The 56516-nt window shown below is 68.1% G+C and carries 45 protein-coding genes and 1 pseudogene; 25 read left to right on the top strand and 21 right to left on the bottom strand.

All coding sequences use genetic code 11. The annotated features are described in order from the left end of the window. Positions 1–65: 65 nt before the first annotated feature. The 8 genes and pseudogenes from SYV04_RS43230 to SYV04_RS43195 all read left to right on the top strand — a co-directional run. Positions 66–524: a hypothetical protein gene (locus tag SYV04_RS43230; protein WP_321551989.1), complete on the top strand. Its 459-nt coding sequence runs from the start codon at positions 66–68 to the stop codon at positions 522–524. Between the two features lie 318 nt (positions 525–842). After that, a complete protein-coding gene (gene selA, locus SYV04_RS43225) occupies positions 843–2243 on the top strand; it encodes an L-seryl-tRNA(Sec) selenium transferase (protein WP_321551988.1) in 1401 nt (466 codons plus the stop codon). Next, the gene (locus SYV04_RS43220) at positions 2240–2836 is read left to right on the top strand and encodes an HNH endonuclease (protein WP_321551987.1); all 597 of its coding nucleotides are present in this window, start codon (positions 2240–2242) and stop codon (positions 2834–2836) included. The genes selA and SYV04_RS43220 overlap by 4 nt, the downstream gene beginning before the upstream one ends. Positions 2837–2938: 102 nt before the next feature. Beyond that, a complete protein-coding gene (locus SYV04_RS43215; RefSeq protein ID WP_321551986.1) occupies positions 2939–4603 on the top strand; it encodes a hypothetical protein in 1665 nt (554 codons plus the stop codon). A gap of 51 nt (positions 4604–4654) precedes the next feature. Next, a complete protein-coding gene (locus SYV04_RS43210; RefSeq protein WP_321551985.1) occupies positions 4655–5662 on the top strand; it encodes a MinD/ParA family ATP-binding protein in 1008 nt (335 codons plus the stop codon). Next, positions 5659–7197 carry a helix-turn-helix domain-containing protein gene (locus tag SYV04_RS43205; protein WP_321551984.1) on the top strand — a complete coding sequence of 513 codons (1539 nt, stop codon included), beginning with the start codon at positions 5659–5661 and terminating at the stop codon, positions 7195–7197. The genes SYV04_RS43210 and SYV04_RS43205 overlap by 4 nt, the downstream gene beginning before the upstream one ends. 57 nt (positions 7198–7254) lie before the next feature. Beyond that, on the top strand, positions 7255–7518 hold the full coding sequence (locus SYV04_RS43200) for a hypothetical protein (RefSeq protein ID WP_044184276.1): 264 nt from the start codon (positions 7255–7257) through the stop codon (positions 7516–7518). Further along, a pseudogene (locus SYV04_RS43195) lies at positions 7512–8456 on the top strand (RluA family pseudouridine synthase); the annotation flags it as partial. The gene SYV04_RS43200 and the pseudogene SYV04_RS43195, both read left to right, overlap by 7 nt. Positions 8457–8461: 5 nt before the next feature. Here the strand turns inward: SYV04_RS43195 and SYV04_RS43190 are convergent. Further along, positions 8462–8968, bottom strand: coding sequence for a gamma-glutamylcyclotransferase (locus SYV04_RS43190; protein WP_321551982.1), 507 nt, complete (start codon positions 8966–8968; stop codon positions 8462–8464). Positions 8969–9167: 199 nt separating this feature from the next. Between SYV04_RS43190 and SYV04_RS43185 the strand changes: the two genes are divergently transcribed. Next, positions 9168–12359: a sensor histidine kinase gene (locus SYV04_RS43185; RefSeq protein WP_321551981.1), complete on the top strand. Its 3192-nt coding sequence runs from the start codon at positions 9168–9170 to the stop codon at positions 12357–12359. 35 nt (positions 12360–12394) lie between these two features. Then, the gene (locus SYV04_RS43180; RefSeq protein ID WP_321551980.1) at positions 12395–13348 is read left to right on the top strand and encodes an alpha/beta fold hydrolase; all 954 of its coding nucleotides are present in this window, start codon (positions 12395–12397) and stop codon (positions 13346–13348) included. 4 nt (positions 13349–13352) lie between these two features. On the opposite strand, the gene SYV04_RS43175 is transcribed toward SYV04_RS43180, so the two are convergent. Continuing rightward, a complete protein-coding gene (locus tag SYV04_RS43175) occupies positions 13353–14441 on the bottom strand; it encodes a hypothetical protein (protein ID WP_321551979.1) in 1089 nt (362 codons plus the stop codon). Between the two features lie 560 nt (positions 14442–15001). Between SYV04_RS43175 and SYV04_RS43170 the strand changes: the two genes are divergently transcribed. The 3 genes from SYV04_RS43170 to SYV04_RS43160 are packed head-to-tail and all read left to right on the top strand — an operon-like array spanning position 15002 to position 20166. Further along, the gene (locus SYV04_RS43170) at positions 15002–17308 is read left to right on the top strand and encodes a family 2 encapsulin nanocompartment cargo protein terpene cyclase (protein ID WP_321551978.1); all 2307 of its coding nucleotides are present in this window, start codon (positions 15002–15004) and stop codon (positions 17306–17308) included. A gap of 3 nt (positions 17309–17311) precedes the next feature. Further along, a complete protein-coding gene (locus tag SYV04_RS43165; protein ID WP_321551977.1) occupies positions 17312–18712 on the top strand; it encodes a family 2B encapsulin nanocompartment shell protein in 1401 nt (466 codons plus the stop codon). A 44-nt stretch (positions 18713–18756) separates the two neighbouring features. Continuing rightward, positions 18757–20166 carry a family 2B encapsulin nanocompartment shell protein gene (locus SYV04_RS43160; RefSeq protein WP_321551976.1) on the top strand — a complete coding sequence of 470 codons (1410 nt, stop codon included), beginning with the start codon at positions 18757–18759 and terminating at the stop codon, positions 20164–20166. 21 nt (positions 20167–20187) lie between these two features. Here the strand turns inward: SYV04_RS43160 and SYV04_RS43155 are convergent, their stop codons facing one another. From SYV04_RS43155 to SYV04_RS43145, 3 genes are all read right to left on the bottom strand, one after another. After that, a complete protein-coding gene (locus tag SYV04_RS43155) occupies positions 20188–21474 on the bottom strand; it encodes a hypothetical protein (protein ID WP_321551975.1) in 1287 nt (428 codons plus the stop codon). Next, complete coding sequence (locus SYV04_RS43150) at positions 21459–22745, bottom strand: hypothetical protein (protein ID WP_321551974.1); 1287 nt, start codon at positions 22743–22745, stop codon at positions 21459–21461. The genes SYV04_RS43155 and SYV04_RS43150 overlap by 16 nt, the downstream gene beginning before the upstream one ends. A 114-nt stretch (positions 22746–22859) precedes the next feature. Next, complete coding sequence (locus tag SYV04_RS43145; protein WP_321551973.1) at positions 22860–23282, bottom strand: GFA family protein; 423 nt, start codon at positions 23280–23282, stop codon at positions 22860–22862. Positions 23283–23460: 178 nt separating this feature from the next. Between SYV04_RS43145 and SYV04_RS43865 the strand changes: the two genes are divergently transcribed. Together SYV04_RS43865 and SYV04_RS43140 are read left to right on the top strand one after the other, a co-directional pair. Then, positions 23461–23679: an HNH endonuclease gene (locus SYV04_RS43865; protein WP_422724032.1), complete on the top strand. Its 219-nt coding sequence runs from the start codon at positions 23461–23463 to the stop codon at positions 23677–23679. Between the two features lie 13 nt (positions 23680–23692). Further along, positions 23693–24148, top strand: coding sequence for a DUF4265 domain-containing protein (locus SYV04_RS43140; RefSeq protein WP_321551972.1), 456 nt, complete (start codon positions 23693–23695; stop codon positions 24146–24148). A gap of 223 nt (positions 24149–24371) precedes the next feature. Here SYV04_RS43140 and SYV04_RS43135 read toward each other — a convergent pair whose 3' ends face one another. Both SYV04_RS43135 and SYV04_RS43130 read right to left on the bottom strand, forming a co-directional pair. Beyond that, complete coding sequence (locus tag SYV04_RS43135) at positions 24372–25163, bottom strand: hypothetical protein (RefSeq protein WP_321551971.1); 792 nt, start codon at positions 25161–25163, stop codon at positions 24372–24374. An 89-nt stretch (positions 25164–25252) separates the two neighbouring features. After that, entirely contained in the window at positions 25253–25462 is a 210-nt protein-coding gene (locus tag SYV04_RS43130) for a hypothetical protein (RefSeq protein WP_321551970.1), read from the bottom strand. 262 nt (positions 25463–25724) lie between these two features. Between SYV04_RS43130 and SYV04_RS43125 the strand changes: the two genes are divergently transcribed. Beyond that, positions 25725–27080, top strand: a complete 1356-nt coding sequence (locus tag SYV04_RS43125) for an AHH domain-containing protein (RefSeq protein WP_321551969.1) — start codon at positions 25725–25727, stop codon at positions 27078–27080. A gap of 18 nt (positions 27081–27098) precedes the next feature. Then, complete coding sequence (locus SYV04_RS43120; RefSeq protein ID WP_321551968.1) at positions 27099–27662, top strand: imm11 family protein; 564 nt, start codon at positions 27099–27101, stop codon at positions 27660–27662. A 118-nt stretch (positions 27663–27780) separates the two neighbouring features. Here SYV04_RS43120 and SYV04_RS43115 read toward each other — a convergent pair whose 3' ends face one another. Together SYV04_RS43115 and SYV04_RS43110 are read right to left on the bottom strand one after the other, a co-directional pair. Next, complete coding sequence (locus tag SYV04_RS43115; RefSeq protein ID WP_321551967.1) at positions 27781–28707, bottom strand: hypothetical protein; 927 nt, start codon at positions 28705–28707, stop codon at positions 27781–27783. Between the two features lie 33 nt (positions 28708–28740). After that, complete coding sequence (locus SYV04_RS43110) at positions 28741–29637, bottom strand: bile acid:sodium symporter family protein (protein ID WP_321551966.1); 897 nt, start codon at positions 29635–29637, stop codon at positions 28741–28743. A gap of 286 nt (positions 29638–29923) precedes the next feature. Between SYV04_RS43110 and SYV04_RS43105 the strand changes: the two genes are divergently transcribed. After that, positions 29924–36238, top strand: a complete 6315-nt coding sequence (locus tag SYV04_RS43105) for a myxosortase-dependent M36 family metallopeptidase (RefSeq protein WP_479691460.1) — start codon at positions 29924–29926, stop codon at positions 36236–36238. A gap of 107 nt (positions 36239–36345) precedes the next feature. Then, entirely contained in the window at positions 36346–37008 is a 663-nt protein-coding gene (locus SYV04_RS43100; RefSeq protein WP_321551964.1) for an SDR family NAD(P)-dependent oxidoreductase, read from the top strand. Between the two features lie 8 nt (positions 37009–37016). Here the strand turns inward: SYV04_RS43100 and SYV04_RS43095 are convergent, their stop codons facing one another. From SYV04_RS43095 to SYV04_RS43050, 10 genes are all read right to left on the bottom strand, one after another. Continuing rightward, positions 37017–37805, bottom strand: a complete 789-nt coding sequence (locus SYV04_RS43095) for an amino acid ABC transporter ATP-binding protein (protein ID WP_321551963.1) — start codon at positions 37803–37805, stop codon at positions 37017–37019. Beyond that, complete coding sequence (locus tag SYV04_RS43090) at positions 37802–39262, bottom strand: ABC transporter substrate-binding protein/permease (RefSeq protein WP_321551962.1); 1461 nt, start codon at positions 39260–39262, stop codon at positions 37802–37804. Before SYV04_RS43090 ends, SYV04_RS43095 begins: the two co-directional genes overlap by 4 nt. 47 nt (positions 39263–39309) lie before the next feature. Continuing rightward, entirely contained in the window at positions 39310–40629 is a 1320-nt protein-coding gene (locus SYV04_RS43085) for an HD-GYP domain-containing protein (protein ID WP_321551961.1), read from the bottom strand. 4 nt (positions 40630–40633) lie between these two features. Further along, positions 40634–42403 (bottom strand): HEAT repeat domain-containing protein, encoded by a 1770-nt coding sequence (locus tag SYV04_RS43080; RefSeq protein ID WP_321551960.1) that lies wholly within the window; start codon positions 42401–42403, stop codon positions 40634–40636. Between the two features lie 187 nt (positions 42404–42590). Further along, on the bottom strand, positions 42591–43481 hold the full coding sequence (locus SYV04_RS43075) for an RNA polymerase factor sigma-32 (RefSeq protein ID WP_321551959.1): 891 nt from the start codon (positions 43479–43481) through the stop codon (positions 42591–42593). Positions 43482–43843: 362 nt separating this feature from the next. Continuing rightward, a complete protein-coding gene (locus SYV04_RS43070) occupies positions 43844–45838 on the bottom strand; it encodes a transglutaminase TgpA family protein (RefSeq protein ID WP_321551958.1) in 1995 nt (664 codons plus the stop codon). Further along, positions 45835–46812 carry a DUF58 domain-containing protein gene (locus SYV04_RS43065; RefSeq protein ID WP_321551957.1) on the bottom strand — a complete coding sequence of 326 codons (978 nt, stop codon included), beginning with the start codon at positions 46810–46812 and terminating at the stop codon, positions 45835–45837. The genes SYV04_RS43070 and SYV04_RS43065 overlap by 4 nt, the downstream gene beginning before the upstream one ends. Further along, complete coding sequence (locus SYV04_RS43060) at positions 46809–47789, bottom strand: AAA family ATPase (protein ID WP_321551956.1); 981 nt, start codon at positions 47787–47789, stop codon at positions 46809–46811. The genes SYV04_RS43065 and SYV04_RS43060 overlap by 4 nt, the downstream gene beginning before the upstream one ends. 102 nt (positions 47790–47891) lie before the next feature. Continuing rightward, positions 47892–48209, bottom strand: coding sequence for an STAS domain-containing protein (locus SYV04_RS43055; protein WP_321551955.1), 318 nt, complete (start codon positions 48207–48209; stop codon positions 47892–47894). Positions 48210–48439: 230 nt separating this feature from the next. Next, complete coding sequence (locus SYV04_RS43050; RefSeq protein ID WP_321551954.1) at positions 48440–49177, bottom strand: lytic transglycosylase domain-containing protein; 738 nt, start codon at positions 49175–49177, stop codon at positions 48440–48442. A gap of 301 nt (positions 49178–49478) precedes the next feature. Between SYV04_RS43050 and SYV04_RS43045 the strand changes: the two genes are divergently transcribed. From SYV04_RS43045 to rplC, 6 genes are all read left to right on the top strand, one after another. Beyond that, on the top strand, positions 49479–49634 hold the full coding sequence (locus tag SYV04_RS43045; protein ID WP_321551953.1) for a lmo0937 family membrane protein: 156 nt from the start codon (positions 49479–49481) through the stop codon (positions 49632–49634). Beyond that, positions 49631–50182: a hypothetical protein gene (locus SYV04_RS43040; protein WP_321551952.1), complete on the top strand. Its 552-nt coding sequence runs from the start codon at positions 49631–49633 to the stop codon at positions 50180–50182. The genes SYV04_RS43045 and SYV04_RS43040 overlap by 4 nt, the downstream gene beginning before the upstream one ends. Positions 50183–50218: 36 nt before the next feature. Continuing rightward, the gene (locus SYV04_RS43035) at positions 50219–51286 is read left to right on the top strand and encodes a HupE/UreJ family protein (RefSeq protein ID WP_321551951.1); all 1068 of its coding nucleotides are present in this window, start codon (positions 50219–50221) and stop codon (positions 51284–51286) included. 130 nt (positions 51287–51416) lie between these two features. Next, entirely contained in the window at positions 51417–51812 is a 396-nt protein-coding gene (locus SYV04_RS43030; protein WP_321551950.1) for a hypothetical protein, read from the top strand. 41 nt (positions 51813–51853) lie between these two features. Further along, on the top strand, positions 51854–52627 hold the full coding sequence (locus SYV04_RS43025) for a hypothetical protein (RefSeq protein ID WP_321551949.1): 774 nt from the start codon (positions 51854–51856) through the stop codon (positions 52625–52627). Positions 52628–52772: 145 nt separating this feature from the next. Beyond that, positions 52773–53447 carry a 50S ribosomal protein L3 gene (gene rplC, locus SYV04_RS43020; RefSeq protein WP_321551948.1) on the top strand — a complete coding sequence of 225 codons (675 nt, stop codon included), beginning with the start codon at positions 52773–52775 and terminating at the stop codon, positions 53445–53447. 71 nt (positions 53448–53518) lie between these two features. Here rplC and SYV04_RS43015 read toward each other — a convergent pair whose 3' ends face one another. Next, the gene (locus tag SYV04_RS43015; protein WP_321551947.1) at positions 53519–55390 is read right to left on the bottom strand and encodes a protein kinase domain-containing protein; all 1872 of its coding nucleotides are present in this window, start codon (positions 55388–55390) and stop codon (positions 53519–53521) included. A 1-nt stretch (position 55391) separates the two neighbouring features. Further along, the coding region (locus SYV04_RS43010; RefSeq protein ID WP_321551946.1) for a globin family protein at positions 55392–56516 on the bottom strand (1125 nt) is incomplete at its 5' end.

Here is a 56516-nt window from a genome sequence, read left to right as displayed (position 1 = left end):
CTTGCAGCAGTCGTCGAGGCTGAGCTCGACGCCATCTGCCGGGACGACTCCTTCCTGCGCCGCCTGTGGCAGAGTTCGGAGCTTCCGATCCCGCCAGCCCTGACATTACTTTCCTGAGAGCCTATAAGAACCTGCTCGACGCGCCCAACGGCGTTTCCGCGAAGGTCCGGGAAGCGGTTTCGGAGAAGCGGCGAGCCCGCGCGAACCGGGCGATCAAGCGCGCCCGGCTGGCCGGGTGTGAGCCCACGATCGAACAGACGATCTGGCGGGCGGCGACGTACACAGCAGAAGACCTCGACGCCGTGACGGCGAATCTTCCTCAGTGTCTGCGCGTCCCGCTAAGCAAGCTTCTTCAGCGCAACCCCTCCGAGCGTTACCAGACGGCCGGGGAGCTGGAGGCGGACCTGCGTCGGTGGCTCGGGGATAGCTTCCGCAGGGGGGCCGCCGCGACCGAGCTGAACGAGCTGAAGAAGGCGGCGGGCAAAGCGATGGTCGACGTGGAGCCCGACGCCATGACTTCCTGAGCGCCGCAAGAAGGTCTTCAACGCGGCATTTTTCTGCCGATTTAGCGCATGCCTCTTTCTCCAGTGCGCATTGAGTTCCCCACAGCCTGTGGGGAAGCCACACGGTTCCTGGGGCCTTGGCCCGGCCGTACAGCTGGCTGCCAACGCGCCCACCATCAGCAAGACTCCCCAGGGCATTCTCATGGCTGCAGACTAGGAGGCAGCCCCGAAGCGCGAGGAGGACCTGCGGCGTCGTTCCCCTGGGGGCTATCTCCCTCAGCGGGGTTAGCTCAGCCCGGTCGCTAGCTCCCGCGCTCCGGGTCTCCTAGACTCGGAGCCATGGACGCATCGCCTCATAGTAAAGACGGCGGAAAGAACGCGCTCCTGCGCGCGCTGCCGTCCATCGAGCAGCTCCTGCGCCGGCCCTCGCTGGCGCCTCGACTCGAGGCCTTGCCACGCGCTCGGGCCGTAGCGGCGCTGCGCCTGGCCGTGGACCGCGTACGCATCCGCCTGCTCGGCGGAGAGCCCCGGCCCTTCGAGGACGCCGACGTGGACGCCGCCCTGCGCACCCTGTCCACGCCGAACCTGCGCCCGGTGCTCAACGCCACCGGCGTGGTGCTGCACACCAACCTCGGCCGCGCGCCCCTGGCCCCCGAGGCCGTGGAGCGGGTGGCGGCCGTGGCCCGGGGCTACTCCAACCTCGAGTACGATCTGGACGAGGGCGAGCGCGGCAGTCGCTACGCCCCGCTCATCGGCCTGCTCACCGAGCTCACCGGAGCCGAGGACGCCCTGGTCGTCAACAACTGCGCGGGCGCGGCGCTGCTCGTCCTCGCGGCGCTGGCCTCCGGCAAGGAGTGCGTCGTCTCCCGCGGCGAGCTGGTGGAGATCGGCGGCGGCTTCCGCGTCCCAGATGTGATGCGCCAGTCCGGCGCGAAGCTGGTGGAGGTGGGCACCACCAACCGCACGCGCCGCGCCGACTACGAGGCCGCGCTCACCCCGGACACGGGCCTGCTGGTGAAGGTCCACCGCTCCAACTTCGCGCTGGTGGGCTTCACCGAAGAGGTGGGCGTGGCGGAGCTCTCCTCGCTCGGCCGGGGGCGCGGGGTGCCCGTGTTCCAGGACCTGGGCTCGGGCGCGCTGGTGCCGCTGGGCGGCGAGGGACTGACCACCGAGCCCACCGTTCGCATGTCCGTGGAGGCCGGCGCGGACGTGGTGGCCTTCTCCGGAGACAAGCTGCTCGGAGGCCCTCAAGCCGGCATCGTTGTAGGGCGCAAGCCGCTGCTGGCCCGCATCAAGGCGCACCCGCTCACCCGCGCCCTGAGAGTGGACAAGATGACGGTCGCCGCCCTGGAGGCCACCCTGGAGCTGTACCGGGACGGCCGCCCGGAGGCCGTGCCGACCTGGCGCCTGCTTGCCCAGCCGCCCGAGGTGCTGCGTACACGCGCCGAGCGACTCCAGGAGTTGCTCGGCGCACAGGGTGTACAGGTTCGCGTGGTCGCGGTGTCGGGACAGGTAGGCGGAGGCGCCATGCCCCTGGCCCAATTGCCTTCCTTCGCGTGCGTCCTCAAAGTTGGGAAGCCGGAACTATTCCTGGAGCGCCTGCGCGGCGCGGAAACGCCGGTTATTGGAAGGATCGCGGACGGAGAAGTGCTCCTCGATGTCCGCTGTCTCGCGGAGGAGGAACTCAGGCTGGTGACCGAGGCCGTGGCTGGCACCACCCAGCAGGAAAGACGCCCATGATCGAAAGCGCTGTCCTGGTCCTCAATAGGAACTACCAACCGGTCCACGTCACCTCGGTGAAGCGTGCCTTCTCGCTGCTCTACCAGGGAGTGGCCAAGGCGATCGACGAGCAGTACAAGCTCTACGAGTTCGCGGACTGGGCGGCCCTGAGCGCCGCGCACCATGACTGCATCACCACGGTGAACCGCTCCATCCGCATCCCCCGGGTGCTGGTGCTCTCCGCCTACGAGTACCTGCCCAAGGGGCGGGTGCGCTTCTCCCGCCTCAACATCTACGCGCGCGATCAGGACACCTGCCAGTACTGCGCGCGCACGCTGCCGCGCTCCGAGCTGAACCTGGACCACGTCAACCCCCGCTCCCAGGGAGGCAAGACGACCTGGGAGAACGTCGTCTGCTCGTGCGTGCCCTGCAACCTGAAGAAGGGCGGGCGCACCCCGGAGCAGGCGGGGATGAAGCTCTCGCGCAGGCCCTTTCGTCCGAAGTGGACGCCGCTGTTCCGCGGTGCCATCCGGCGCGTCACCTACCGCGAGTGGCTTCCGTTCCTACGGGTCGAGGACGCCTCGTACTGGAACGTGGAACTGTTGGACGAGTAGTGCCCCCGGTCCCGGAGCCCTTCCTGGGGCTCCGGTGTGGCCGATTCCTGACTGAACGGGTCCCCCAGGCGCACGCAGAGTGCCCATGCGGAGGGGAACGACGTGAGACAGGAAAACCGTTGGCTGGTGCTGAGCGCGCTCGCGCTGGCTTTCACCATCGTGGGCTGTGACTGTGGCGGGGACGACCCTCCCGTGGATCCTCCGGATTCGGGAGTCCCTGACGCGGGGCCGGTGGTCGAAGTCCCCGACGCGGGCCCAGGCTCGGAGTGCCTCGCCCAGGCCACCGCGTGCAGCCGCACCGAGGGCCTCCAGTGCTGTACGGGCGTGTGCGGCGAGGACGGGCGCTGTCCGGAGCCCAATATGCTGTGCCGCAGCGCCAACGAGGCCTGCCAGGTGGGCGGCGACTGCTGCACCAACGTCTGTGAGAACGGCCGGTGCAGCGACAACCTGTGCCGCGACGTGGGCCAGACGTGTACGAGCGCGGAGCAGTGCTGCACCAAGACGTGTACCAACGGAACGTGCGCGGAGATCCCCGGCTCCAGCTCGGAGTGCAAGGTGCTGGGCCAGGCGTGCGGCGCGGACACCGACTGCTGCTCCACCAACTGCCAGGCCGGTGTCTGCTCCCGCGCCTACACCTGCAAGGGCTACGGGGACGTGTGCCAGTCGAACGCCGAGTGCTGTGGCAACTCGTGCTCCTCGACGGACGGAGGCGCGGGCCGCTGCCAGTTCATCACCGGCGGTGGCGGCGGCGGGTGCCGGCAGGATGGAAACCCGTGCTCGGATGGCTCCACGTGCTGCTCGCGTACCTGCGTGGACCTGGGTTACGGCGCCACGGTGTGCCAGCCCGTGGGCGGCTGCAAGCTCACCGGTAACTTCTGCACGGACAACGACGAGTGCTGCGGCGGTGGGGTGAACCCCAACGGCTCGGTGCAGTGCAGCGGCGGCCGGTGTGACAACGGCCAGAGCTGCAATGGCGTGGGCAACATCTGCGGCGCGGGCAAGCTGCCCGACGGAGGTGTCACCGACATCAACGCCTCGCAGAACTGCTGCAACGGGCGCAAGGACGTGTGCAAGGTGGACTCGTCCGGCGTGCCGCGCTGCTTCGGCGGCGGCAGCCAGCAGTGCCCCACGGGTTACACCGGTACCGAGCCGTGCTGCATCAATGATGGGGCCACGTGCCAGTTCTCGGATCAGTGCTGCGGCGGCGCGCTGTGCCTGCCCACGGGCAACGGCACGTTGTCGTGCCAGCGGCCGGTGTGCGCACCGCTGGGCTCCTCCTGCACGCCGGGCTCCAGCGGGGCCACCGCGTGCTGCGCCGGCACCGAGTGCCTGAGCCAGGGCGAGCTGGGCTACGCGTGCCAGCAGCGCACCAACATCCCGCCGGGTGGCGGCACGGATGGCGGCACGGACGGTGGCACGGGCACGCCGGATGCGGGCCCCACCTGCAAGCCGAACGAGACGGGGTGCGGCTCGCCCTCCGAGTGCTGCTCGGGCATCTGCACCAGCGGGGTGTGCAAGCCGCCCTCGCTGTGCCAGCCGCAGAACGGGGCGTGTACCTCGGGCGCCGATTGCTGCATCGGCCTGCGCTGCGAGGTGCCCAACGGGGCCACCACGGGCACCTGCCAGGCGGGCGCTACCTGCTCGTCCAGCGGGCAGGCGTGCTCGACGGGCACCGCGTGCTGCCTGGGCCTTCGCTGCGAGGGCGCGGCCAGCAACACGGCATGTAATGACACCGAGCCCTGTATCTGCACGGTCGTCATCAACTAAGGCAGGTCGGGGAGTCGACGCGGCGCGCAGGACGGGTTTTGATACGGGTGCTTGAAGCCCGTTCCTGCCTCCACCGTGTCGGTGCCCCTCATCCACTCCTCTGCGAGCGCCGGTCCCCCCGGCCTCGCCAAGCGCGTCCGGCCGCGGCGCGTCATCGCCGTGGGAGGAGGAAAGGGCGGCATCGGCAAGACGCTCGTCTCGGCCAACCTCGGCATCGCCCTGGCCCAGGCAGGCATGCGCGTGCTGCTGGTGGACACCGACCTGGGAGGTGCCAACCTCCACACCACCCTGGGGGTGGGCCAGCCCACCGCGACGCTGTCGGACTTCGTCCGCAACACCAAGACGAACCTCGAGGACATCATCATCCCCACGGGGGTGCCCCAGCTGTCGCTGATCGCGGGCGCGCAGGACGTACTGGACGCGGCCAACATCAAGTACGCCCAGAAACAGAAGCTGCTGCGCTCGCTGATGACCCAGCAGGTGGACTACCTGCTGCTGGACCTGGGGGCGGGCACCAGCTTCAACACCCTGGACTTCTTCCTGGTGGCCGACCACGGGGTGTTGGTGGTGCTGCCCGAGCCCACCGCCGTGGAGAACGCCTACCGCTTCGTCAAGGCGGCCTTCTTCCGCAAGATGCAGCAGGTGGAGGCGCAGTACGGCATCGAAGAGCTCGTCGAGAGCGCCCTCACCACGCGTGAGGGAGCGCTGCGCACGCCCATGGACTTCATCGCCCAGGTGCGCAAGGACGACCCTTCGGCGGGGGCGCGGCTGGAGCGCGAGCTGCAGTCGTTCCGCATCCGCTTGGTGGTGAACCAGGCCCGCACGGACGCGGACATGAACGTGGGCAACGCGGTGGTGTCCGCGTGGAAGAAGTTCTTCGGCCTGGACATGGATGACCTGGGAGCCATCCGTTACGACGATGAGGCGTGGCGCGCGGTGCGCAAGCGCCGGCCGATCCTCCTCGAGCGACCCGACTCTCCGGCCTCCCAGTGTCTCCAGAAGATCGCCGGACGCATCCTGACCCTCGACGCCGCCCCTGGTGGCTCCTCCACACCATGAAGCCCTTCGAGCAGCAGACCTACTACGAGCTCCTCGAGATCCCCGTCACCGCGCCGGACGCGGAGATCATCGCTGCCTACGAGCGCGCGCTGGAGACGTACTCGCCCGACTCCGTGGCGGTGTACGCGCTGGTGGATCCGGCACAGATCGACGCGCTGCGCGCCCGGCTCACCGAGGCGATGGAGATCCTCACCGAGCCGGATCTGCGCGCCGAGTACGATCGGATGATCGGCGTGAACCGCGCCGAGCCCAACACGGTGGTGTCGCCGGCTCCCTCGCTGGTGGAACGCGCCCCGGCCGTGGAGCCCGCCGCGCCCGCCGTGGCGGTAACCCCCGCGCCTCCGCCGTCCGCACCCGAGGCCCCGGAGTCCGTCGTGCTGACGCTCCCCACGGCGCAGACGCTCGTCGAGGCGCCGGCCCCCGTCGAGGCGGCCCCGGCGCCGGCTCCTGCCGTGGAGAAGGTCGAGCCTCCGAGCCCACCTCCCGCGGCACCTGCTCCCACGGCGGCGTCCGCCGAGGCGGTGGCAGCCCCCAGTACACCCAGTGTGCCCACGCCGGCCGCGACTGAGCCGACGGCACCCGCTCCGGTTGCTCCAGTGGGGCCGGCCGTGGTGTCGCCGACCCAGGTCCACGCCGCGTTCCGCAGCTACGCCCTCTCGTACGTGCCGGTGCTGATACCGGGCACCTCGCAGACGGGCTCCGCATTCCTTTCCCCCTTCAACGCGGAGGCGGTCCCACCCCCGCCGGCGGCCGCCCCGACTCCCGAAGCTGTCGCCGTTCAGGCGCCCGCGCCGGCCGCCGAACCCGCGCCGGCGCCCGTGGTAGCGGAGGCCCCGCGCGACACGACCCCCAGCGCCCCCGCGCCGGCCCCGGTCGAGCCCGCTGCCGCGCCTCCGGCCCCCGTGCCCGCGCCGGCGGTCGCTGCCTCCAAGCCGGCCCATGAGGACGATGAGGAGCTGTCCGGAGCCCGCGCGCCACTGCCCGCCCAGGCGGCGCCCCGTCCCACCCCTCGCGCGGAGCGGCCGCTGCGGCCCACGCCCACGCCTCCGCCGCTTCCTCCTGGAGGACGGCGCCTCCACCGCCCGGCGCCCACCCCTCCACCGGTGGGAGCCACAGCCGAGGCGAGCAAGGGCAACACACGCGCGGCCCACGCCACCGGCCTGAACCTCGAGGAGGCCCAGCAGATCGCCCAGGAGTCAGCGATCGCGACGGCGGAGTCGGCGATGGCGGTGGTAGCGGCCAAGGCGCGCGAGCCCAAGCCCAAGCCCATCGAGCTGCCGCCCAACACCGAGTTCAATGGAGAGCTGCTGCGCCGGGTGCGCGAGAGCCGCAACCTCACGCTCCAGCAGCTCGCCGAGCGCACGCGCATCTCCTCCAAGCACATCGAGAACGTGGAGGCGGACCGCTACGCCGCGCTTCCGGCGACGGTGTACCTGCGCGGCATGTTGATGAACGTGGCGCGCGAGCTGGGGCTGGATCCGCTCCGAGTGTCCAAGAGCTATCTGGCCCTGGCCACGGCGCCCCAGAAGAAGTGAGACCCCGAGTCCGGGAAAGTTGACTCCCCGCAGTGCCGTGAATATGAAAGACGCGCAATGACGGAAGAAGAAAAGGTCAAGGCGATGCGGCTCGCCCGGGCGATTGCCTCGGATATCTCGCTCTACAACGAGCAGAAGATCATCAAGGGCATCGAGCAGGACAACCTGTTCGAGGTGCTCAAGGACGAGCTGGACGAGGGTCGCGAGCTCTACAAGAGCCGCGTGAGCGCCGAGATCTTCACGAAGACGAACTTCTTCGAGCGGGCCATCAACGACATCGTCCTGCGCTCGAAGGCGCACGTGAAGTCGAAGATTTGGTAGCCGCCGAGGCGCGCGAGCACCGAGTCCCGCCCGAGGCCCGGGGCGAGCGGCTGGATCAGCACCTCGCGCGCACCTTCACCGAACTCACCCGTTCCCGGATTCAGGGGCTGATCGAAGCTGGCCACGTGCTGGCCGACGGTCGGCCCGCGAAGGCCTCCGCGCGCCTGCGCGGGGGAGAGCTGCTCTCGTTGCGGGTTCCGCCTCCCGTGGCGGCCGTCCCGCTGGCCGAGGAGCTGCCGCTGGAGGTGCTGCACGAGGACAAGGACCTCGTGGTGGTGAACAAGGCGGCGGGGATGGTGGTGCATCCGGGCGCGGGGCACGCGTCGGGCACGCTGGTGAACGCGCTGCTGCACCGCGTGAAGGATCTCGCGGGAGTGGGCGGAGAGCTGCGGCCGGGCATCGTCCACCGGCTGGACAAGGACACCACGGGCTGCCTGGTCGTCGCGAAGAACGAGCAGACGCTGGTGGCGCTGCAGAAGGCCTTCAAGACGCGAGCGGTGGAGAAGACGTACCTGGCGCTGGTGCATGGTCAGCCGAGGGCAGAGGGCCGCATCGAGACGCTGTACGGGCGGCACCCGATCCACCGGCAGAAGTTCACGGGGAAGGTGAAGGAGGGCAAGCCGGCGATCACGGTGTACCGGACGCGGGAGCTCTTCGAGGGCGCGGCGCTGGTGGAGGTGGACCTGCTCACGGGTCGGACACACCAGATCCGGGTACACCTGGCGGAGAGTGGCCACCCGTTGCTGTGTGACGCATTGTACGGCGCGGGGCGCAAGGCGAAGGGCTCGGTGGCCGAGGCGCAGGAGGCGCTGGGGCGCCAGGCCCTGCACGCCTGGCGGCTCGCGTTCACGCACCCGCGGACGGGCAAGGCGCTGAAGCTGGAGGCCCCGCTGCCGGAGGACTTCCAGGCAGCCGTGGGCCGCCTGCGTGGCGCGAGCAAGCGCTAGAGCAGCCGCGCCAGCTCCGCCACGTGCGCGTCGTGCTCGCCTGCCTGGGCGAGCGCCTCGGCCAGCAGCCGCACGTAGTCGCGATTCGGGCCGCTGGGGCCGTGAGCCGAGCGCACCACGGCCGCGATCTCCTCCAGGGCGGAGGGCCCCAGATAGAGGGGGTTGGTCGGGCCAGCCACGTACATGAGCGCCTCGGACGGAGGCGGGGACTCACGCGTCTCCAGCCGCACCCAGTGCCGCTCGTAGCCTCCCTGCTCACGGTAATCGAGGTGGGCCAGCACCTCCTCCACGCGCTCGGAGGCGATCCGGTACGCCACGCCCCAGCAGCGCGCGCCGGGCTCCGGCACCAGCGTCACCACCCGCCCGGGCGCCTCGGGGGTTCCCCGGTGGTCCGTCGAGCCTTGCCAGAAGCGCCGCGCCCAGTCCCTCAGCCACGCCTCGCGGCGCTCTTCGAAGGGGAAGGAGGGACGGAAGATGAGTGAGCCGTATCCGAAGATCCACATGAGGTGTTCGCAGCCTGCAGGCTCTCCAAGCTTCCTTTGGGTGTCAAAGGGCAGGGAGCGCGCTGAGGCGATGGGGACCCACTATTCCAGGGTCCGGGGCGCCGCTACGCTAACGTCCCGCCTCCCTCTCATGCATTCTCCTCGAAGCCGCTCTCGCGCGCTGGCCATACGGCTGCCCTCCACCCATCGCGGCGCACGTGTGCTCACGGTCCTGGCGCTGCTGGGGCTGTTCGGGTGGGGGAGGAGCGCGGCGGCCCTGGCCCCCGACAAGTCGCTGCGGCAGTTGCCGCTGCAGACCTGGCGCACGATGGACGGGTTGCCGGAGAACCCCTTCATGTCGCTCGCGCAGACCCCGGATGGCTACCTCTGGGGGAGCACGTGGGAGGAACTCGTCCGCTTCGATGGGGTGCGCTTCACCACCTTTGATCGCAACAACACACCCGAGTTCGGGGCGCGCTCCATCCCCGCCCTCACCACGAGTTCGGATGGGACGCTGTGGATCGGCACGGAGACGGGGCTGAGCGGACTGCGCAAGGGCCACTTCTTCTCCGTCCCACTGCCCGAGGGGCTCAACCTGCGCCACGTCCGCGTCCTGTGCGCCACGCGTGACGGTGCCCTGTGGCTGGGTACCTCCCAGAAGGGGCTGGTGCGCTTCGCCGATGGGCGCTTCCAGGTGTGGAACACGGACAATGGGCTGGCCAGCAACCGGGTCTACGCGCTCGCCGAGGACAAGGCGGGCACCTTGTGGGTGGCGACCAACGGCGGTCTGCAGCGTTGGGATGGCTCGGCGCTGCGCGAGGGCCCGCCGTTCGAGGGCAGCGGCAAGCCGGTGCATGCGCTCGCGCTGGGGCTGGACGGGACACTCTGGGTGGGCACCGGGGAGGGGAGCGTGTACCACCTTCAGGAGGGGAGATCGCGGCCCGTGCCGGAGGCGAGCCTTCCGGGTGCGGCCATCTCGACCCTGCTGGTGGACCGGGCAGGCTCCCTCTGGGTTGGCAGCGCGAGCAAGGGACTGCTGCGGCTGGCCAACGGTCAGCGCTCCACGCTGGATGCCTCGCAGGGGCTGCTGAACGACGCGGTCATCACCCTCTTGGAGGACGCGGAGGGCAACATCTGGATCAGCGTGGACGGCGGCATGCACCGCCTCAAGGAGGCGCCCTTCACGCCCTACGGCAGGCCCGAGGGTGTGCCGCATGACATCGCGTCCGCCCTCTACGAGGCGCGTGACGGCAGCCTCTGGTTCGCCAGCCGGGGAGGGGGCGTCACGCGCTGGCAAGAGGGGCGGAGCAGCACCTGGACGGAGCGCGAGGGGCTGCTCGACCCCAACGTCTACGCGATCGCCGAGGGGCCGGATGGCAGCCTCTGGTTCGGCTCACAGAAGGGCCTGAGCCGTTGGCAGTCCGGGGCGATCACCCTCACGCTCGGCGCCGCCCAGGGGCTTCCCGCGGGCGCGGTGCGCACGGTGTACGTGGATGACGCGGGCGCGGTCTGGCTCGGCACCCAGGCAGGGCTCGCCCGGTGGGACGGCGAGCGCGTGGAGCGCTTCGGCCAACGCGAGGGGCTGCCCGGCGACAGCATCACCCTGGTGCTGCCGCGCCGCGAGGGAGGACTCTGGGTGACCACTGCGGACGGTGGCCTGGCCTCGATCGTCCAGGGCCGCATCGTCATCCTGGGCGCGGAGGGGTCGCCCATGTACGACGACCCCAACGCGATCCTCGAGGAGTCCGACGGCACGCTGTGGATCGCCACCGACGAGGGGCTCTACCGCTGGAAGGCGGGGCGCTTCACCCGTCTGTCCCACGCGGAGGGACTGTTCAACGATCGCATCTTCCACATCCTCTCGGACGGGCGCGGCAACCTGTGGATGAGCTGTAACAAGGGCGTCTTCCGCGTCGCCCAGGCGGAGCTGGAGGCCGTGGCCGACGGCCGGCTCGCACGGGTGCGCTCCCACGTCTACGGGGTGGAGGACGGCATGCGCTCGGCCGAGTGCAACGGCATCGGCGTGCCGGGAGGGGTACGCGACCGAGAAGGGCGGCTGTGGTTTCCCACCACGCAGGGCGTCGTCGCCTACTCGCCGGGCCAGGAGAATCAGACCCAGCCGCAGGCGCCACCGCCAGTGCTCATCGAGGGGCTGCGCGTGAACAGGCAGCCGGTGCCCATCCAGGCAAACGGCCGCGTCACCGTGAGCAAGGGTGACGTGGAGATCCACTACACCTCTCCGAGCCTCAGCGCGCCCCATCAGCTTCGCTTCCGCTACCGGCTCGAGAACTTCGACCGGGGTTGGGTCGAGGCGGGCTCTCGGCGCGTGGCCTATTACACGCAGCTGCCGCCGGGGAACTACCGGTTCCGGGTGCGAGCGGAGTCCCGGGAGGGCGGCCCGGTCTCCCCCGATACGACGCTGAAGGTCTACCTGCCGCCTCGCCTGCACCAGACGCTGGCCTTCCGGGTGGCGTGCGTGCTGGCCGTGGGGCTGTTGGTGTTGGGGGCGGTGTGGCTGCGGCTGCGCCAGATGCGGGCGCGGGAGCGCGAGCTGAAGTCCCATGTCGCGGACCGCACCCGCGAGCTGGCCACCGTCAACGCCTCCTTGGAGGTGCGGCTCCAGGAACTGCAGGACACGCGCGAGCGGCTCGTCCAGGCGGAGAAGCTGGCGGCCGTGGGCACGCTGGCCGCGGGCGTGGGGCACGAGATCAACAACCCCCTGGCCTACATCATCTCGAACCTCCACTACATCGCGGAGGAGCTGCGAGGCGCTCGGCCCGAAGGCGATCCCGAGCGCTGGGGGGAGATGGAGCAGGCGCTCAGCGAGGCGTTGCAGGGCGCGGACCGGGTGCGCCGCATTGTCCAGGAGCTCAAGACGTTCTCGCGCGCCCATCCCCAGGAGCAGCGACGGGTGGAACTGGGCGCCGTGCTGGAGGCGGCGCTGGCGATGGCGGAGGTGGAGACGCGCCTGCGGGCCCGGGTGGTGAAGGACTACGGCACGCTGCCACCGGTGCAGGGAGACGCGTCGCGGCTGGAGCAGGTGGTCCTCAACCTGCTGATCAACGCCACCCAGGCCATCCCCGAGGGGCATGTGGACCAGAACGAGATCCGGGTCAGCGCGCGCCTGGACGAGCAGGGCCGCGTGGTGGTGGCGGTGAGCGACACGGGGGCGGGAATCCCCGCGGACGTGCTGCCGCGCATCTTCGAGCCCTTCTTCACCACCCGGTCCGTGGGAATGGGCACGGGCCTGGGGCTGTCCATCTGCCACTCCTACGTGCAGGCCATGGGCGGAGAGATCCGCGTGCGCAGTGAGCTGGGGCAGGGCACCACGGTCGAGGTGGTGCTGGTGCCGGCCCAGGAGGCCGTGCCCGAGGCGCGGGTCGAGAGCGTCCGAGGCAAGGCCAGCGGCTGAGCAACTTCCGTCTCTCTCTTCACGAGAATGTGGGCATGAGCCTGATCCAGCGTGGCCTGAACCTCGTCAACCACGTCCAGAACACCGTCCAGAACACCGTGGACAAGGCGCAGAACACCGTGAGCAACGTGGGTAACACGGTGCGTCAAGGCGTCGAGCAGGGCGGGCGGAAGCTGGGCCAGTTCGTGGATGGGTTCGAGGACCAGGTCGCGCAGAAGGCCGGGTTCGTGGGAGACCTGCTTGGCGGGAACAAGGCGGACCTCGTCCATGACGGCAAGCTGGTGGGGGCGGGGGGGCAGACGTTCGCTCCGGGCACGCCGCTGAGCCAGATCCCGGGCGTGACGCCGAAGGACAACCCGAACCCGTCCGAGACGATCCTCTACGTCAACGGCATCGGCGACACGAAGGACAAGCAGTTCGGCAGCCTGCAGCAGATCGCGGACACCACGGGCGCGAAGATCATCGGTGTCCACAACGCCACCGAGGGCATGGTCGCGGACGTGGCCCAGTGCGTGAAGGACAAGCTGGACAAGGGCACCAACCCCGCCGTGGACACGATGGCGGACACCATCTACGCCGAGCTGAAGGCGGGGCGCTCGGTCCACGTGATGGGGCACAGCCAGGGCGGCCTCATCCTCAGCCGCGCGCTGGGAGACGTGGCGAACCGGCTGCGCATCGAGGACGGGCTGTCCCAGGCGGACGCCGAGAAGCTGCTGGGCAAGGTGAACGTGGAGACGTTCGGCGCGGCCGCCGGCAAGTATCCGGATGGCCCCAACTACGTCCACTACGTGAATGACAAGGATCTCGTCCCCACGATGTTCGGCCTGGGGGATGGCGACAGCCCGCTGGACTTCACGCGCGACGCGGGCCGTGGGGCGGTGGTTCACCACTACGAGTACGGCGACGGCATGAGCGGCACGCACCGGCTGGACCAGGCGTACCTGCCGTTCCGCGTCCCGTTCGACGAGGCGCGCGCGGGCCAGTTCTAGCGCCTCAGGTGTTCGCGTTCATCGTCGAGACGAGCCGCTGATCCAGGGTCGAGGGGTTCTCCGGAGAACCCACGGCGTTGAGGACGGCCTGGCCGCGCTGGTCGATGAGCCGGGTGAAGATCTGCTGGGCGTAGCCGAAGATCGCCGCCCAGGCGACGATCTGGGCCGAGGAGTCGAGGTTCGACAGGCCCGGGACGAACTCCCCGCGCATGAGCAGCAGGCCGAGCACCGCGGTCAGGGCGCCGGTGGGCAGCTTGAGGAAGGCGAGCGCGAGGGGGACGCTGTACGGCACGGAGGTGCCTCCCATCTGCCGCAGGGTAAAGGCCGCCGCGACCGCCGCGGCGATGAGCCCCACCGCCTCCAAGAGGAGGTAATCCCCTCGGTGAGCTCCGACCAGGTACGCCGCGTTGAGCTCCTTGGAGGTCGGCTCCAGGGTGGTGATGACGATGAAGTCCTCCGGGCGCGCCGCCTGCGCGAACGTGATACCGAGCTCTTCGGCGGTCAGCCGCTTGGAGAGACTGGCAGGCACTGGGGCAAGCAGCTTGAGGCTCACGCTCTGCGTGGGGCAGACGATCAGCGCGTCTTCAGGGTTGAAGCACATGGGGAGCATCGTCGGGATTCGGTACGTGGTGATCCCGATACCGGTGACGATCAGCGCGAGCAGCACGGTGAGCAGGTAGACGATGTTGCGGAAGCTGCGGACGCGCAGGTACTCGCGCTCCTGGGCCCACAGCGCGGAGCGGACCGCGCTGACGATGACCGCTCGCTCGCTCGCGTCCAGGGTGTGGGTTGCCTGCTTGTTTCGGACGAGCTTGTCGACCGCGAGCCTGTGTTGATCCTGAGAGGGGAGATGCTCCTCGAGGGTGGCGAGGATATCGGGCATCCTCCCCAGGAGTTCCGCTGCGGGCATGTACCTCAGCATCAGGCAGATGGCCGCGTTGATGTTCGTCTCCACGGTATCGATCGCTGCTCCCCGGTGAATCCATGGGGCGCGCCTCCGTTCGACAGCCAGCAGCGCTCGATCGAGGTGCTCCTCCGCGGCCTGAGCGAGTTCCGCCGCGTGAGCGTTTCCTCTCGCGAGCCGCTCCATCATCTTGCAGCTCGATCTCACCTCGGCGATGCGCGTGTGTGCTCGCTGTCCCCACGGCCACCTGCAAGCCCGAGAACGGGCACTCGTGCTTGCGCCCGTCGAAGTCGTCTGGGTCTCCATGACCGCTCCCTGCTGCAGCCCTGCGTTGTAACGAAAGAGGGCTGCCTCACCCCGACGTGAGGCGTGCCGGAGGGCTTGCACGGGCCTGTGCCAGACGCTCGTTCTCTCGTACGGGCTGACACGTCAGGGCAGGTCCCTGACGTGTCAAATCCACGTTCTGACACGTCAACCGTGGACCTTGTTTTCCGAGAAACAGATGGTGGGGTGGGGTGCTTGCTCGGGACGCGGGGCCATGCCTCACCGCGCCCGCGTTGGCCTGCCACATGCACAGGTTCCCCGCGCTGTCGGCCCCCGGGGACGTGCCGTGCCCCCTCCACTTCACGCTCGAGACACCTTCCGTATGAACGCCGCGCCGCTCTAGTCCCCGACAGCCCCCTCGATCGCCCCCTTTGACTCTCCGGCCAGCGGCTCCGCGAGGACCGCGCGCTGGATGAGGCGTACTCATGGCCAAGGCCCACGCCAAGCAACCCTTCCAGTTACCCGAGTTCTATGTTCCGTGGCCCGCGCGCCTGAACCCTCATCTCGAGGGCGCCCGCACCCACTCCAAGGCGTGGTCGCGCGAGATGGGGATCCTGGATACGCCCAAGGAGAGCGGCGTTCCCGAGATCTGGAGCGAGGCCAAATTCGACGCGATGGACTACGCGCTGCTCTGCGCGTACACCCATCCCGAAGCTCCGGGCCCGGAACTGGACCTGATCACCGACTGGTACGTCTGGGTCTTCTACTTCGACGATCACTTCCTCGAAGTCTACAAGCGCACCCAGGACCGGGTCGGCGCGAAGAAGTACCTCGACCGGCTGCCGTTGTTCATGCCGGTCGATCTCTCTCCTCCGCCGGAGCCGACCAATCCGGTGGAGAAGGGGCTGATCGACCTGTGGGCTCGCACCGTCCCCACCAAGTCCGTGGAGTGGCGGCGCCGGTTCTTCGAGAGCACCAAGCACCTGCTCGAAGAGTCCACGTGGGAGCTGTCCAACATCAGCGAGCGCCGCGTCTCGAACCCGATCGAGTACATCGAGATGCGCCGCAAGGTCGGCGGGGCGCCCTGGTCGGCGGACCTGGTGGAGCACGCGGTCTTCGTCGAAGTCCCTGACCGGGTCGCCTACAGCCGTCCGATGCGCGTCCTCAAGGACACGTTCTCCGACGCGGTACACCTGCGCAACGATCTGTTCTCCTACGAGCGGGAGATCCAGGAAGAGGGAGAGCTCGCCAACTGCGTCCTGGTGTTCGAGAAGTTCCTGGGCGTCGAGACGCAGCGCGCGGCGAATCTCACCAACGAGGTCCTGACCTCGCGGCTCCAGCAGTTCGAGAACACCGTGGTGACGGAGCTGCCCTCCCTGTTCGCGGAGTTCGGCCTGAACCCGGTGGAGCAGGCGCAGGTGCTCACCTACGTCCGGGGACTCCAGGACTGGCAGTCCGGTGGCCACGAGTGGCACATGCGCTCGAGTCGCTACATGAACAAGGGGGCCACGGAGAGCAGCGGTGGAGCCCTGGGCCTCTCGGGCCTGGGAATCTCGGCGGCGCGCATCCCCTGGTCCGCGAACGCCCTGGGGTTGGGACGTATCAAGAGCTTCTCGCACGTTCCCTACCAGGCCGTGGGACCGGTGAAGCTGCCGAAGTTCTACATGCCGTACACGACCCGGCAGAGCCCCTACCTGGACTCCGCGCGGCGCGACTCCAAGGAGTGGGCGCGAGGGATGGGGATGCTGGATAAGCTGCCCGGAGTCCCCCGTGGCTACATCTGGGATGACCACACCTTCGATGTGGCCGACGTGGCCCTGTGCGGTGCGTTGATCCATCCGGCGGCCACGGGCCCCCAGCTCAACCTGAGCGCCGGCTGGCTCGTCTGGGGCACCTACGCGGACGATTACTTCCCGGCGCTGTATGGGAACACCCGCGACATGGCGGGGGCGAAGGCGTTCAACGCCCGGCTCACGCAGTTCATGCCGGACGACCCCACGGCCATCACCTCGGTTCCCCTCAACCCGGTGGAGAAGGGCCTGGCGGATCTGTGGGCGCGCACGGCCGGTCCGTTGACCCCGTATGCCCGGCGGTTGTTCCGCAAGGCCATCATGGACATGACGGAGAGCTGGGTGTGGGAGCTCGCCAACCAGATCCAGAACCGCATCCCGGATCCGGTCGACTACGTCGAGATGCGCCGCAAGACCTTCGGCTCGGATCTCACGATGAGCCTGTCCCGGCTGGCGCACGGCGACGGGATTCCTCCAGAGGTCTTCCGGACCCGGCCCATCCGGGCGCTGGAGAACTCCGCCGCCGACTATGCGTGCTTCACCAACGACGTCTTCTCCTACCAGAAGGAGATCGAGTTCGAGGGTGAGCTCCACAACATGGTGCTGGTCGTCCAGCGCTTCCTCGATGTGGACAAGGCGCGAGCGGTCGAGGTCGTCAACGACCTGATGACCGTGCGGATGCGCGAGTTCGAGCACATCGTCGCCACGGAGCTGCCCGCGCTGGTCGCGGACTTCAAGCTGGACTCCGGGACGCAGGAGCAATTGCGCGCCTACGTCGAGCGGCTGCAGCAGTGGATGGCCGGCGTGCTCATCTGGCACCAGACGGTGGACCGCTACAAGGAATTCGAGCTGCGCAACACCCGGTCGCCTGGGCGGGTGTTCGGAGCGCTCACGGGGCTGGGCACGTCGGCGGCGCGCATCGCGTCGCTGTTTGCCCGCCGCCAGCCCGAGCTCGATGGCAGTGCCAAGGATCGTGTTCTTCAGACCGAAGGGAAGAGGTAAGCGATGGCCGTTAAGCCTGGTGATGAAGCAGAGAAGCAGCAGTTGAGCCTTGGGACGGCGGCGGCGCGCCAGCTGGCGACGACGACCAAGACCGTCCCGCAGATGCAGGGCATCTCTTCCCGGTGGCTGCTGAAGCTGCTGCCATGGGTACAGGTGTCCGGTGGCGTGTACCGCGTCAACCGCCGCATGAGCTATGCCGTCGGCGACGGCCGGGTGACGTTCACCAGCACCGGCGCCAAGGTGCAGGTCATCCCGCAGGAGCTCTGCGAGCTGCCGCTGCTGCGAGGCTTCGAGGACATTGGGGTGCTGACCGCCCTGGCCGAGCGCTTCGTGCAGAAGGACTACAAGGCGGGCGAGGTCATCACCGAGGCTGGCAAGGAGGCGGATATGATCTGCCTGATTGCCCACGGCAAGGTGAACAAGATCGGCGCTGGCAAGTACGGCGACCAGACCGTGCTCGAGGTGCTGGCGGACGGTGACCACTACAGCTACCAGGCGCTGCTGGAGTCGCAGGACTACTGGCAGTTCACGGTCAAGACGGTCACCCCGGCCACGGTGCTGCTCCTGAAGCAGGACGCGTTCGAGGCGGTGGTCGCCCAGTCGCCGTCGCTGAAGAAGCACCTGGATGACTTCAAGGCCCGGATGAAGAAGAAGCAGGACACGTCGGGCCAGGCCGCGATCGAGCTGGCCGCGGGCCACAAGGGCGAGCCGGTGCTGCCGGGCACCTTCGTGGACTACGAGACCTCGCCTCGTGAGTACGAGCTGAGCGTGGCGCAGACCGTGCTGCAGATCCACTCGCGCGTTGCCGACCTCTTCAACGAGCCGATGAACCAGACCGAGCAGCAGCTCCGTCTGACCGTCGAGGCGCTGAAGGAGCGCAAGGAGCACGAGCTCGTCAACAACCGCGAGTTCGGCCTCCTGCACAACGCGGACCTCAAGCAGCGCATCCACACCCGCAGCGGTCCGCCGACGCCGGATGACATGGACGAGCTGCTGGCCACCGTGTGGAAGGACCCGTCCTTCTTCCTGGCCCACCCCCGCACCATCGCGGCGTTCGGGCAGGAGTGCAGCCGCCGGGGGATCTACCCCACCAGCGTCGACCTGAGCGGCAACATGGTCCCCGCCTGGCGTGGCATCCCCATCTTCCCCTGCAACAAGATCCCGATCAGCGAGAGCCGCACCAGCTCCATCATGCTGATGCGCGCGGGAGAGAAGAACCAGGGTGTCGTCGGCCTGCACCAGGCCGGCATCCCCGACGAGATCGAGCCCAGCCTCAATGTCCGGTTCATGGGCATCAACGAGAAGGCGGTCATCTCCTACCTCGTCAGCTCCTACTTCTCGGCGGCGGTCCTCGTCCCTGACGCGCTCGGCATCCTCGAGAGCGTCGAGATCGGCCGCAGCTAGCCACGCAAGCCGTCCGCGGCGCGGACACAGCTCAGGAAGACCTCATGGCGAATCCAGTGAACACGGGCAGTGGGAGTGATGTCGATCAGCAGTTGCTGAGTCTGAGCACCGCGGGTGCTCGGCAGCTGACGACGACGACGAAGACGCAGCCGCAGATGCAGGGAATCTCTCCCCGCTGGCTGCTGCGGATGCTGCCCTGGGTACAGGTGTCCGGTGGCGTGTATCGCGTGAACCGGCGCCTGACCTATGCCGTGGGGGACGACCGGCTCAACTTCAGCAACATCGGCGCCAAGGTGGAGATCATTCCCCAGGAGCTGCTCAAGCTGCCGCTGCTGCGCGGCTTGGACGGTGAAGTGGGGATGCTGGACACCTTGGCGCGCCAGTTCGTCCAGCGGGAGTACAAGGCTGGAGATCTGATCGTCGAGGCGGGCAAGCCCGCCGAGCACGTGTTCCTGATTGCCCATGGCAAGGCCAACAAGCTGGGCAAGGGGAAGTACGGCGATCCGGTGGTGCTCGATGTGCTGGCGGATGGCGACCACTTCGGAGATCAGGCCGTGGTGGAGGCGAACGACCAGTGGACGTTCACGGTCAAGGCGACCACGGCGTGTACGGTGATGGCGCTGCCGCAGCAGGCGTTCGAGGGGCTGATCCGTCAGTCCCCGACGCTGCTGGCACACGTCGAGGGGTTCAAGAAGCGGCTGAAGCTGCCCCAGGACAAGATGGGTCAGGCGGCGATCGAGCTGGCCGCGGGCCACCGGGGTGAGCCGGAGCTGCCGGGCACCTTCGTGGACTACGAGCTCCGGCCGCGCGAGTACGAGCTGAGCGTGGCGCAGACGATGCTCAACATCCACACGCGCGTCGCGGATCTATTCAACGATCCGATGAACCAGACCCAGCAGCAGCTCCGACTGACCATCGAGGCGCTGCGGGAGCGGCAGGAGTACGAGCTCATCAACAACCGGGAGTTCGGGTTCCTGCACAACGCGGACCTCAAGCAGCGCGTCCATGCTCGGAGCGGTCCGCCGACTCCGGATGACATGGATGATCTGCTCAGCCGGCGTCGCAAGTCGCGGTTCTTCCTGGCGCACCCGCGCACCATCGCCGCGTTTGGCCAGGAGTGTACCCGTCGCGGCATCTACCCGACGGTGGTCGAGGTGCATGGCAGCAAGTTCATGGGCTGGCGCGGCGTCCCCTTGCTGCCCTGTGACAAGATCCCCATCACCCAGGAGCGCACGAGCTCCATCCTGGTGCTCCGCACCGGAGCGGAGGACCAGGGCGTCGTGGGCCTCCACAACGCGGGCATCCCGGACGAGGTGGAGCCGAGCCTCTCCGTGAAGCGCATGGACGTGAGCGATAGGGCGATCACCTCCTACCTCGTCAGCGTCTACTTCTCGGCGGCCCTCCTGGTCCCTGACGCGCTCGGAGTCCTCGAGAACGTCGAGCTCGGACGCTGATTCGTCGGCGTCCAAGGGCGCTCATCGCGTCGGCCACGGCTTCGCCTTCTTTTCGACTTCGTCGAAGCTCACCCGGACGAAGTCGCGGCTTCCGCCGTGGTCGATCCCGACCCACAGTGTCTCCGGCTTCGCGGTGTACAGTGTGGCGTCGGCCCACTCCGTCCGTCGCGTCAGCAGCGGCTCGATGTTGTAGGCGCGAGGGGTCCCCTTGGGCGGGATCAGCATCAGGAAGTCGCCCCAGTGGAGCCAGAGGGAGCCGTTCTCCCGCACCCCGAGCGCATGCACGTTGCGGTCCCAGGAGCCCTTGTCCTTCGTCCCCTGGAGCGTGGTCACCTGCACGTCTCCGGTCCAGGGGTGCCGACGGAGCTCTAGGTCCTGGTAGTTGTGCGTCCGGACCACCTCGAGCAGGTCCCAGTTCTTCAGCAGCCGGAACTGCTCGGTCGAGTAATTTGCCTTGGGGAAAGGCCGAAACGCGCCCTTTGCCTCGCCCGGTCGCCACGCGAACATCCCGCGCTCCTGGCCGTCGAGATGCACCTCGAACATCAGGTGTTGGTCGTCGCTCCCCCAGATCAGCCGGACATGGCTCATGGCCCGCTCGGCGGAGGAGAGCAGGAGGCGCCGGGTGACGCCCCGATCCGAGTATTCGTAGGCCACGAGCTGATCCACCGGATCGCAGGTGCGGTGCTCGCACATCTGCCCGAGCTTCTTCGGGATGATGAACACCGCGAGGCGCTCGGAGACGTAGAGGTCGTGCCCGCCGTCCACCGTGTAGAGCAGCTGAGCGGGCCTGCTCCCGTCCAGCGCGACACGATAGGCGGCGCCGATGGGGTGGTGCTCGCGGTACGGCCCGTTCATGTGCGGCGCCTCTCCCCTCATGAACACGAACACGTCACGGCTGTTCGGCAGGAACCCGATGAACTGCACGTGGAAGTGGAACACCTCCGGCGAGGGCGGCTGCGGCTTCGGCAGGGTGAGGTGCTCCTTGGACTTCGCGGGGAAGTAGTGGAGCGACGGATCCTTCTCCCAGGCGGCGAGGAGCGCGCCGGAGTCGCTCACCGCCACCCGGTAGAGGCTGTCGCCCTGGATGCGGTGGATTTTCTCCCACTGCCGGGCGCCTGGCCGGAGCACACTCAAGGTCGAGAAGCCCACCGAGACCCAACCCCCGTCGGGCATCGGCTGCAGGTGCGAGGCGTTGCGGATGCGCTCCGCTGGGCTCGGAGGCAGTTCCCGCTTCTCCACGCCCTCTCCGCGTGCTCCGGCCGCGAACAGCGCCAGCACCACGGGGACCCAGGTCATTCGGTTGGCCACGGCTTCGCTCCCTTCTCGAGCTGCGTGAACGGCAGCCGCACGAAGTCTCGGCCCGCGCCGATCTCCACCCCGATCCACAGGGCCTCCGGCTCGGGAACGTAGAGGGCCACGCCCGCCCAGTCGTCACGCCGGCCGAGCAGCGACGCGATGCCGTAGGCCCGAGGCGGCGTTCCTGGGGGGAACAGCAGCACGTAGTCGCCCCAGTGCGCCCAGAGGGTTCCGTCGCCGCGCTCGCCGATGCCGTGGGGGTCTGAATCCACGATGTCCGGATCATCCGGCGCACGGAGCCGGGTCGTCGTCTGGCGTCCGTCTGGGAGCGTGTGGCGGATCTCCAGCGCGTCCTCCTCCAGCTTGACCAGCTCCACCAGCGCGCCCGACTTCATGACCATCAAGCGGTTGGCGTTGTCGCTCCTCCCTGGAAGCAGGCGGTAGTCAGCCTTGGCGTCGCCTCGGTGCCAGGTGAGGAGTCCGCGCTCATGGCGCGTCCCGCTGGTCTCGATTTGAAGCACCAGCCGGTCGTCATCGCTGCCCGCGACCCGCCGCGCCCCGGCCATCCGCACCTGCGCCTGCGTGAGCAGCGTCTTCTGGGTCACCCCGGTGTCGGTGAGCTCGTACGTGATGAGCGAGGAGAACTCACAGAACACGTGCGCGTCGCAGACGGGGCCGAGGACGGTGGGGATCAAGTACGCCGCGACCCGGGGGCCCATCTGGACCAACTGCGCGCCATCCACCGTGTACAGCAGCTCGGGGGCGCCAGTCCCGTCCAGCGGGACGCGGTACACCATGTACACCCTGCGCGATCCGCGACGAGGGCCGGTGCGGTGCGGTGTCGAGCCCTCCATGCGGATCAGCGCATCCCGTCCGTTCGTCGCGAAGGCGAGGTACTGAAGCCCGAACCCGGAGATCTCCGGCGGTGGCACGCTCGGGCGGGGCAGGGTGACGTGCCGCTTCGACCGCGGCAGCAGATAGTGGATGACCGGTTCACTCTCCCAGGCGGCAAGCACTCCGCCCGCGTCATTGACCGAGACGCGGTAGAGGTTGTCCTTCGGCACCTGGTGCAGTGTCTCCCAGCGTTTCGCTCCCTGTGGGAGGATCCGCAGGCTGGAGCCGCCCAGGGAGAGCAGCCCGCCGTCGGGCATTGGGATCAGCGACGAAGTTCCACGCAGGCGCGTCGCGGAGCTGGGCTGCGTGTCCCGGTCACCGACACCCTCCGCTCGGGCGATGCCGGTAACGAGCAGCGCGCTCAACAGGAACCGAAAGGTGCGGCTCATCGGGGGACCTCCGCTGCGACTCTTCCGGTCGGCGCTGCTGTACCGACGCACCCTTCACATTTCTATTCAATCGCGGCAAAGCCGTTCCAGTTCCTGACTCCAGGGAACGGTCACTCAGAGAAGCCGCGTGTCCTCGGGCGTTCTGTCGGGCCTGCCGTGCAGGTTGTCGTTGAACTTCAGCGGAGCGGCAGCCAACTCGTCCTGGTGCGCATCGTCTAACGTGGGAACGTGCAGCGCATAGAACTTGCCACCCAGGGACGCCTGGTCGCCGGCGGCATGGATGCGAACGCCGCAGTGCTTGCAGAAACGGTAGGTCAGAAAGGGTTCGGACTTTCCCTCGGGCACCCACCGGTACTCGCCCATGGCGTCGGGGCTCGTCAGAAGCTTGAAATCCTCCTCTTGGACGATCGCGAACCAGGCCCTGGCTTTCCAGCAGATGGAGCAATTGCAGCGCTCCGTTCCCTTGGTCAGGTCGATCTCCACTTCGTAGCGGACCGCCTTGCAATGGCAACTGCCTCGATGACTCGCCTTGGCCATTTCCGTCTCCATTCACGGGGTATCAAGCTGAGAGGTTGGAGGCCACCCGGGACGCGTCCGACCCCGACCCGCCACTCTAGGTGTTTCTTCCTGTCGTTGCTCCTGCCAGGGGAGCGAGCAGTTCGGGAACAACGGAGCGCAGGGATGATCCAGCTGTTCGCCAAGTTTCACCCATGGAATGCCTCCTGGCTCATCGCCGGAAGTTGTGGGAGGAGGACGGCCGGGCGGACGTTTCACCCAGAAAAAGAAGGCCCTGGTCAAAGGGCGTCACACCCCCAAGAACGAGGCCCACGTCGATCATGTCATTCCCAGGGCCAAGGGTGGGACGAACGACCCTGAAAACGGACAGGTCATGTGCCGAGAATGCAACATCAAGAAAAGTGACAAAGAGCAGTGAGAGCGGATCGGCCATGAATGCTCAAGGAAGCGATCAATACGTCAAGGTGTTGTGTGATTTGGAGCAAGACGAAGATGGCTACCCTCCAGCGACCGCGGAGACGCTCTGGGCTATCCGGGTTGGCAACGGGCTCTTCCAGATCGACAACATTCCCTTCTTCGTGCATGGCATCGCGGTGAACGACATCGTGTCCGCGACTCCCGAGGAGGGCGTCTTCCGCTACAAGGAGGTCGTCCAGCCTTCGGGGCACGGCACGATCCGGCTCATCGTCAGTGAGACGTCCGATGTACAGGCTGTACGCGATCTCTTCAGGCAACTGGGGTGTTCATCGGAGCTAAGTCATCTTCCCCACGTGATTGCCGTCGACGTTCCCCCTTCCGTGTCGCTGCAGGAATTGAAGAAGGAGCTGGACGCCGGCCAGGATCAGGACCGCTGGGGCTACGAGGAAGCCTGTCTGCCTCAAGTTTGATCCAAGGTGCATCCCGCAGGCACATGAGCCCGGATAGCGCCGCCAGCTCGGATTGCTCTCGCAAGAAGTTCCAAGCGGCGGGTTCGATTCCCGCCGCCTCCACGGAGCCGCGAGAGCTGTAGCAAGGCTCCGGCCGCAATCAGGCGAGCCGGGGTTTTCTTTTTCCCCTGAAGCCGCCAGAGGCAGCCAGGCGGATGAGACCGGAGCTCAGCGGCAGTGAGGCTCAATCCTCTTGGATGTCCGGCCGGCACAGCCACGGCTGCGCATCGCTGTGGCGCAGGCACCGGTAGCCTGGCTCGCAGACATGGGGAGTGTCCGGCTGACAGGGCTTGCGGCACTGGGCCCGGTCGCAGACGAGCCCCTCCGGGCACGCCGGGGAGGACTTTCCGCATTCCGGGAAGCAGGCCATCCACACCTCCACTTGGGGCTTGGCCGAGAAGGTCGTCAGGCACTCGCGGCCTTCGGCGCAGGGGGACTGCTGGCAGTTCTGCCCATGCACCACCGCGCACACCGAGGCGCCCTGTCCATCCTGAATGCAGTGTTGCCCCTTCGGGCATGTGCGCCCCTCGCAGGTTGGCCGGCACATCGGCCCCGGGGGAGCGTCTGCGCAGAAGAAGCCCGCCGGGCAACTCGAGGGCGCGTCCAACAGGCACGGGCGCCCGCACCAGCCGGCGCTGCACGCCAGTCCGGGCGCACAGGCCGAGTCCTGGTCGGGAGGAAGGCCGATACAAGGCTCTCCTTCCTTGCGTACCCCCTGGGGGACGCAGTAGCGGACGTGGGGTCCACCGCCCACGGTGGGCAGCGGCTGGCAGGTGAGGCCCTCGGGGCAATGCACATCCTGGGTGCATTGGCTGTCGGTACAGAAGTGCTTGCGTGCCCGTGCGCTGCCGAGGCACCCCAAGGGGGCCTCACAGTCGGTGGCTCGGGCACATTCCCGGTGGTAGGTCCGCAGCAGCGTGCGCTGGCGAGCCAAGAGCATCGGGCTGACCTGAGGCGCCTCGGGGGGTGAAGGCATGGGTGGACGTTCCCCCGTGCTCAGGAGCACCCAGAGGAGGGGCAGCGGCATCAGAAGGCTGCCCAGGACACCTGCGGCGGTGCGCCAGCTCATCCGCATAGCTGACGGCACCGCGGAAGGGTGGGATCCGGGGTGCAGTGCTCCTCATACTCGTGTTTCGAGCACGCCTTGTCGGCAATGGACTGCTCCACGCCCTGGAAGGCGGCCTTGTCGAAGGTGCTCTTCTTCCCCTTGGCGCGGGAGCAGCCCAGGTTTCCGACAAGTGCCAGGGCGGCAAGCCCCACGGTCATCCAGCGCATGCGTGGCTCCGGGCTACAAGCCAGCGCAGGCTAACAGAGCAAGCCGGAGCCTGTGTGCGCCGGGACGCCGGGAGAGGGGCGGTCCCAGGTGAGGAGAGGGCGCTCTCCTTGGCTGCTACCAAAGGGTAACCCATGATGCTCGCTGCGTAATCCACACGAGATGCGGGAGAGCCATGAACCCGGGGCAACTCCACCCCGAGAATCCTCTTCTCCCGAGGCGTGGCCTCTAGCCTGATCCGTTGCTCACAAGATGAGGTGATCCATGAGGCCGTGGCGGATTCTGTGGAAGACCGAAGCGCTGATCCTTGCCGTGCTGGTCGGGTGCAGTACGACCCCGAGAGTTGTCCGGGTGGACAACGGTGTGGGGGGACAAACCACCGTTTACATCCCCCGCACTGCTACGGCGGAGCCGGTGGAGGTAACGCCGGAGGAAGTTACCCAAGCCATCCGGAGACTGGCGCGTGAGGTGCGGCTGATCGGCTCTCCGCGTGAGACGGTGGAGCAGTTGTTTCAACTCGACGCGCTGTACGGCGATTACCTCTATCTGCTCCGGGAGAGAAAGCTCGTTCCGTTGGAGTCGGGTACTCCCTTGGAAGGGATGTTGACGGCGGAGGAGCAGAAACTCGTCAGCAGATACAAAATCTGGTGTCGAAGCGCCCATGGTTTCGAGGGCGATTGTCTGGGAGGCGCGCTCGTTGGCGGGAAGTACATGGACATGCAAGGCCGCTACATGTTGGCCATGGCCTTGAGCAAGAGTCCGGTACTGGAAGAGTTCGAGAGGGCGCTGGGCGAGATGGTGAGCATGCGGGCCGTCATGCAGGCCGCGATGGCGACTGTTGTCACGCTACTCGTCCTGCTCGCCATGCCCGAGCCTGTTACCAAGTTCATCGCCGCCTGGGCGACTGTGGGGCTCATTCTCTGGGTGGGCGCCGAGACGCTCTACAACCTGATTACCGGCTGGTTCCAGTTGATGGAGGAGGTGAAAGTTGCAACCACCTTCGAGGAGATCCGCGAGGTAGGCGAGAAGTTCGGCAAGTTGTTCTCGCGTGAGGCGGCGCAAGCGTTCGCCATGATGGCGATGGTGCTGCTGACGCGCACGGCGAAGGGGTTCGCGGAGCAGGTGGGAACGCTGCCCGGTTCGGCGCAGGTGTCGATGCAGGCTGTGGGCCGCGAAGGCATCCTGTTGTCGGAGGTGAGCGCGGCGGAATCTGTGGCGGTAACGGCCGAGGGCTTCAGCGTGGCTCTGGCACCGGGCGCGGTGGCGATGGCGGCACACGGTGGGCGCGGCGACCGAACGCAAAATCACCACATCGGGACCATCGCGAACAAGCAATCCACCTTGCGCGGTGGCCCGTGGACGCCCAGGTTCGAGAGGCTCTTTGCTAGGGCTGGAATGCGGCTGAAGGACCCTGAGAACATCGTGCCTCTCCAGGGGCACCTAGGACCTCACCCGCAGCGGTACCATGACATCGTGTACAGGCGCTTGGACAGGGCATTGGGAGACTGTCGCGCAATCACGGAATGCCGAGGGAAGTTGACCCGCGAACTCCGCACCCTCGCAGAGGAAATCGCCACCCCCGGCACGGAGTTGAACCAACTCCTCACCCTGGGAAAATGACGCTAGAACTTCCCTATTATGGCTCAGCGCTTCTTCGATCTAGCTGACGACGTCTACGTTCCCCGCCGTTGGCATCTGGATACTCCCATCGACAGCCAAGGCCGCAGGGTCCATGACTGGGACTTCAAGCGCGGAACTCCCGTGTATGTGGAGGGGCGGTTGAAGATTCCCATCGAGATTGCGGGCAGGCCTCTGGACTTCACTGAGGCGGGAATCCGGATTCCCGTCGTCCACGTCAAGGTGGCTTCCATGCTGTCGGAGTTGGCTCCCAACGACGTGCAGCTCATCCCCGCAGACATCGAGGGCCAACCGGATCAATACGTTGTCCTCGTGGCAACGCGCCTTATCCGCTGCATCGACGAGCAGGCCTCCAGGATCCTGCTCTGGACCCATAAGGATGGAGAACCGGACAGGGTCGGTCAGTATCGGGATGTTCGGGACATGCGCATCGACAAGGCCAACGTGGGCAACGCCAAGGTATTCCGTCCCGAAGGATGGGAGGTCGCCCTCATCGTCTCTCAGGAGATCAAAGACGCCTTGGAGCGCATGGGCGCTACAGGCACGCGCTTCCAAGAGGTGTAATCAGCGGCCCACTTGTGGGCCGCGCGAGCGTGCGCCTCGTGATGCGCGCAAGGGTGCGTGGTGCGCGTCCCGGCCGGGTACATCGACGCGGCCTGTAGTGAGTGCTGATCGAACCCGCCTACTGCCCGTCCAACAGATCCGACTGGAAGGCGAAGCCGAGCAGCAGGTAGGGCATGGCGCGGTTCACGTCCGCGCCCGTGCGGAAGCGGTGCTGCACGTACCACGCGACGTTGAGGAGGACGGCGGGCTTGTTGAAGGCCGTGTAGCCCTCGTCATAGAAGACGTAGGCCGCCAGCAACCCCACCCGGTGGTGTCCATTGTCCACGGTCAGGGGCTCGTTCGCGGCTAGGTTTCGCGACGCGTAAAGGGGCTCCACCAGGGAGTAGCGCGCACCCACCACCAGGGGCGGCAGGCCGAGGAAGAGGACGTCCAGGTCGTTCGACAGCGTGAAGCCCTTGCCGGGCACCAGCGTGTCGAGCGTGGCGTCGTACCAGACGCGATCCTCGCCGCGCAGGCCCATGTTCCAGTACTCGGCCGCGAAGCGGTTGCGCACCGCGATCGGCCCCACCTTCATCTGGACGAAGGGCTCGATCGCCAGCCTCGCGCCCGAGGCGCTCGTGTTCAGCCCCGCGGCTTTGCCCGCATCCAGCGCCGTGTCGGAGTAGTCCGCGTTCGGCGAAGGGCGTGACTGCAGGAAGCCCATCGTGCCGAAGAAACCCACGTACTCAGCCGAGAGGCGCAGGTTGAAGATGGACAGGGGCTGGATCTCCACCACCGGCCCCACCTTGATGCCCGCGGGGTTGAGCTTGGGGTAGGCGCCCACGAAGAGGAAGTTGTCGCGGAAGAGCAGCCCCTCCTTGCGGTAGAGCTGCCTCTGGTAGCCCCCGCGCGTCTGGAGCTCGAGCCCCAGGGGATTGAGGCGCGTGACGAGCAGGTTGTTGATGACGAGCCGGCGCTCGGGGACCTCGGGCAGGAGCGGCGAGGACTGGGCGAGGGCCGTGGCTGGCACACAGAGCCCGAGCAGGAGGAGGGCAGCGCGAGTCATGGGAATGGCTCCGAGGGCAGGGACGGACAGCGTTCAGTTACCCGATGCGGCGCTGGATGCCGCGGGGGCGCGCTGGGCGGCATTCACCGCGTACCCGAAGAGGGCAGCAGTGAAGAACATGATGAGGCTGTAGATGGCCGCTGGGATGGCCATGGTGCTGTTGTTGAGCAGCATCGGGCTGTAGGCGATGGCGATCGCCAGCGTGCCGTTGTGGATGCCGATCTCCATTCCGATGGCGATCGACTGGGACTTGCTCAGCCGGAGCAGCCGGGGCAGGGCGTAGCCCAGGAGCATGCTGGTGAGGTTGAAGGCGAGCGCCGCCACTCCCACCTGCTGGAGGTAGGCGCCCAGCATCGCTCGCTCCTTGAAGGCGGTGGCCGCTACCACCAACACCAGGAAGAGCGCCGAGAGGATCTTCACCGGCTTCTGCAGCCGTTCGGACAGCGAGGGCCACTTCTTCTTCAGCACCATGCCCAGCGACACTGGCCCCAGGACAACGACGAAGATCTGCGCCACCTTTCCGAACTGAAGGGGAATGGCGCGGCTCTCTCCGAGGAAGTGTTCGAGCGAGAGGTTCACGATGAGCGGCAGCGTCACCACTGTGAGGACGCTGTTGACCGCCGTGAGGGTGATGTTGAGGGCCACATCTCCCTTGGCCAGGTGGCTGTAGAGGTTGGAGGTGGCTCCGCCTGGAGAGGCCGCCAGGAGCATCAGCCCCACGGCCAGCTCGGGCGCCAGCCCACTCAGCTTCGCGATGGCGAAGCCCGCGCCGGGCAGCAGCACCATCTGACACAGCAGGCCCACCAACACCGCGCGCGGGAAGGTGATGACCCGCGTGAAGTCGGCCACCGTGAGGGACAGCCCCAGCCCGAGCATGATGATGCCCAGGGCAAGGGGCAGGAGAATCGTCGTCAGGGCGCTGGTTTCCACGTGTGAGAGACCTCCTGCCTACCCAGGAGGTTTCATCCTCTCACACTTGTTAACCCGGAGTGCGGGCCCGACCTGTCAAGGCTGAAATACCGAGGCGCTACCCCGGATGCGTGGGAGTGGTCGTATTTCAGACAGAAGGAAAGTTTGCGTTCAATCCGGTACAGTGCCACCCCCCCGCCGCGCAAGCGACAGGGGGGCCGAAGCGCCGGAGTGCACGTATCGGGGACGAGGGTGCTTCGTCTTCATCTCGTACAAGGGGCACACTGTGAAGCGATGGTTATCGGCCATGACTGGCCTCATGCTGGCGACTTCGGGGTCGCCAGCAATCGCGAAGGACCTCCCGAACATCGACACCTCCCTCAAGCGTGAGTCTGCCTCTCGGAAGGCGGGGCCCGAGCGGTTGAAGTCGAAGGATGCGCGCCCCTCGCGGATCGATCCGCGCAAGAGCACGCCCACCTTCATGTGGGGCGACAAGGGGCAGATGGATGAGCGCGTCCTGTCGGCGCTCCAGCGGATGTCGCCGGAGCAGGCGGCTCGCGTACACCTGAGTCGGCTCGCGCCCCAGTACAAGCTGCCCGAGCACGTGGCCTCCATCCTGCCGGCGAAGATCCAGGACTCCGGCAAGGGCCCCATCCTCGTCACCTTCAAGCAGGAACTGGATGGCGTAGAGCTGTTCCGTGAGCAGTTCACGGTGCTCATGAACCAGCGCCGCGAGCTCATCGCCGTCTCCGGCAAGCTCAACCCGAACGCCAACCCCGAGTCCCAGAGCGGAAAGCTCAAGTTCACCCTGGATGCGCCCTCCGCCATCGCTCGGGCCTTCGAGGATCTCAACGGCCAGCGGCTCGAGGTCTCCAACCTCACCGTCTCCGGCAAGGCGCAGGGCCCCTACACCTCCTACGACATCGCCCCGGCCTTCACCTCCACCTACGCGGTGCGGATGGCGACGCCCGCGCGCGCCAAGCGCGTGTTCTTCCCGGCGAATGACCGGCTGGTGCCCGCCTGGTACCTGGAGCTCAACACCGGCCTGCCAGACCGCTCCGAGGCGGACTACTACGCCTACGTCATCTCCGCGCAGGACGGGCGGGTGCTCTTCCGCAAGAACCTTACCGTCGCTGACGCCTTCTCCTACCGCGTGTGGGCCGAAGGCGCGCCGAACTACATCCCCCAGGACGGTCCGCAGGGTTTCGCGGGTACTCCGCACCCCACGGGCATTCCGGATGGGTACCAGGCGCCCTTCATTGCCCCCAGCCTCATCACCCTCGAGAGCGCGCCGTTCAGCGCGGGGGACCCCTGGTTGCCGGCGGGCGCCACCGAGACGGTGGGTAACAACGTCGACGCGTACGTGGACATCTCCGGCCTCGACGGCCGGGACGCCCAGGACTTCCGCGCCACCACCACCGCGCCGGGCGTCTTCGATCGCGTCTATGACGTGACGCTCGAGCCCGACGTCAGCACCGACCAGCAGATGGCGGCGGTGACGAACCTCTTCTACATCACCAACTTCCTGCACGACTGGTTCTACGACTACGGCTTCGACGAGGCGGCGGGCAACGCGCAGACCGACAACTTCGGTCGCGGCGGTCTCGGCAATGACAGCCTGCGGGCCGAGGCGCAGGACTTCAGCGGCCTGAACAACGCCAGCATGGCCACGCCGAGCGACGGTGCCCGGCCGCGCATGCAGATGTTCCTGTTCACTCCCAACGTGGAGGTCACCCTCGACGTGCTCGCGCCCGCGCCCATCGCGCGCCAGTACGGCACGAACACGGCGGCCTTCGGGCCCCTGTCGTTCGAGGTCACCGCCCAACTGGCGCTCGTGCAGGACGCGGGCGGTGTCTCCCCGACGGACGGGTGCGATGCGCCCTTCTCCAACGCGGCGGAAATCGCCGGGAAGATCGCCGTCATCGACCGCGGTAACTGCGACTTCGTCGTCAAGGCGAAGAACGCGCAGGACGCCGGCGCCGTGGGCGTCATGGTCGCCAACAACCAGCCGGGCGCTCCCCCGGGCATGGGCGGCAGCGATCCCACCATCACCATCCCCACGCTCTCTGTGAACCAGGAGGATGGCAACGCCATCAAGCCGTACATTCCCAGTGGCGTGACGGTGCGCATGTTCGCCGATGAGCCGGACGTGTACCGCGACGGTACGCTGGACAACGGCATCGTGGCGCACGAGTGGGGCCACTACATCTCCAACCGCCTCGTCTACGACGGCGCCGGCCTGAGCAACAACCAGGGTATCTCCATGGGCGAGGGCTGGGCGGACTTCCACGCGCTGCTGATGATGGTGCGCGCGGAGGACCAGGCGGCTCCTGGCAACGACACCTGGCAGGGCGCGTACGGCGCGGCTGGCTATGCCTCCAGCGGTGGCGGCAACGACGGCTACCTCTATGGTCTGCGGCGCTTCCCGTACTCCACGGACTTCACCAAGAACCCGCTCACCTTCAAGCACATCGAGGACGGCGTGGCGCTGCCGACCACCGCGCCCATCAGCCCGGACTCCGGTGGCCCCAACTCCGAGGTGCATAACTCCGGTGAGGTGTGGGCTTCGATGCTCTGGGAGTGCTACGCGTCGCTGCTCAACGCGCACGGCTTCGATGAAGCGCAGTTCCGCATGAAGCTCTATGTGACGTACGGCTATCAGCTCACCCCGCCGGCGCCCACCTTCCTCGATGCGCGCGACGCGTTGCTGTCGCTGATCCAGGCGGTGGATGTGGAGGACTTCCAGCGGTGCCACGCGGCCTTCGCCCGCCGCGGCGCGGGCCTCCGCGCTCAGGCGCCGTTCGCGGGCTCCACCACCCACGCGGGTGTGGTGGAGGGCTTCGTCACTGGTAAGGACGTGGAGTTGACCGGCGTCGGGCTGTTCGAGGGTGATACCTCGTGCGACGAGGACGGCGTGCTGGACAACGGCGAGACCGGCGTGGTGCTCGTGCGGCTCCAGAACACGGGCACCGGACCGCTGAGCCAGACCACCGCGACCGTCAGCGCACCCGCGGGCGCGGGCTTCAGCTTCCCCAACGGTGCCACGGTGAACTTCCCGCCGCTCGACCTGGGCGATTCGTTCATCGCGGAGATCCCCGTGCAGCTCAATGGCCCCGCGGGCATCCAGCTGCCGAACATCACCGTGACCTACAGTGACGCGGAGCAGGCCATCCCGGGGGCGCGCACCTACACCTTCCCGGTGCGCGTCAACACCGACGACGTGCTGGAGGCCTCTTCCTCCGACGACGTGGAGAGCAACTACGAGGGTGCGTGGACCTCGGACCACGATCCGGACCTGGGGCTCTACGAGCCGTGGTTCCGCTACGAGGAGGAGCCGAACGTCCACTACTACTACGGCGCCAACCCCACGCTGCCGTCGGACATCTACCTCATCTCGCCGCTGCTCCATGTGTCGCCCACGGGGGACTTCAGCTTCTCGTTCGACCACCGCTATGACTTCGAGTACGGCGTCGACATCCTGGGCAACGTCTACTTCTTCGACGGCGGCGTCATCGAGCTGTCCAACGATGGAGGCCAGACGTGGACGGACCTTGGCGCCGCGATCGCCGCGGGTCAGGGCTATGTCGGTCCGCTCGAGGAGGGGGGGCTCAACCCGCTGGAGAACCGGGAGGCCTACGCTGCTTACAGCGAGAACTACCCGGAGTGGTTGAACGTCACCGTCAACCTGGGGACGGCCTACCAGGGCCAGATGGTGCAGATCCGCTTCCGCATCGGCGCCGACGTGAACACGGCCGGCATTGGCTGGGACATCGACAACCTGGTCTTCAACGGCATCACCAACACGCCGTTCCCGGTGCTCGCGGGTGAGCAGAATCCGTGCGAGGCCAACACCGCGCCGGTGGCCAACGCGGGTCCGAACCAGACGGTGGACGAGCGCACCACGGTGACGCTCGATGGCACCGGCTCGTCCGATCCGGACGGCGACACGCTGACGTACGAGTGGGTGCAGACGGACGGTCCGGCCGTGACGCTGACCGGTGCCAACACCGCTACGGCCACCTTCACGGCGCCCGAGGTGACGGCGAACACCGTGCTGGTGTTCGGCCTCGTGGTGACGGACGGCCAGCTCACGAGCACGGACATCGTCGGCATCACCGTGAGAAACGTGAACCGCGCGCCGGTGGCCAACGCCGGTGCGGACCAGACGGTCAACGAGGGGGCCGCGGTGACGCTCAGCGGCGCTGGCTCGTCCGATCCGGACACGGGCACCACGCTGACGTACGCGTGGACGCAGACGGCCGGTCCGGCTGTGACGCTGACCGGTGCCAACACCGCTCAGCCCACGTTCACCGCTCCGAGCGTGGATGCGGCGACCGCGCTGGACTTCAGCCTGACGGTGAGCGACGGCACGCTGAGCAGCTCCGACACGGTGACCATCACCGTGAACAACGTGAACCGCGCGCCGGTGGCCAATGCCGGTCCTGACCAGACGGTGAACGAGGGTGCCACGGTGACGCTCAACGGCACGGGCTCGAGCGATCCGGACACGGGCACCACGCTGACGTACGCGTGGACGCAGACGGCCGGTCCTGCCGTGACGCTGACCGGCGCCAACACAGCCCAGCCCACGTTCACGGCGCCCGAGGTGACGGCGGCGACCGCGCTGACCTTCAGCCTGACGGTGAGCGACGGTGCGCAGACCAGCACCGACACGGTGACCATCACCGTGAACAACGTCGCCCAGAACCGCCCGCCGGTGGCCAACGCCGGTGCGGACCAGACGGTGAACGAGCGCACCACGGTGACGCTGAACGGCACCGGCTCGAGCGATCCGGACACGGGCACCACGCTGACGTACGCGTGGACTCAGGCGGCCGGTCCCGCCGTGACGCTGACCGGCGCCAACACCGCTCAGCCCACCTTCATCGCTCCGAGCGTGGATGCGGCGACCACGCTGATCTTCAGCCTGACGGTGAGCGACGGCACGCTGACGAACACCGACACGGTGACCGTCATCGTGGCCAACGTGGACCAGAACCGCGCGCCGGTGGCCAACGCCGGTCCTGACCAGACGGTGGACGAGGGCTCGGCGGTGACGCTCAACGGCACCGACTCGACGGATCCGGACGGCAACGCGCTGACCTACTTCTGGACTCAGACGGCCGGTCCGACGGTGACGCTGAATGGTGCCAACACCGCGCAGCCCACCTTCACCGCTCCGAGCGTGGACGCCAACACGGTGTTCTCGTTCGAGCTGACGGTGTCCGATGGCTCGCTGAACAACAAGGACTCGGTGAACATCACCGTTCGCAACCTGGGCCAGGGCGAGAACCGCGCGCCGGTGGCCAACGCCGGCGCCGACCGCACGGTGGACGAGGGCTCGGCGGTGACGCTGGATGGCACCGCTTCGTCCGATCCGGATGGCAACCCCATCACCTACGCCTGGACGCAGACGGATGGCCCGAGCGTGCTGCTGACGGGTGCCAGCACGGCTCAGCCGACCTTCACCGCGCCGAGCGTGGACGCCAACACGGTGCTCACGTTCCGCCTCTCGGTGAGCGATGGCACGCTGACCCACGTCGACACGGTGAACATCACCGTTCGTAACGTGAGCCAGCCGGAGAACCGCGCGCCGGTGGCCAACGCCGGTGCGGACCAGACGGTGGACGAGGGGGCCGCGGTGACGCTCAACGGCTCTGGCTCGGATCCGGACGGCAACCCCATCACCTACGCCTGGACGCAGACGGCGGGTCCGACGGTGACGCTGATGGGTGGCAACACCGCCCAGCCGACGTTCACCGCGCCGAGCGTGGCGGCGAACACGGTGCTGACGTTCTCCCTCACGGTGAGCGATGGCACGCTGAGCAGCACCGACACGGTGAGCATCACCGTGCGCAACGTGGGCACGGGCGAGAACCACGCGCCGGTGGCCAACGCGGGCGCTGACCAGACGGTGGACGAGGGCGCCACGGTGACGCTCAACGGCTCCGGTTCGTCCGATCAGGACGGCGATGCGCTGAGCTACAGCTGGACGCAGACGGCCGGTCCGACGGTGACGCTGACGGGTGGCAACACCGCTCAGCCGAGCTTCGCCGCTCCGAGCGTGGAGGCCGACACGGTCCTCACGTTCGAGCTGACGGTGAGCGACGGCGCGCTGTCTCACAAGGACACGGTGAGCATCACCGTGCGCAACGTGACCCAGCCGCCTCCGGACAACCAGGCGCCCACGGCCAACGCGGGTGCGGACCAGGAGGTGCAGGAGGGTGCCACGGTGACGCTGAGCGGCAGCGGCACGGATCCGGACGGCGACGCGCTGACGTACGCGTGGACGCAGACGGCGGGTCCGAACGTGACGCTGACGAACACCAACGCCGAGCGCGCCACCTTCACCGCGCCGGACGTGAGCAGCAACACGGTGCTCACGTTCTCGCTGAAGGTGACCGACGCCCGCGGCGCGTCCGCCGAGGACACCGTGTCCATCACGGTGAAGCCGACGGGCAACGGCGATGGCGACGGCGACGGTGATGGCGACGGCGACGGCGACGGTGAGGACGGCGGCGGCTGCGGCTGCTCGTCGGACAGCTCCGCTGCCGGCTCGCTGATGCCTCTGCTGATGATCGGTATGGCGCTGCTGAGCCGCCGTCGTCAGTGGCTGAAGTAAGAAGCTGAAGTAGAAAGTTGAAGCGCCGCGCCCCAGGGGACTTCTTTCCCTGGGGCGCGAGCGTTTTTGACGACCCGTGCGCGGTAACGTTTCAGGGGAGGGTGGACATGAACAAGGGGGCTTGCATCGTCGTGGGGGCCGGTCCTGGCCTCGGGCTCGCCGTGGCGAAGCGCTTCGGCAAGGAGGGCTACCCCGTCGCGCTGCTCGGCCGACGCGTCGAGCCCCTGGAAGAGCATGTGAAGGACCTGCGCGAGGCTGGAATCCACGCCCGTGCCTTCTCCGCGGATGCCTCGGATCCGGGCTCCCTCATCCATGGGATGGAGAAGGCCGAGACGGCGCTCGGTGCTCCCGAGGTCCTCATCTACAACGCCGCCGCCTTGCGCAAGACTGGCAGCATCATCGAAGAGCGCTTCGAGGAGCTCGTCGGGGATTTCAAGGTCAACGTCGCCGGGGCGCTCGTGGCCGCCCAGCAGGCCTATCCCGCGATGACGCACCGGCGCCGGGGCACCATCCTGTTGACCGGCGGCTCCTTGGCCATCGACCCGATGCCGCTCTTCGCCTCGCTGGCCATCGGTAAGGCCGGCATCCGCAACCTCGCCCTCAGCCTGGCCAAGGAACTCGAGCCCCAGGGCATCCACGTGGCCACCGTCACCATCGCCGGCTTCATCAAGCCCGGCACGAAGTTCGATCCGGACCTCATCGCCGATGAGTACTGGCGCCTCCACGCCCAGCCCGTGGGCACCTGGAACCACGAGCTCGTCTACCAGTAGGCCGCGCTCTACGCCTCGTCGCCCGGGTGCGCGTGCAGCACCTTGCGCAGGAACTCCCGGGTGCGCGGCTGCGAGGGCCGGGTGAAGATGACCGAGGGCGGACCCTGTTCCAGGACGACGCCCGCGTCGAGCACCACTACCCGCTGCGCCACCTCGCGCGCGAACGCCATCTCGTGGGTGACCACCAGCATGGTCATCCCTTCCCGGGCCAGGTCCTTCATCACCTGCAGCACCTCGTCCGCCAGCTCCGGGTCCAGCGCGGACGTGGCCTCGTCGAACAGCATCACGTCCGGCTCCATGGCCAGCGCCCGGGCAATCGCCACCCGCTGTTGCTGTCCTCCCGAGAGCCGCGCCGGGTACTCGTCCTTCCGGTCCGCCAGGCCCACGCGCCCCAGCAGCTTCGTCCCAAGCTCCTCTGCCTGGGCCCGGGAGAGCCCCTTCACGCGCATGGGCGCCTCCATCACGTTGCCCAGCGCCGTCATGTGGGGGAACAGGTTGAAGCGCTGGAACACCATGCCAATGCGCGTGCGCTGCCGGTCCACCTCGACCTCGGGCCGAGGAATCAGCCGCCCGTTCTTCTCCTGCTGCCCCAGCAGCTCGTCCCGGAACCAGATGCGCCCCTGGGTGGGGGTCTCCAGGGCGTTGAGGCAGCGCAGCAGCGTGGACTTGCCACAGCCGCTCGGCCCGATGATGACGACCACCTCGCCGGTCGCCACCTCCAGGTCGATGCCTCGGAGCACCTCTCGCTCGCCGAAGGCCTTGCGCAGTCCCTCCACGCGGATGATCGGCCCGCTCATGCCCCTCGCGCCTCCAGCCGCCGCTCCAGCCACCGGGCCAGCGTCGACAGCGCCACGACGATGATGAGGTAACCGGCCGCCGCCCAGGCGTACACCTCCGGGCGCAGGTACGTGCCCGCGAGCTGCTTCGTCTCGTAGAGCATCTCCGGCAGGGCAATCACCATCACCAGCGAGGTGTCCTTCGAGAGCGCCGCCAGCTCGTTGACCAGCGGGGGAATCAGCCGCCGGAACGTCTGCGGGAGGATGACCCGGCGCATGGCCAGCTCGTAGCTCATCCCCAGCGCCCGCGCCGCCTCCATCTGCCCCTTGTCGATCGACTCGATGGCCGCCCGGAAGATCTCCGCGATGTAGGCCGCCGCGTTGAGCGACAGCGCCACCAGTCCCGCGGCCATCGGTCCCAGGCGCACTCCCACGATCAGCGGCAGCGCGAAGAAGATGAACAGCAGTTGCAGGAGCAGGGGAGTGCCGCGAAACAGCGTGATGTAGGCCCGTGCGATGCCGCGCAGCACCGCGCGCCGGGAGATGCGGGCCAGCGCCACCAGCAGCCCCAGGGCGACGCCCAGCCCTCCGGACGCCAGCGTGAGCTGCAGCGTCACCCCGAGCCCCTGCAGCACCCGGGGCACCACCACCGTCCACGAGAACGCCCAGAAGCCCAGCGGGGGCGGAGCCTTGCCCAGCTCGCCGCCGAACCACTGCTCGGACAGCCGCTGGTACTCTCCCGTGCGCCGGATGTCCTCCAGCGCGCGGGCGATGGCCGCGGTCAGCTCCGCGTCCTGCTTGTTGATGGCGATGCCGATGGGCTCTGGATCCAGCGCCTGTCCGGTGATGACGAAGGTGTCGTCCCGCCGCGAGAAGAAGCGGCCCACCGGCTCATCGATGACGACGACCTCCGCCTGGCCGGACTTCACCGCCGAGAAGCACTCCGTGGCGCCGGGGAAGGCGTGGATCTCCCGCACCGCGACGCCTCGCTGGCGCAGCGCCTCCACCCACCGCTGCGAGGTGGTGTTCGTCTGCACCGCCACGCTGTGGCCCGCCAGCTCCTGCTCGGTCCGGATGGCCCGGTCCCGCGTGGTGACGAAGACCTGGGACATGCGCGCGTACTCCACGAAGTCCACCTGCTGCTGGCGCGCCGGGGTGATGTTCATCGACGAGACGATGATGTCGTAGCGCCCCGAGGTGAGCCCCGCGAGGATGCCGTCCCAGTCCATGACGATGAACTGCGCCGTGACGCCCAGCCGTCGGGCGATCTCCCGCGACAGGTCCACGTCGAAGCCCACCGGCTGGCCGTTCTCCAGGTACTCCATGGGAGGGTAGGTGGCGTCGATCGCCACCTTGAGCACTCCCTCGGCCTGGATGCGCGCCAGGGCCCCTTGTGGAGGGCGCTCCTGCTCGGCGCTGGCGCCCAGCAGGGGCAGGAGGACTCCCAGCAGGAGCCACGGCAGGCACAGGCGTCTCATGAGCGCCGTGCTCTACTCCGGGCCGCACCAGTGCGGCAACCGGGGACTCAGACTCCCGCCAGCGACATGTTCTGCTGTCGCTTGCTCAGCACCTTCACCGGTTGGATCGCCATCACCCGCATGAAGATCTGCAGCAGCTCCGGATCGAACTTGCTGCGCATCTCCGTCCACATCAGCATCAGCGCCACTTCCGGCCCGTACGCGTCCCGGTAAGGACGCTTGCTCGTCAGCGCGTCGTACGCGTCGGCGATGGCGATGATCTTCGCGTACACCCCCAGGTTCGTCTTGGGGATGATCATCTGGATGTTGCCGCGCGAGTCGCGCACCGCCGTCCCGAAGTCCGCCTTGTGCTCGAACGTCGTCACCACGCGCAGCAGCGTCGAGCGCGTGAAGCCCTTCTCCATCAGGATGTTGCGCACCGAGATCAGCGGCGCCTTCTGGATCAGCGCCTTCTCGTCCGGCGTCAGCGCCCCGCGCTTCGTCGACAGCTCGTCGGGGATCGTCACCATCCCCGCGTCGTGGAACAGCGCGATGTAGCCCAGGTCTCTCAGCTGCGGCTTCGTCAACCCCAGCTCCGAACCGAACACGATGCTGATCAGCGCCACGTTCACCTGGTGGTAGACCAGGTACTCCGCCTCGCGCTTCATCGTCGTCATGCCCAGGAAGTGCGTCTTCTGGTCGTACGAGATGTCCACGAAGTCCTGGATGATGCGCAGCGCCTTGCTCGAGTTCAGCGGCTTGCCGGCCCGCACCGACTCCAGGTACTTCGTCAGGAAGTAGACCGCGCGCGCATACACCGTCATCGCGTACTTCTTGCGGTCCACCTTCTGGTCGTCCGGGTTGTCGAGCTTGTCGGCCTCCTTGCTCAGCTTCTCGCGGAGCTTGGAGAACTTGGCGACCTTCATGTTGAGCAGCTTGCGCGCCGCCAGCCCGTCCTCCTCCGCGGTCGCCGTCTGCTCCTTGCTGAAGATCCACACGAAGTTCTTCAGCTCCGGCAGCGTCACCGGCTTGGTCAGCGTGAAGCCGCCCACGTCCTTGGCCCGCAGCTCCGTGAGCAGGTAGCGCTGGTTCTCGATGGAGTTCAGGTCCACCTTCACCAGCATTCCGTTGAGGTAGAAGCTGTCCTTGACGCCCACCAGCTCCAGCCGCCCCTCCTTGGAGATGATCTGGTTGATGATGTCCTGGAGCTGCGTCAGCGGCTTCTCGAAGACGGCGTTGTCCGGGTCGTACATCTTCACCGAACGCACCAGCATGTAGAGCCCGGACACCATGCCGCGCGCCAGCGCCTGCAGCTTCTCCGAGTGCGCGCGGCCGAAGTCCGACGTGTTCTCCTGCTGCGCCTGGGTGATCTTCAGGTTCTCGGCCATGGCCTCATGCCTCCTCAGCGGACGCCGTGTCTCCGAACAGCGCCTTCTTCGTCTGGTACATCGCCTTGCGCGCCGCGGTGAGCACCTCTGTCGGCTGCGACTTGTCCTCCACCACGCCCTGCAGCAGCTTGTACGACTGGATGTTGCCCGCGCCCGCGAGCCCCTGGATCGCCAGCAGCTTGTCGTCCAACACCTTCTTCTTGTTCAGCAGCGAGGGCTTCACCGCCAGCATCGCCGTCAGGTACGAGAGCGCCGCCGTCGTCCCCGTGCTGCCCAGCGCCGCGTAGAACGCCGCGCGCTCGTCCTGCGTCTTCTTCTCGAAGTTCGGGTCGCGGATGACGCGCTGCAGGTCCAACGTGGCCTTGTCGTGGTCGAACTCCGGCAGCACGCGCGCCGCCTGGATGCGCACCTGCGAGATGGGATCCTGCAGCATCTCCGCGATGAGCTTACGCGCCTCGGGGGTGTGGCCCCGGGCGATGATGCTCATCACCTCCAGCTTCACCACCAGGTTCTTGCCCTTGAGCACCTTGCCGAACATCTTCAGCCGGTCCGGCAGCTGCGCCTTCTCCAGGATGTAGACCATGTCCCGGATGATCTGCGGCTTGTCCGACTCCAGCCGCATCACGAAGGGCTCGGGCCGAACCTTGGCGAAGTTGGCCAGCACGTCGCTCAAGAGGACGCGGTTCTCCGGCACCTCGATGGTCTCCAGCACCGTCAGCAGGGTGATGATGCTGTTCTCGTCCAGCACCTGGAGGTAGCGGACGATGTCCGTCGGGTTCCTCGGCTTGGTGAGCTTGAGCGACTCACCCATTCGGATCAGCCGCTGCTCGTCCCCCATCTTCTGCAGGAAGTAGGAGAGCAGCCGGCTGGTGTTGCTCGTGTCCACGTCCTCGCGCTGCACCAGCGCCCGGAGCTTGAGCACCATCTGGTTGATGGTGGCGTAGTCGTCCTGGATGAGCATGGCGTCCAGGAGCTGCACGAAGAGCTCCTCCAGGAGCCCCACGTCGTCCACGCCGCCCTCCACCACCTGGAACACGGCGCTCACCAGCTTGGGGAAGAGGCGCGCGTTCTCCTCCTCCTCGATCTCCTTCTGGAGCCGCGCCTTCATCGTGTCCGTGGCGTAGGTGCCGCCCACCACCACGCCGCGGATCTGCTCCACACCCTCCATCTGCGCGTCCAGATCCTCCGCGTTCACGCGGGCGAAGCGCAGGTAGTCCTCCGAGCTCGTCTTCAGGCGGGAGTAGAGGTAGCCCACCACCTTGTCCACCTCGATCTGCACCTCCTCCTCGGAGGCGCCCTCCATGCTGAAGCCCTCCACCACCACGTACTCGACGTGCTCCAGGCCCGCCCGCCACAGCTGCGCCAGCACGTCGTCCGCGCCGCGCTCCGGCTCGCTCAGGGCGATCAGCGTGAAGGTGACCATCTCCTCCACCGTGAGCCCCGGCCGGAAGATGAGCTGGCGGATGCCGTCCCGGAAGAACTTGTAGGGCAGCGGCGTGGCCTCGGAGAACAGCGGCTCGTTGTGCAGCATGAAGTTCTGCTGCTCCACCTTGAGCGACAACGGGCCGTGCTTGCCCGTGTACCCCGCCAGCGCCTCCTGCGCCCGCGCCAGGAACTCGGGGAACTTCGAATCGTTGTGGCGGTACATGCCGATCTGCTTGATGCCCTTGAGCAGATGGAAGGTGAAGTTCCGCGCCAGTTCCACCTTATCGGCTACCACTGGATCCGCGGCCGACGCCGCGGCCGTTTCATTCGATGTCTGAGGCGAGGCCATGGGGGGGCGAGGGGGTTCGAGCGAAGGAGGGGCTCTCAGTCTACCTTCTCGAAGGCCCCAAGAGATCCCTGTAAGCCCGGCGCTTCCCGTTTGCCATGTGGGCTGAATCCACACCCTGAAAACGACCGCGCCCCCGCCGGTGAAGGGCAGGGGCGCGGATACCGCGTCAGGCTTCCGTGAGCGGGGCTCAGGTGGTCGCGGCGGCCGTGTCGGGATCCACCTCGGCCATCAGCGCGGCCAGCTCCGACTTGAGCTTGTCCTTGGCGCGGATCTCCAGCTGGCGGGCGCGCTCACGCGAGAAACCGAAGTGCTCGCCCAGCTCCTTGAGCGTCATCGGGCGCTCGTTCATGACGCGCTGCTCGATGATGAAGCGCTCGCGCGGATCCAGCCGCATCAGCGCCGTGCGGACGCGGTTGTTGATGAGGCCCGCCTCCTCCTTGTCGGCGAACTCGTCATCCTGCGGCGCGCTGGCGCTCACCACGAAGTCCACGTGGCTGTTGCCGCCGTCCTCGCCCATGGGCGCGTCCAGCGACAAGTCCCGGCCGCCCATGCGCTGCTCCATCTCGCGCACCTCGGTGGCCTTCACGTTCAGCTTGCGGGCAATTTCGTCCACGTTCACCACCGAGCCGTCCGGGGTGCCGAACTTCTCCAGCTCGCGGCGGGTGCGCGCCAGGCTGAAGAACAGCTTGCGCTGGGCCTGCGTGGTCCCGAGCTTCACCAGCGACCAGCTCTTGAGGATGTAGTTCTGGATGTACGCGCGGATCCACCACACCGCGTACGAGATGAGGCGGATGCCCTTGTCCGGATCGAACTTCTGCACCGCCTTCATCAGGCCGATGTTCCCCTCTTGGATGAGATCACTCATCTTGATGCCGTAGGAGCGGTACTCGTAGGCCACCTTCACCACGAAGCGCAGGTTGCTGGTCACCAGGCGGTGGCCGGCGGCCAGATCGCCCTTGATGAACTTGCGCGCCAGCGCCTGCTCTTCGTCCACGGTGAGCAGCGCGTAGTGGTTGATCTCCGAGAGGTACATCGAGAGAGAGCCAGAGTTGGACGACTGCTCGTTGGAGAGCTGCATGGTGGGTGCTCCCGAGTGGGCCTCAGAGGCCTCGAAAGTGGTTGGAACCGCCTGCCGACCGCACGCTCCATGTCCAGAGCAACCACGGTGCCAGACGCGTTGGGGTAAATTTCCTAAGAACTCCAGGGACTTGGAATGGAGGGCGGGTGAGCTGGGGGGGATAAGGGTGAAAGACTTACAAGCCGAGGCCCAAAACCCAGGACTGGTGTGCTGGTAGAAAGTCCCGGGTGTCGACGGTCACCTCCGAGTCTCGGGGAATGAGAGTGGGTCGTGAGACCCTTCCTTCCAACCCTCTAACGAGACCAAGTGGTGTCGTCCGAAGTGCGCTCAAGAACGAACCCTCGGAGAGGGAGCGAGCGGGCTCAGGCGGCGCGACGGGCTTCCAGGAAGCGGCGCAGGGGCGCCAGCAAGCGCTCCGCCTCGCCGGCCTCTAGCGGGCGCTGGCCGAAGCGGGCCTCGAGGTAGCGACGGGTGAGGGGCTGGAGCGGTCCGGCCAGGGGGCTGTGCTCCCGGCTCAGGCGCGCGGTGAGATCCTCGAGCGTCTCGCCCTCGTGGGTACGGACGCCCGCCTCGCGCAGCAGGCGCTCCACGGCGTCCACCAGGCGCGTGGCCTCGAGGGGCTTGGGCGTGGACTTCCGCTTGGCGAACAGGCGCCAGGCGCCATAGGTCCCCACGCCCGCCAGCAGCGCCAGGGCCCAGACGCGCGCGGGCGGCAGGCTGCGGGAGGAGCGGCCGGGATCGCGCGGCGGGCGGATGAAGCGCTGGGCCACCGCCATCTGATCTCTCAAAGAGAAGTCCACCACGGCCGAGCGCCACCGCGCCTCCAGCGACTCGTACAGGCCCGTGAGGAACTGGAGCGCCGCGGCCGACTGGCTGGCCCGGTTGCCGGGGGGCGTAGCGTCCAGGGTGACGAAGCCGCGCTCGGGCACCAGCACGTGCGTCCAGGCGTGCGCGTCTCCGGCTCGGAGGATGTAGTCCTCGCCCGAGCGCTCGCCTCCGTAGAAGCCGGCGGCCAGCCGCGCGGAGAAGCCCTGGGTGCGCAGCATGACGGTGAGCGCGGTGGCGAAGTGCTCGCAGTGTCCCGCCTTGCGCACGAAGAGGAAGTCGGCGAGCGGATCCTCCACGTCTCCGGACAGCTCCAGGGTGTAGCTGTACTCGCGCTGGAGGAAGGTGCTCAGCTTGCGCGCGGCGGCCAGCGGATCCTTCTCTCCGTCCAGCACGCGGTCGGCCAACTCCGCCACGCGCGGATCCAGTCGGTCCGGCAGCGCGAGGAGCTGGCCACGCTCCACCTCGCTCAGCTTCGTGGAGGCCTCCTCGTCCGGCGGCAGGCTGGTGGCCTCGTAGGAGTAGGAGATGCCGGCCTCCGCGAAGCGCACCTCGCCGCCGCCCAACTCCGCCAGCGAGGTGCGCCGGCTGCCGGACGCGCCGAAGGCCACCGCGTTGCCCATCCGCGTGGGCGTCTCCAGGGCGATCAGCGTGCGGGCGCCATAGGCGGGCAGCAGCTCCACCTTCTGGTGGATGGAGCTCTCGCCGCCGGGCCGCAGCGTCACCCGCTGGCGCGTGCGCTTGGGGGTGCCGATGCTCGTCCACTCCTGCCCGTCGAAGGTGTCATAGGTGCGCGCCACCCAGTACGCGCCGAGCTGCTCCTGGCCCGGGTCCGGCGTGAGGTGGGCGCGCATCACCACGCGAGGGTTGCTCTTGAGCGTGCCCGCGCCGCCCAGCCGCACCGTGTCCGACAGGCCCGTGGTGGCTCCCAGGCCCGGCGAGGTGCGCCGCCCGGCGAGGTTCCAGTTGAGCCGGGGGAAGAGCAGGAAGAAGGCCGCCGCGCCGCACACCGCGAAGACGATGCCCACCGTGAGCGGGCGCACCACCGCGCGCACTGGAAGCGGCTCGCCCTCGGGTACGGCGGCCTCCACCACGGACAGCCCCATGGAGAGGCTGGCCAGCACGCAGAAGGCCACCAGGAACACGGCGAAGATCAGCTCGCCGGAGAGCGCCGCGCCGCCCGCCACCATGAGCAGGCCGGCGAGCTGCACCTGTCCATCCGTGCGGGAGTCGGGTGTGGACAGCAGCCGGTGGGCGGCGATCAGGCCCGCGAAGGCGCACGCGGCCACCACGAGATCCAGCTGGCCCGAGTACACGGACAGGCCCAGCGCGCCCGCCACGCCCAACAGGAGCACCGCCGTGGCCCGGGAGCGCTGGGCGAACAGGCGCCAGCCGCACAGCGCGCAGATCAGCGCGAGGGCGAAGAGCCCCAGCGTCCACACCGGGAGCTGTCCGGACACGGCCATGGAGCCGAACGCCGCCCCCGCGCCCAGGTCCCTCAGTCGCAGCCGCAGCCGGGAGGGCGCGCTCATGCCGCTGCCTCCTCTTCCTTCTCCTCGCGCAGCTCCTCGAAGCCCAGCCACGCCAGGGCGCGGAGGATTCGTCGCTCCTGCACATGGCCGGCGGCGGGGCGCAGGCGCTCGCCCGCCGTCTCCAGGCCCACTTCATGGCCCGCGCCGAGCAGCTCGTGGGAGAGGGCGGCCACCTCCTCGCAGCGCCGCTCCAGCGCATCACCCGTGAGGCCCGCGTCCACGGTGAGGACGTAGGTGCGGCGCTCCTCGCGCTCGCGCTCCACCTTGAGCAGCTTTCCCACGGCGGCGCTCTTGCGCCAGTGGACGCGGCGGGCGTCCTCCTGGGGCTCCAGCTCGCGCAGGCCCGCCACGTCTCCGGTGCCATCGTTGCGGCGCGGGCTGCTCGAATCTCCGAAGAGCCCCTGCAGGGCCTCGCCGGGCACTTGGCACGCGTAGCCTCGCCGGGGGTAGACGAGCAGCGTGCCCTCCAGGTCGAAGACGCGCGTCTTGGCGAACAGGCCCAGGGGCCACGTGGTGGTGACGCGCACGCCGCTCAGTTGCACGGGCCCGCGCCGGGGCGCGGTGAGGTCCGCGCGGATGACATGCTCGGTGCCCGAGGGCAGGTAGCCCACGCGCCCCTCGCCGGTGAGGGGCGTGTCCACCTCGCCCAGGGTGAGGGCGAAGGCGTGGCCCTGCTCGCGGCGCAGGGCCCAGCGGAACGCGAAGGGCTCGCCGGCGAAGGCCGACTCGGTGCCCAGGCGGCGCGGGCGCAGGTGGCGCAGGCAGCGCTCGGAGAGCACGCCGGACACCACCACCATGGACAGCAGCAGGCCCAGCACCAGGTAGAGCAGGTTGTTGCCCGTGTTGAGCGCACCCAGGCCCACCCCGAATGTCACCACGAGGTAGGTGCGGCCCACGCGCGTCACCTTCAAGGTGCGCGGAGGGCGCAGCAGGGCGCGCAGTCGCACCCAGAGGGCCGCCAGCCGAGCCTTCACCGGGGCGCCGCCACCTTGCGGGACAGCTCCTCGAGCAGGTGGGAGGCCTCGTCCCGCGCCGCCGCGCCCTGCACGTTGCTGCGCAGCAGCAGGCGGTGCGCCAGGCACGGCACCAGCACCGCCCGCACATCTCCGGGCGTCACGAAGTCGCGCTCCTCCCACAGGGCGTAGGCGCGGGCCGCGGCGCCCACCGCCAGCACCGCGCGCGTGGAGGCGCCTCGCTCGATGTCGCCGTGCTCGCGCGTGGCCTTCGCCAGCCGCACCACGTACTCGGCCACCGAGTCATCCATCCGCAGCTCGGCGGCCAGGGCGCGCAGGCCGATCAGCTCCTCGGGCCCCGTCACCGGCTCCAGCTTCTCCACCGGAGGGGTGCGCCCGCGCGTGGTGAGCAGCCGCGCCTCCACCTCGGGAGAGGGGTGCCCCAGCGACAGCCGCATGAGGAAGCGATCGAGCTGCGAGTCCGGGAGCGGATAGGTGCCGGTCAAGTCGAGCGGGTTCTGCGTGGCCACCACCGTGAAGGGGGCGGGCAGGGGATAGGTGGAACCATCCAGGGAGACTTGCCCCTGGGCCATGCCCTCCAGCAGCGCGGACTGGGTGCGGGGCGGGGCGCGGTTGAGTTCATCGGCCAGCACGAGCTGCCGGAAGATGGGGCCCTGCCGGAAGCTGAAGGTGGCCGTGGCGGCGTGGAACACCTGGGCGCCGAGGATGTCGGCGGGCATCAGGTCCGCAGTGAACTGGATGCGCGCGAAGCTCAGCCCGCACGCGCGCGCCAGCGCCTCGGCCAGCGTCGTCTTGCCCACCCCCGGCACGTCCTCCAGCAGCACGTGGCCGCCGGCGACCACACTGGTGACGGTGAGGCGCGCTTGCGCCTCCTTGCCCTGCACCACGCTGGAGAGGTGGGCGGCGATTCGCTCCATGACCGAGCGAGAGGAGGCAACGGTTGGGGCAGCAACAAGGGCTCGGGCGGGCTGGTTCATCCGTGGGTCGCAGTCTACCCGAGCCGTCCTCCGAGCGGGACCCCACCATACCGGGCGGCGGGACCCGGAGGCCCGCTCACCGCCCGTCCATGCCACTTCACGCTAAGCGAGGATCTCTTCCGGGGTGTAGTAGGCGCGCGGCGAGGTGCCGGTGCTGACCCCGAAGTAGCGGAACATCCGCTCGTGGTGCCCCGCCAGGCCCCGGAACACCACCTTGCGCGCCCCCAGGTCCCGGGTGAGCACTCCCACCGCCGTGTCCTTGAACTCACGCAGGTGCGCGAAGTCCAGGACGACCTCCTTGGAGCCCAGCGACTCCAGCGAGTGCCGCAGCTGCGCGGCCGTACGCCAGTCGAGCGTCCCTTCGAGTCGCAGCGTGATTCGTCCCGCGAGCTCTTCCTGGTGGATCTGCAGCCCCGCCATGGTTGCCTTCTCCCTTGATGCCGAGTCTTGAGTGGTGCCGTCGGACGACGGCCACGGACTGCGAGGCTGTAGCATTTCCCGGACCAAACGAATCCCGAGAAAGCCTTGTGAATCCAAGGGTTTCCACCGTTCGTCGCCAACGCACCTACAGGAACCGCAGAATTTACAGTCCGGTTTCAGCAAGATTTTCCGGACTGTTTGAAATCGGTCGGAATGAATTTCCGGTCCGCTCAGCCCTGGGAGCCCTGGGAGGGCGCCTGGGTGCGCAGGGTCAGCTCGCGCTCCTGCTTCGCCTTGAGCTTGCGGAACTCGCCCACCACCTTGGCGGGGTAGCCGGCCATGAACTTCTTACGGGACTCGCGCTTGGCGAGGATCTTCTTCGCCAGGCCCGGGCCGGCATTGTAGGCCACCAGCGCCTTGTCCACCGAGCCGAAGCGGTTGATGAGGTCGGCCAGGTACGCGGTGCCCAGCTCGATGTTGGTCTCCGCGTCGAAGAGGTTGGTGGAGCGCCCCAGCCGGAAGCCCGCCTTGTCGGCCAGGTACTTGCCGGTGGCCGGCATCACCTGCATCAGCCCCATGGCGCCCACGTGGGAGACCGCATAGTTGTTGAACGAGCTCTCGCAGCGGATCAGCGCGATCACCAGCATCGGGTCCACGTTGTTGCGCTGGGCCTCGCGGACGATGGCCACCGCCACCCGCCGCTGCTGCCGGACCGGCAGGCCCGAGGCCTTCACCGCCTCCACCACCCCCAGGCTCAGCGCCTCCTGGTAGGCCACCTCATCCTGGTACTCCTGCAGCCGCACCTGCGTCTCGCGCAGCGCCAGCTCCTGCTCGGCCAGCTTCGCCCTCAGCTCCGCGACCTCCGGAGTCTCCGTGACAGCCCCCTCCGGAAGCGCCGACGGAAAGTTCGGAACCGCCGCACCCGTCAACATCGCCGCCGCCGCCACCGCCACCGTCCATCGCCCCATCTCACTCTCCCCGGCGCGCCGACCCCCGCGCCCTCGACACTCACGCCAGGTCCGTCAAGCACCCGCCGTGCCAAGGGCTGGGGAGCACTCCCTGTATCATTAAGATCATTGGAAGCTCAGAGCCCGAGAGGCGCCCGGGTAGGACAGGACAGAGGGGAAAAAATGCCCGGGAGTGGAAGATCATTGCCCAACCCGGGGCTGTCGAAAGCACTGGTGTTCCCCTCTCCAGGGGTTGCCGTGGGACACGCGGCTCCCTAGTTTCGGCGACAATCCGAGACGGGTGGGCAGGAGGCGGACGGGCGTGTTCTGGACGATGAGCATCATCCTTTTCGTGCTGTGGGCGCTGGGGATGACCACGGGCTCCACCGAGGGGTACTGGGTCCACCTGCTGCTGCTGTTCGCGGTGGTGACGCTGATCCTCGCGGTGTCGAAGCGCAGCCGGCGGGTCCTGGCATGAGCGCGCGGGTGGAGGTGGCACTGCCGAAGGACGCCACGGGCTTCATTCGCCGGCAGTGCCCGGGTTGCCACCGGATCTTCAAGACGCTGCCGAACCGCTTCGATGCGCGCGTGCTGCAGCGCCGGCTGGTGTCGCTCTTTCCCTTCGAGAACGCGGACGAGGGCTATGAGGAGGTGCCGCACTGGCACTGCCTCTACTGTGGCCACCACGCCGAGGCGGACGAGTGGCTGGCTCCCGAGCACGTGAGCTACCTGGAGTCGCTCTCTCGCGCGTGGGCCAACCACGTGCGCTACGAGCAGCTCGCCTATGTGTCCCGCACGCTGTCGTACAACCCGCGGCCCACCTTCATCGCGGTGGCCCCGGAGGCGCTGCCCGAGCCGCTGCCCGCCGAGCCGGAGGACCTGCGCGTCATCCCCATGGTGTGTTGTGGCGAGGACGTGAAGGCGGAGTGGGACTGGGACGGGCCCATGTACTGTCCGCGTTGCGGCGCCCACCATGGCGGTATGAGCGGCCGGCAGCAGGTCCACCTCCAGTTCATCCAGGAGTAGACGCGGGGCCAGCGCCCGCGCGAGGCTGCGCGGCGCATGCGGATGGCACGACTCGCGGCGCCGCTCGTCCTGTTGCTGGGGGCGGGGGTGGCCCGCGCGCACGACGCGGACATCATCTATGCGCAGGTGCGGCGCGCCCCGGCGGATGGCCCGGAGGTCCACGCGCTGCTGACGATGACGGCCAGCACGCTGAGCCTGTTGCTGCCGGCGGACGCGGACGGCGACGGCGACATCTCCCAGGCGGATCTGGACGCGCGGCGCGCGGCGCTCAAGGTGGGGCTGTGGGACGCGGTGCCCCTCACGGCGGCAGGCGCCTCCTGCGCGCGCAAGGAGCACTCCGCCCGGAGGCGTGAGAGCTACGTGGAGCTCACCGCCACCTTTATATGTCCGCCGGGCCCGCTGCGGCAGACGTTCACGGTGCTCTCGCTGCTGCCCTCCAACTACAAGGTGGTGCTGGGCACCTATGGTGGAGAGGGGGGCCAGCTCTTCGCCGACTCCCGCCAGCCGAGCGTGGACATTCCCGAGCGGGGCGCGGCGCCGGCGTCGGGGTTCGCGCCGGGCTTCGGCGGCTGGGTGCAGCTCGGGATGAAGCACATCTTCGAGGGCATCGACCACCTGGCCTTCCTGCTGGCGCTGCTGCTGGTGGGCGGCACGCTCAAGCGGGTGCTCTGGATGGTGACGGCCTTCACGGTGGCGCACTCGCTCACCCTGGGGGCCACGGCGCTGGGCTTCATCCTCCTGGACCCGGAGCGCACGCGCTGGGTGGAGGCCGCCATCGCCCTCTCCATCATCTATGTGGCGGCGGAGAACCTGGTGCTGCGCCAGCACCGGCACCGCGCCCTCATCACCTTTCTCTTCGGGTTGGTGCATGGCTTCGGTTTCGCCAGCGTGCTGAGCGGCTACGGCCTGGGCCAGCAGGTGGTGAAGGGGCTGCTGGGCTTCAACCTGGGGGTGGAGCTGGGGCAGGCCGTGCTCGTCGTGGCCTTGCTGCCCATCATGCGGCTGATCCAACGCCGGCCTACTGCTCACCGGTGGACGGTGCGAGTGCTCTCCAGCGTCATCCTCGTGGCAGGAGGGGTGTGGTTGGTGGAGCGCCTCGGTTGAATCCTCGCAGGCCCATCCCTAGGTTGCCGCGGAAGGTAGTCAAAGGGGGACGGTAATGGGGGCGAGGCACACTCGCTTGGCGGCTGCACTGGCGGCAGCATGGGAAGCCGAAGTCGTCTCGGCGCGACGCATGACGGCGTTGGCCGAGAAGGTCGGAGATCCGCGCGCGAGGGCGCGGCTGATGGTGCTGGCGGCCTTCTGTCGGGCACACGCCTCGCGCCTGTTGGCCCGCCTGGCGGCCTTGGGTCGAGGCCCGCTGCCGGTGCCTCCGGAGGACATCGAGATCGGCGAGGACCTGGTCCTCGAGCTGCGCAAGGAGGGGGCGTTCGCCCGCACCGCCGCCGCTCGCTACGAGTCCACCGCCGAGATGGCCCGGCAGCACGCGGATCTGTCCTCCGCCTGGGTGTGTGAGCTCAACCGCACCGAGGAGCAGGATCGCTCCCGGGAGCTGCTCACCCTGGCCGAAGGGGTGCTGCCCGCCGTGGGCTTCACCGACGTGGTCGCCGCGGCGCCGGCCGACTCCTGAGCTGCTGACAGCCTGCCATGGTTGGGCGTAAAACCGCCCCCATGGCCAAGGCCGAGAGCTACAACGATCTGATCTTCCAACTCGGGGACCTGGCGCGGGATCGGTTGGCTGGCAAGCCCAACTGCCCGCGCACCATGGATCGCGTCTACCGCGCCGAGGAGGCGCTGGTGGCGCGGCGGGACGAGCTGGCGGAGCTCGAGCAGCAGATGAACGAGGAGGACGTGGCCTACCAGGAGTTCCAGGCCGCTCAGGAGAAGGAGCGCGTCACCCACCTGGTCTTGGTGAAGAAGTGGAAGAAGGCGGTGGACGCCATCGAGGGCAAGGTGCGCGACATGCGCAAGGGCCTGGCCTCCAAGCGCGCCGAGAAGCGCTATGCCGCCGACGGCCTCAAGAAGCTCGAGGCGAAGATCTCCGACATGGAGCTCACCCGCGTGGATCCGCTGGAGATCGGCCTCGCGCGCGAGAACCTGAAGAAGAACCGCCTCAAGCAGATGCGCCTGGAGCGCGACATCGAGGCCATCGAGTACGACCTGAACAACGTGCTCACCCCGGCCCCTGGCCAGCCCGGCGCGCAGGGCATCCTGGCGCACAAGCGCCTGCTGGAGATGGATGACGAGGCGGAGAACCGGGAAGAGGCCTTCAAGCAGGCCATGGCGGACTTCGACCAGGCGATCAGCCAGAAGGAGCAGGAGATCCAGGCGGCGGAAGACTACCTGGATCAGGCATTGTTCCTGCTCGGCGAGGACGTTTACGCCCAGCGCATCGCCGATGCGCAACTCTCACCGTTCTACCCGAGGCTCGATCGCGCCCAGTGAGGGTATGATCCTCCCTCGGTGCTTGACGTAAGGGGCGTGTCTGCTACATTGCGCCGCTTCCTGCCGCCCGGAGGGTACAGGAACGGGCCAGGCAGTTGATTTCATTAAGTTTTTCCGCGCTATGCGCGCTCGCAGTGAGGATGACGTGAAGGGTCTGATTGGCAAGAAGATCGGCATGACCCAGGTGTTCAACGACGAGGGCAACCTCGTCCCCGTGACGGTGATCGACGTCAACACCTGCCAGGTCGTGGGCAAGCGGACGCCCGAGAAGGATCAGTACTCGGCGGTGACGCTGGGTTTCGGCGAGGTCCGTGAGAAGGTGCTCACCAAGGCCCAGCTCGGCTTTTTCAAGAAGAACAACGCGGGGCTGCGTCGTCACCTGAGGGAGTTCCGGGTGACGCCGGATGAGGCCGCGAAGTTCAACGTGGGCGACGCCGTCAAGGCCGACATGTTCACCAAGGGGCAGGTGGTGGACGTGACGGGCACCACCAAGGGCCGCGGGTTCTCGGGCGTCATGCGCCGCTGGAGCTTCAAGGGCTCGCAGACCAAGACGCACGGTACGCACGAGTATCAGCGTCACCCGGGCGCCATCGGTCAGCGTAAGACGCCGGGCCGTACCTACCCGAACAAGAAGATGCCCGGTCACTACGGCGTGGATCAGGTCACCACCCAGAACCTGACCGTCGTGGACGTGGACGTGGAGAAGGGCCTGGTGCTCATCAAGGGCGCCGTCCCCGGCCACAACGACGCGCTGGTCATCATCAAGCCGAGCATCAAGCTGGCGCTGCGTCAGCAGCACAAGGCCGCTCGCGGCGCGTAGTCGTTCCGCCGTCGTGCGCAGTGACGCCCCGTTGGGGAGCCCGAGAGGGCTCCTGGCGGGGCGTTTGCGTTTCAGCCCGTCGCCAGCAGGGAGCGTGCGCCCTCGGGCGTGAGGTAGAGCTTGCTCTTCATGGCCAGGCGGAGCGTGTCCAGCCGGGGCAGCTTCTCCTGGCGGATCATCGCGAGGGTGAGCGCGTTGTGGCAGTAGATGCTCACCAGCCGGGGCAGGCCGCCGCTGCGCAGGTAGAGCAGTTGCCGTGAGGCGGCGTCGAGCGAGACCCAGCCGAACCCGCCCACCGAGCGCATCCGGAACTCGATGTAGTCGACCATCTCCTGCTGCGTCATCGGCCGGAGGCTCACGGGCGGGATGCCCGCGAGCAGGCTCGGGGGCGCGCCCTGGAAGACGAGCCCCTCGGGGAGCGACTCGGTGCCCACCAGCACCAGGGAGAACTTTCGCCGGGGCGCGGCCTGGGCGATCCGGTCGATGTCCTCGAGCAGCTCCCGGTCGTTCGGGTCCACCCCATCCACGACGATGACGACGGGGGCGTCCGGCCGGTCCGGGGGAGTGACTTGTGCCAGGAAGGCCTCGATGAGGAAGCGCTGGCTGGAGGTCGGGTTGACGTGGACGCCGCTCTGCCGACAGAGCGCCAGGAAGAGCCGAGAGCCGAGCAACAGCTGGGGCTCGATGGAGAAGACGGCCGAGCCCGGCAGCTTGTGCTGCAGCATCTCGCACAGGAACGTCCTGCCGCTGCCGGAGGGGCCCACGAGCACGTTGACGCGCTGGCCCACCTGCACCCGCGCGGCGAGGGCGGACAGGGCGCTGCCGTAGGGGCCGCCCTCCCAGAAGGAGGCCGGCTGGCGGATGTCGCTGAAGGGGTAGCCCTTGAGCGCGTAGTACTGGTGATAGCTCTGGTTGCCCAGCAGCTCGATCTCCCGACCCGAGGACTCCATCAGGGAGGAGGCCGTGGGCCCCGACCAGTTGGTGCGCGAGGTGGGGCTGAAGGAGCTGGGGCTGGAGAAGCTGGGGACGGAGCCCTCGGAGATCGAGAAGGACGCGGGGCCCCCTGTCGTCACGGCGGGGCCCTGGGGGCTTCGGGGGCGGGCGAGGTTGCGCCAGCGCAGGAGCTGCTCGTCCAGCCGCTCGATGAGCTCCACGGCCGTGGGGCGCTCCTGGGGCTGCTTGGCCATGGTGCGCTTGAGCAGCTCGGCGAAGGACGCGTCCAGCTCGGGCAGCAGGGAGCGCGCATCCGGCACCGGGCTGTGGATGTGCGCCTGCATGGAGCCGAAGAAGTCGTTGGCCGCGAAGGGCCGGCTGCCGGTGATCAGGTGGAAGAAGGTGCAGCCCAGGCTGTAGATGTCCGAGGAGGGGGTGATGTTGCCGCCGGCCCACTGCTCGGGGCTCATGTAGAACGGCGTGCCTTCGATCTGCGCCGAGGCCTGGCCGAGCGTGCCCCCTCCATCCATCTGGGCCGCCAGCCCGAAGTCGGTGATCTTCAGCACCTTGGCCGCGTTGAGCAGCAGGTTGGCGGGCTTGATGTCGCGGTGGCAGATCCCCATCGAGCCCGCGAGGCGCAGCGCGTCGGCCGCCTCGCGCATCTTCTCGAGGGCAAAGGGCTCGGGCAGCCTGCCGCCGTGCTGCTTGGCGACCTGACGTGTGGAGGCACCTTCCACGTACTCCATCGCGATGAAGCGATAGCGCGCCGTCTCGCCGATCTGGAAGATCTGCACGACGTTGGGGTGCATGAGCCGTGCGGCGGCGCGGGCCTCGCGCAGGAAGCGCTCATGCAACTCGTGGTCGATCTCGTCGTTGCGCTTGGTGAGCAGCTTGAGGGCGACGTCCCGGCGCAGGATGTTGTCCTTGGCCAGGTACACCATGCCCATGGCGCCCGCGCCGAGCAGTCGGACGATCTCGAAGGCGCCGATGCGCTGTCCGGTCGGGTCCATTTCAGCGCCCGCGGCCTCGGCCCCAGAAGTAGCCGACGGCGAGCGCGGCCAGCGTGAACACGGGAGCGGCGAGCCGCGCCAGATCGCTCAGGGAGAACGCCGTGGCGGCCTGGCCGAGCGGCCCGAGGGCGACGACGGTGCTGACCGAGACCAGCACGCACAGCGCCACCAGCAGCACGGGCGAGACCGAGCCCCGAGGAGGCGTGACGGGCGCGGGAGCGGGCGCGGGGGGCTGGGTGGCCCGCTGGGCCAGGGCGCGCAGGGCGCTGTCCGCCTCGATCTTGAGGTTGAGGTGGACGTTGAGCGTCACCTCGCGCGGCACGTTCAGCGGAATGGAGATCGACGTGGAGACGGGAGTCGCCGCGACCGGAGCAGCCTGGGCAGCCGCGTTGCCCGAGAGGGCCTCGGTGGGCGGGTAGGGCGGCGCGAAGGGTTGCATGCCCATGACCCGTGTCTGCGCGAGCAGGTGGTAGGGCATCGTCTCGTCACCCCGCGCCTGACGCTCCACGGGCGGCATCGGCGCGGCCACCGACATCTCGTCGGGCACGGGAGGCGCCGGGAGCGGGGGAGGCGGAGCGGCCTTGATCCCCGAGGAGGCGGCCTTCTTCATGACGCCGGCGACGAGGCCGTAGACCTCCTTCCACGCGGCTTCGGTCTCCGGGGTGAAGGACTCGCCGAGGCCCTCGCGCAGGGTCCACAGCAGGGCCTCGCCCACGAGGACATAGTGGTGATCCTGGACCATGTAGCCGGCATGGCGGGCGCCGAGCTGCTCCAGCACGGGCACCAGTCGCTGGGGATTGTTCAACCCATCCACGGCGACGTTCAGCATCTGCATCAGCTTCTTCTTCTGCTGGGCCAGGTCGCTCTTGAAGAGCGGCTGCACCGAGGGATCCAGCTCGAAGAGGCGATCATAGAAGAGGGTGGCGGCGGCATCCGAGATGGGGGCCACCTGGGACCAGGAGCGCTGGACCAGCTCCACCGTGTGTGGGCTCAAGCCGCCCTTGGCGGCGGCCGGCGCGGGGGCCGGGGGCGCGGGCTGCGCGGTGGGGCGTGGGGCCGGGGGCGCGCTGGAGGCGGGCGGGGGAGGCGGAGCGGCCTGCGCGGCGGGAGCGGCGACCGGCATCGG

The sequence above is a fragment of the Hyalangium ruber genome (assembly GCF_034259325.1).
In the GTDB taxonomy this organism is placed as follows: Bacteria; Myxococcota; Myxococcia; order Myxococcales; family Myxococcaceae; genus Hyalangium_A; species Hyalangium_A rubrum.
The sequence above is the reverse complement of the archived record's forward strand: the minus strand, read 5'-3'. Positions and strand labels throughout refer to the sequence as shown.

Coding starts and splice junctions, on each gene's coding strand:
- selA (WP_321551988.1), top strand. CDS start 843: ATGGACGCATCGCCTCATAGTAAAGACGGCGGAAAGAACGCGCTCCTG.
- SYV04_RS43220 (WP_321551987.1), top strand. CDS start 2,240: ATGATCGAAAGCGCTGTCCTGGTCCTCAATAGGAACTACCAACCGGTC.
- SYV04_RS43205 (WP_321551984.1), top strand. CDS start 5,659: ATGAAGCCCTTCGAGCAGCAGACCTACTACGAGCTCCTCGAGATCCCC.
- SYV04_RS43200 (WP_044184276.1), top strand. CDS start 7,255: ATGACGGAAGAAGAAAAGGTCAAGGCGATGCGGCTCGCCCGGGCGATT.
- SYV04_RS43190 (WP_321551982.1), bottom strand. CDS start 8,968: ATGTGGATCTTCGGATACGGCTCACTCATCTTCCGTCCCTCCTTCCCC.
- SYV04_RS43180 (WP_321551980.1), top strand. CDS start 12,395: ATGAGCCTGATCCAGCGTGGCCTGAACCTCGTCAACCACGTCCAGAAC.
- SYV04_RS43175 (WP_321551979.1), bottom strand. CDS start 14,441: ATGATGGAGCGGCTCGCGAGAGGAAACGCTCACGCGGCGGAACTCGCT.
- SYV04_RS43170 (WP_321551978.1), top strand. CDS start 15,002: ATGGCCAAGGCCCACGCCAAGCAACCCTTCCAGTTACCCGAGTTCTAT.
- SYV04_RS43165 (WP_321551977.1), top strand. CDS start 17,312: ATGGCCGTTAAGCCTGGTGATGAAGCAGAGAAGCAGCAGTTGAGCCTT.
- SYV04_RS43160 (WP_321551976.1), top strand. CDS start 18,757: ATGGCGAATCCAGTGAACACGGGCAGTGGGAGTGATGTCGATCAGCAG.
- SYV04_RS43150 (WP_321551974.1), bottom strand. CDS start 22,745: ATGAGCCGCACCTTTCGGTTCCTGTTGAGCGCGCTGCTCGTTACCGGC.
- SYV04_RS43145 (WP_321551973.1), bottom strand. CDS start 23,282: ATGGCCAAGGCGAGTCATCGAGGCAGTTGCCATTGCAAGGCGGTCCGC.
- SYV04_RS43865 (WP_422724032.1), top strand. CDS start 23,461: ATGCCTCCTGGCTCATCGCCGGAAGTTGTGGGAGGAGGACGGCCGGGC.
- SYV04_RS43140 (WP_321551972.1), top strand. CDS start 23,693: ATGAATGCTCAAGGAAGCGATCAATACGTCAAGGTGTTGTGTGATTTG.
- SYV04_RS43135 (WP_321551971.1), bottom strand. CDS start 25,163: ATGCCTTCACCCCCCGAGGCGCCTCAGGTCAGCCCGATGCTCTTGGCT.
- SYV04_RS43130 (WP_321551970.1), bottom strand. CDS start 25,462: ATGCGCTGGATGACCGTGGGGCTTGCCGCCCTGGCACTTGTCGGAAAC.
- SYV04_RS43125 (WP_321551969.1), top strand. CDS start 25,725: ATGAGGCCGTGGCGGATTCTGTGGAAGACCGAAGCGCTGATCCTTGCC.
- SYV04_RS43120 (WP_321551968.1), top strand. CDS start 27,099: ATGGCTCAGCGCTTCTTCGATCTAGCTGACGACGTCTACGTTCCCCGC.
- SYV04_RS43115 (WP_321551967.1), bottom strand. CDS start 28,707: ATGACTCGCGCTGCCCTCCTCCTGCTCGGGCTCTGTGTGCCAGCCACG.
- SYV04_RS43105 (WP_479691460.1), top strand. CDS start 29,924: ATGACTGGCCTCATGCTGGCGACTTCGGGGTCGCCAGCAATCGCGAAG.
- SYV04_RS43100 (WP_321551964.1), top strand. CDS start 36,346: ATGAACAAGGGGGCTTGCATCGTCGTGGGGGCCGGTCCTGGCCTCGGG.
- SYV04_RS43095 (WP_321551963.1), bottom strand. CDS start 37,805: ATGAGCGGGCCGATCATCCGCGTGGAGGGACTGCGCAAGGCCTTCGGC.
- SYV04_RS43090 (WP_321551962.1), bottom strand. CDS start 39,262: ATGAGACGCCTGTGCCTGCCGTGGCTCCTGCTGGGAGTCCTCCTGCCC.
- SYV04_RS43085 (WP_321551961.1), bottom strand. CDS start 40,629: ATGGCCGAGAACCTGAAGATCACCCAGGCGCAGCAGGAGAACACGTCG.
- SYV04_RS43080 (WP_321551960.1), bottom strand. CDS start 42,403: ATGGCCTCGCCTCAGACATCGAATGAAACGGCCGCGGCGTCGGCCGCG.
- SYV04_RS43075 (WP_321551959.1), bottom strand. CDS start 43,481: ATGCAGCTCTCCAACGAGCAGTCGTCCAACTCTGGCTCTCTCTCGATG.
- SYV04_RS43070 (WP_321551958.1), bottom strand. CDS start 45,838: ATGAGCGCGCCCTCCCGGCTGCGGCTGCGACTGAGGGACCTGGGCGCG.
- SYV04_RS43060 (WP_321551956.1), bottom strand. CDS start 47,789: ATGAACCAGCCCGCCCGAGCCCTTGTTGCTGCCCCAACCGTTGCCTCC.
- SYV04_RS43055 (WP_321551955.1), bottom strand. CDS start 48,209: ATGGCGGGGCTGCAGATCCACCAGGAAGAGCTCGCGGGACGAATCACG.
- SYV04_RS43050 (WP_321551954.1), bottom strand. CDS start 49,177: ATGGGGCGATGGACGGTGGCGGTGGCGGCGGCGGCGATGTTGACGGGT.
- SYV04_RS43040 (WP_321551952.1), top strand. CDS start 49,631: ATGAGCGCGCGGGTGGAGGTGGCACTGCCGAAGGACGCCACGGGCTTC.
- SYV04_RS43035 (WP_321551951.1), top strand. CDS start 50,219: ATGCGGATGGCACGACTCGCGGCGCCGCTCGTCCTGTTGCTGGGGGCG.
- SYV04_RS43030 (WP_321551950.1), top strand. CDS start 51,417: ATGACGGCGTTGGCCGAGAAGGTCGGAGATCCGCGCGCGAGGGCGCGG.
- SYV04_RS43025 (WP_321551949.1), top strand. CDS start 51,854: ATGGCCAAGGCCGAGAGCTACAACGATCTGATCTTCCAACTCGGGGAC.
- SYV04_RS43015 (WP_321551947.1), bottom strand. CDS start 55,390: ATGGACCCGACCGGACAGCGCATCGGCGCCTTCGAGATCGTCCGACTG.